60 protein-coding genes (1 of these 60 running past the window's edge) are annotated in these 57,671 nt (G+C 40.7%); 22 read left to right on the top strand and 38 right to left on the bottom strand.

Going from position 1 to position 57,671, the window contains the following annotated elements; genetic code table 11:
* The 5 genes from uvrB to R2B77_RS14210 form a co-directional block, all read right to left on the bottom strand.
* Positions 1-1,150: the 5' portion of an excinuclease ABC subunit UvrB gene (gene uvrB, locus R2B77_RS14230; protein WP_203248693.1), read on the bottom strand. 833 nt of this gene lie to the left of the window's left edge; the window shows 1,150 of its 1,983 coding nt (coding positions 1-1,150); the start codon lies at positions 1,148-1,150; its stop codon lies off the left edge, out of view.
* A 140-nt stretch (positions 1,151-1,290) separates the two neighbouring features.
* On the bottom strand, positions 1,291-1,527 hold the full coding sequence (locus tag R2B77_RS14225; protein ID WP_203248692.1) for an IDEAL domain-containing protein: 237 nt from the start codon (positions 1,525-1,527) through the stop codon (positions 1,291-1,293).
* 711 nt (positions 1,528-2,238) lie between these two features.
* Entirely contained in the window at positions 2,239-2,421 is a 183-nt protein-coding gene (locus R2B77_RS14220) for a hypothetical protein (RefSeq protein ID WP_203248691.1), read from the bottom strand.
* Positions 2,418-3,629, bottom strand: coding sequence for an ABC transporter permease (locus tag R2B77_RS14215; protein WP_203248690.1), 1,212 nt, complete (start codon positions 3,627-3,629; stop codon positions 2,418-2,420). The genes R2B77_RS14220 and R2B77_RS14215 overlap by 4 nt, the downstream gene beginning before the upstream one ends.
* Entirely contained in the window at positions 3,622-4,371 is a 750-nt protein-coding gene (locus R2B77_RS14210; RefSeq protein ID WP_322555735.1) for an ABC transporter ATP-binding protein, read from the bottom strand. Before R2B77_RS14210 ends, R2B77_RS14215 begins: the two co-directional genes overlap by 8 nt.
* Before the next feature lie 130 nt (positions 4,372-4,501).
* On the opposite strand from R2B77_RS14210, the gene R2B77_RS14205 reads away from it, so the two are divergent.
* The 5 genes from R2B77_RS14205 to R2B77_RS14185 all read left to right on the top strand — a co-directional run bounded on the left by R2B77_RS14205 (position 4,502) and on the right by R2B77_RS14185 (position 7,712).
* Positions 4,502-4,927 carry an HIT family protein gene (locus tag R2B77_RS14205; protein WP_203248688.1) on the top strand — a complete coding sequence of 142 codons (426 nt, stop codon included), beginning with the start codon at positions 4,502-4,504 and terminating at the stop codon, positions 4,925-4,927.
* A 112-nt stretch (positions 4,928-5,039) separates the two neighbouring features.
* Entirely contained in the window at positions 5,040-5,588 is a 549-nt protein-coding gene (locus tag R2B77_RS14200; RefSeq protein WP_203248687.1) for a tryptophan transporter, read from the top strand.
* Between the two features lie 710 nt (positions 5,589-6,298).
* Complete coding sequence (locus R2B77_RS14195) at positions 6,299-6,661, top strand: YtxH domain-containing protein (protein WP_203248686.1); 363 nt, start codon at positions 6,299-6,301, stop codon at positions 6,659-6,661.
* Between the two features lie 238 nt (positions 6,662-6,899).
* Positions 6,900-7,466: an HTH-type transcriptional regulator Hpr gene (locus tag R2B77_RS14190; protein ID WP_203248725.1), complete on the top strand. Its 567-nt coding sequence runs from the start codon at positions 6,900-6,902 to the stop codon at positions 7,464-7,466.
* 54 nt (positions 7,467-7,520) lie between these two features.
* Complete coding sequence (locus R2B77_RS14185; protein WP_404830757.1) at positions 7,521-7,712, top strand: hypothetical protein; 192 nt, start codon at positions 7,521-7,523, stop codon at positions 7,710-7,712.
* Positions 7,713-7,788: 76 nt separating this feature from the next.
* Here the strand turns inward: R2B77_RS14185 and R2B77_RS14180 are convergent, their stop codons facing one another.
* Positions 7,789-7,881, bottom strand: coding sequence for a YjcZ family sporulation protein (locus R2B77_RS14180; RefSeq protein WP_192598653.1), 93 nt, complete (start codon positions 7,879-7,881; stop codon positions 7,789-7,791).
* 145 nt (positions 7,882-8,026) lie between these two features.
* Here R2B77_RS14180 and R2B77_RS14175 point away from each other — a divergent pair, with 145 nt between their 5' ends.
* Positions 8,027-8,899 carry a peptidylprolyl isomerase gene (locus R2B77_RS14175; RefSeq protein ID WP_203248684.1) on the top strand — a complete coding sequence of 291 codons (873 nt, stop codon included), beginning with the start codon at positions 8,027-8,029 and terminating at the stop codon, positions 8,897-8,899.
* A 54-nt stretch (positions 8,900-8,953) separates the two neighbouring features.
* On the opposite strand, the gene yhaM is transcribed toward R2B77_RS14175, so the two are convergent.
* From yhaM to R2B77_RS14150, 5 genes are read right to left on the bottom strand one after another with little or no spacing between them, the layout of a single operon-like run.
* Positions 8,954-9,892 carry a 3'-5' exoribonuclease YhaM gene (gene yhaM / locus R2B77_RS14170; RefSeq protein WP_203248683.1) on the bottom strand — a complete coding sequence of 313 codons (939 nt, stop codon included), beginning with the start codon at positions 9,890-9,892 and terminating at the stop codon, positions 8,954-8,956.
* Complete coding sequence (locus R2B77_RS14165) at positions 9,889-12,789, bottom strand: ATP-binding protein (protein WP_203248682.1); 2,901 nt, start codon at positions 12,787-12,789, stop codon at positions 9,889-9,891. Before R2B77_RS14165 ends, yhaM begins: the two co-directional genes overlap by 4 nt.
* A gap of 9 nt (positions 12,790-12,798) precedes the next feature.
* Positions 12,799-13,410, bottom strand: a complete 612-nt coding sequence (locus R2B77_RS14160) for a hypothetical protein (RefSeq protein ID WP_322555733.1) — start codon at positions 13,408-13,410, stop codon at positions 12,799-12,801.
* Between the two features lie 50 nt (positions 13,411-13,460).
* Complete coding sequence (locus tag R2B77_RS14155; RefSeq protein ID WP_203248680.1) at positions 13,461-14,726, bottom strand: ABC transporter permease; 1,266 nt, start codon at positions 14,724-14,726, stop codon at positions 13,461-13,463.
* Positions 14,719-15,618: an ABC transporter ATP-binding protein gene (locus R2B77_RS14150; protein ID WP_203248679.1), complete on the bottom strand. Its 900-nt coding sequence runs from the start codon at positions 15,616-15,618 to the stop codon at positions 14,719-14,721. The genes R2B77_RS14155 and R2B77_RS14150 overlap by 8 nt, the downstream gene beginning before the upstream one ends.
* 155 nt (positions 15,619-15,773) lie before the next feature.
* Here R2B77_RS14150 and R2B77_RS14145 point away from each other — a divergent pair, with 155 nt between their 5' ends.
* The 3 genes from R2B77_RS14145 to mgsA all read left to right on the top strand — a co-directional run bounded on the left by R2B77_RS14145 (position 15,774) and on the right by mgsA (position 16,918).
* Positions 15,774-15,959: a YhzD family protein gene (locus R2B77_RS14145; RefSeq protein ID WP_203248678.1), complete on the top strand. Its 186-nt coding sequence runs from the start codon at positions 15,774-15,776 to the stop codon at positions 15,957-15,959.
* A 71-nt stretch (positions 15,960-16,030) separates the two neighbouring features.
* On the top strand, positions 16,031-16,456 hold the full coding sequence (locus R2B77_RS14140; protein ID WP_212391798.1) for a VOC family protein: 426 nt from the start codon (positions 16,031-16,033) through the stop codon (positions 16,454-16,456).
* Positions 16,457-16,513: 57 nt separating this feature from the next.
* Positions 16,514-16,918, top strand: coding sequence for a methylglyoxal synthase (gene mgsA, locus R2B77_RS14135; protein ID WP_203248677.1), 405 nt, complete (start codon positions 16,514-16,516; stop codon positions 16,916-16,918).
* A 125-nt stretch (positions 16,919-17,043) separates the two neighbouring features.
* Here mgsA and R2B77_RS14130 read toward each other — a convergent pair whose 3' ends face one another.
* From R2B77_RS14130 to R2B77_RS14110, 5 genes are all read right to left on the bottom strand, one after another.
* A complete protein-coding gene (locus R2B77_RS14130; protein ID WP_203248676.1) occupies positions 17,044-17,823 on the bottom strand; it encodes an enoyl-CoA hydratase in 780 nt (259 codons plus the stop codon).
* 83 nt (positions 17,824-17,906) lie between these two features.
* Positions 17,907-19,415: a coproporphyrinogen III oxidase gene (locus tag R2B77_RS14125; protein ID WP_203248675.1), complete on the bottom strand. Its 1,509-nt coding sequence runs from the start codon at positions 19,413-19,415 to the stop codon at positions 17,907-17,909.
* 111 nt (positions 19,416-19,526) lie between these two features.
* Positions 19,527-19,874, bottom strand: coding sequence for a YlbF family regulator (locus R2B77_RS14120; RefSeq protein WP_203248674.1), 348 nt, complete (start codon positions 19,872-19,874; stop codon positions 19,527-19,529).
* A 12-nt stretch (positions 19,875-19,886) separates the two neighbouring features.
* Complete coding sequence (locus R2B77_RS14115) at positions 19,887-21,008, bottom strand: DUF445 domain-containing protein (RefSeq protein ID WP_450097609.1); 1,122 nt, start codon at positions 21,006-21,008, stop codon at positions 19,887-19,889.
* A 132-nt stretch (positions 21,009-21,140) separates the two neighbouring features.
* The gene (locus R2B77_RS14110; protein WP_203248672.1) at positions 21,141-21,533 is read right to left on the bottom strand and encodes a ferritin-like domain-containing protein; all 393 of its coding nucleotides are present in this window, start codon (positions 21,531-21,533) and stop codon (positions 21,141-21,143) included.
* A 72-nt stretch (positions 21,534-21,605) separates the two neighbouring features.
* On the opposite strand from R2B77_RS14110, the gene R2B77_RS14105 reads away from it, so the two are divergent.
* Together R2B77_RS14105 and R2B77_RS14100 are read left to right on the top strand one after the other, a co-directional pair.
* Entirely contained in the window at positions 21,606-21,809 is a 204-nt protein-coding gene (locus R2B77_RS14105) for a YheE family protein (RefSeq protein ID WP_203248671.1), read from the top strand.
* A gap of 189 nt (positions 21,810-21,998) precedes the next feature.
* Positions 21,999-22,151 (top strand): hypothetical protein, encoded by a 153-nt coding sequence (locus R2B77_RS14100; protein WP_203248670.1) that lies wholly within the window; start codon positions 21,999-22,001, stop codon positions 22,149-22,151.
* A 37-nt stretch (positions 22,152-22,188) separates the two neighbouring features.
* Here the strand turns inward: R2B77_RS14100 and R2B77_RS14095 are convergent, their stop codons facing one another.
* From R2B77_RS14095 to R2B77_RS14085, 3 genes are all read right to left on the bottom strand, one after another.
* Positions 22,189-23,448 carry an MFS transporter gene (locus R2B77_RS14095; RefSeq protein ID WP_203248669.1) on the bottom strand — a complete coding sequence of 420 codons (1,260 nt, stop codon included), beginning with the start codon at positions 23,446-23,448 and terminating at the stop codon, positions 22,189-22,191.
* Between the two features lie 338 nt (positions 23,449-23,786).
* Entirely contained in the window at positions 23,787-25,544 is a 1,758-nt protein-coding gene (locus R2B77_RS14090) for an ABC transporter ATP-binding protein (RefSeq protein ID WP_203248668.1), read from the bottom strand.
* A 1-nt stretch (position 25,545) separates the two neighbouring features.
* Positions 25,546-27,285, bottom strand: a complete 1,740-nt coding sequence (locus R2B77_RS14085; protein WP_203248667.1) for an ABC transporter ATP-binding protein — start codon at positions 27,283-27,285, stop codon at positions 25,546-25,548.
* Positions 27,286-27,892: 607 nt separating this feature from the next.
* On the opposite strand from R2B77_RS14085, the gene R2B77_RS14080 reads away from it, so the two are divergent.
* Together R2B77_RS14080 and rsgA are read left to right on the top strand one after the other, a co-directional pair.
* Positions 27,893-29,233, top strand: a complete 1,341-nt coding sequence (locus R2B77_RS14080) for a hemolysin family protein (RefSeq protein WP_203248666.1) — start codon at positions 27,893-27,895, stop codon at positions 29,231-29,233.
* 745 nt (positions 29,234-29,978) lie between these two features.
* Positions 29,979-31,058: a ribosome small subunit-dependent GTPase A gene (gene rsgA / locus R2B77_RS14075; RefSeq protein ID WP_404830758.1), complete on the top strand. Its 1,080-nt coding sequence runs from the start codon at positions 29,979-29,981 to the stop codon at positions 31,056-31,058.
* A gap of 146 nt (positions 31,059-31,204) precedes the next feature.
* Here the strand turns inward: rsgA and R2B77_RS14070 are convergent, their stop codons facing one another.
* Positions 31,205-32,749, bottom strand: a complete 1,545-nt coding sequence (locus R2B77_RS14070; protein ID WP_203248664.1) for a GNAT family N-acetyltransferase — start codon at positions 32,747-32,749, stop codon at positions 31,205-31,207.
* A 218-nt stretch (positions 32,750-32,967) separates the two neighbouring features.
* Between R2B77_RS14070 and R2B77_RS14065 the strand changes: the two genes are divergently transcribed.
* Genes R2B77_RS14065 through R2B77_RS14055 form a run of 3 tightly spaced genes read left to right on the top strand, consistent with a single transcriptional unit; the run spans position 32,968 to position 34,730 of the window.
* Positions 32,968-33,393 carry a disulfide oxidoreductase gene (locus tag R2B77_RS14065; RefSeq protein ID WP_203248663.1) on the top strand — a complete coding sequence of 142 codons (426 nt, stop codon included), beginning with the start codon at positions 32,968-32,970 and terminating at the stop codon, positions 33,391-33,393.
* A gap of 1 nt (position 33,394) precedes the next feature.
* Positions 33,395-33,856: a thioredoxin family protein gene (locus R2B77_RS14060; protein WP_203248662.1), complete on the top strand. Its 462-nt coding sequence runs from the start codon at positions 33,395-33,397 to the stop codon at positions 33,854-33,856.
* Between the two features lie 28 nt (positions 33,857-33,884).
* Positions 33,885-34,730, top strand: a complete 846-nt coding sequence (locus tag R2B77_RS14055) for an RluA family pseudouridine synthase (protein WP_203248661.1) — start codon at positions 33,885-33,887, stop codon at positions 34,728-34,730.
* Between the two features lie 268 nt (positions 34,731-34,998).
* Here the strand turns inward: R2B77_RS14055 and R2B77_RS14050 are convergent, their stop codons facing one another.
* Complete coding sequence (locus R2B77_RS14050) at positions 34,999-35,934, bottom strand: methyl-accepting chemotaxis protein (RefSeq protein ID WP_203248660.1); 936 nt, start codon at positions 35,932-35,934, stop codon at positions 34,999-35,001.
* Between the two features lie 299 nt (positions 35,935-36,233).
* Between R2B77_RS14050 and R2B77_RS14045 the strand changes: the two genes are divergently transcribed.
* Entirely contained in the window at positions 36,234-37,535 is a 1,302-nt protein-coding gene (locus R2B77_RS14045) for an NCS2 family permease (RefSeq protein ID WP_203248659.1), read from the top strand.
* 244 nt (positions 37,536-37,779) lie between these two features.
* Complete coding sequence (locus R2B77_RS14040; protein ID WP_322555731.1) at positions 37,780-37,902, top strand: hypothetical protein; 123 nt, start codon at positions 37,780-37,782, stop codon at positions 37,900-37,902.
* 45 nt (positions 37,903-37,947) lie between these two features.
* Here R2B77_RS14040 and trmL read toward each other — a convergent pair whose 3' ends face one another.
* Both trmL and queG read right to left on the bottom strand, forming a co-directional pair.
* Positions 37,948-38,421 (bottom strand): tRNA (uridine(34)/cytosine(34)/5-carboxymethylaminomethyluridine(34)-2'-O)-methyltransferase TrmL, encoded by a 474-nt coding sequence (gene trmL / locus R2B77_RS14035; RefSeq protein ID WP_203248658.1) that lies wholly within the window; start codon positions 38,419-38,421, stop codon positions 37,948-37,950.
* Between the two features lie 14 nt (positions 38,422-38,435).
* On the bottom strand, positions 38,436-39,575 hold the full coding sequence (queG, locus tag R2B77_RS14030) for a tRNA epoxyqueuosine(34) reductase QueG (RefSeq protein ID WP_203248657.1): 1,140 nt from the start codon (positions 39,573-39,575) through the stop codon (positions 38,436-38,438).
* 66 nt (positions 39,576-39,641) lie between these two features.
* On the opposite strand from queG, the gene R2B77_RS14025 reads away from it, so the two are divergent.
* Entirely contained in the window at positions 39,642-40,334 is a 693-nt protein-coding gene (locus R2B77_RS14025; protein WP_203248656.1) for a B3/B4 domain-containing protein, read from the top strand.
* A 29-nt stretch (positions 40,335-40,363) separates the two neighbouring features.
* The gene (locus R2B77_RS14020; protein WP_203248655.1) at positions 40,364-40,879 is read left to right on the top strand and encodes a hypothetical protein; all 516 of its coding nucleotides are present in this window, start codon (positions 40,364-40,366) and stop codon (positions 40,877-40,879) included.
* Between the two features lie 214 nt (positions 40,880-41,093).
* On the opposite strand, the gene R2B77_RS14015 is transcribed toward R2B77_RS14020, so the two are convergent.
* The 15 genes from R2B77_RS14015 to R2B77_RS13945 form a co-directional block, all read right to left on the bottom strand.
* A complete protein-coding gene (locus tag R2B77_RS14015) occupies positions 41,094-41,996 on the bottom strand; it encodes a hypothetical protein (protein WP_203248654.1) in 903 nt (300 codons plus the stop codon).
* The gene (locus R2B77_RS14010) at positions 41,950-42,495 is read right to left on the bottom strand and encodes an RNA polymerase sigma factor (protein WP_203248653.1); all 546 of its coding nucleotides are present in this window, start codon (positions 42,493-42,495) and stop codon (positions 41,950-41,952) included. The genes R2B77_RS14015 and R2B77_RS14010 overlap by 47 nt, the downstream gene beginning before the upstream one ends.
* 345 nt (positions 42,496-42,840) lie before the next feature.
* Positions 42,841-43,998, bottom strand: a complete 1,158-nt coding sequence (gene tnpB, locus R2B77_RS14005; RefSeq protein WP_322555730.1) for an IS200/IS605 family element RNA-guided endonuclease TnpB — start codon at positions 43,996-43,998, stop codon at positions 42,841-42,843.
* 477 nt (positions 43,999-44,475) lie between these two features.
* Complete coding sequence (locus tag R2B77_RS14000; protein WP_203248651.1) at positions 44,476-44,886, bottom strand: hypothetical protein; 411 nt, start codon at positions 44,884-44,886, stop codon at positions 44,476-44,478.
* Entirely contained in the window at positions 44,855-46,240 is a 1,386-nt protein-coding gene (locus tag R2B77_RS13995) for a sensor histidine kinase (RefSeq protein WP_203248650.1), read from the bottom strand. Before R2B77_RS13995 ends, R2B77_RS14000 begins: the two co-directional genes overlap by 32 nt.
* Entirely contained in the window at positions 46,237-46,908 is a 672-nt protein-coding gene (locus R2B77_RS13990) for a response regulator transcription factor (RefSeq protein ID WP_203248649.1), read from the bottom strand. The genes R2B77_RS13995 and R2B77_RS13990 overlap by 4 nt, the downstream gene beginning before the upstream one ends.
* A gap of 53 nt (positions 46,909-46,961) precedes the next feature.
* Positions 46,962-47,633 carry an ABC transporter ATP-binding protein gene (locus R2B77_RS13985; protein ID WP_203248648.1) on the bottom strand — a complete coding sequence of 224 codons (672 nt, stop codon included), beginning with the start codon at positions 47,631-47,633 and terminating at the stop codon, positions 46,962-46,964.
* Positions 47,633-48,760, bottom strand: a complete 1,128-nt coding sequence (locus R2B77_RS13980) for an ABC transporter permease (RefSeq protein WP_203248647.1) — start codon at positions 48,758-48,760, stop codon at positions 47,633-47,635. Before R2B77_RS13980 ends, R2B77_RS13985 begins: the two co-directional genes overlap by 1 nt.
* A 780-nt stretch (positions 48,761-49,540) precedes the next feature.
* Positions 49,541-49,678, bottom strand: a complete 138-nt coding sequence (locus R2B77_RS13975) for a hypothetical protein (protein WP_203248646.1) — start codon at positions 49,676-49,678, stop codon at positions 49,541-49,543.
* Positions 49,675-49,872: a hypothetical protein gene (locus R2B77_RS13970; RefSeq protein WP_203248645.1), complete on the bottom strand. Its 198-nt coding sequence runs from the start codon at positions 49,870-49,872 to the stop codon at positions 49,675-49,677. The genes R2B77_RS13975 and R2B77_RS13970 overlap by 4 nt, the downstream gene beginning before the upstream one ends.
* A gap of 514 nt (positions 49,873-50,386) precedes the next feature.
* Entirely contained in the window at positions 50,387-51,541 is a 1,155-nt protein-coding gene (locus R2B77_RS13965; RefSeq protein WP_203248644.1) for a Ger(x)C family spore germination protein, read from the bottom strand.
* Complete coding sequence (locus R2B77_RS13960) at positions 51,538-53,019, bottom strand: spore germination protein (RefSeq protein WP_203248643.1); 1,482 nt, start codon at positions 53,017-53,019, stop codon at positions 51,538-51,540. Before R2B77_RS13960 ends, R2B77_RS13965 begins: the two co-directional genes overlap by 4 nt.
* Entirely contained in the window at positions 53,006-54,118 is a 1,113-nt protein-coding gene (locus R2B77_RS13955; RefSeq protein WP_203248642.1) for a GerAB/ArcD/ProY family transporter, read from the bottom strand. The genes R2B77_RS13960 and R2B77_RS13955 overlap by 14 nt, the downstream gene beginning before the upstream one ends.
* Positions 54,119-54,728: 610 nt before the next feature.
* Complete coding sequence (locus tag R2B77_RS13950) at positions 54,729-55,133, bottom strand: hypothetical protein (RefSeq protein WP_322555729.1); 405 nt, start codon at positions 55,131-55,133, stop codon at positions 54,729-54,731.
* Positions 55,134-55,489: 356 nt separating this feature from the next.
* The gene (locus R2B77_RS13945) at positions 55,490-55,948 is read right to left on the bottom strand and encodes an SRPBCC family protein (RefSeq protein WP_203248640.1); all 459 of its coding nucleotides are present in this window, start codon (positions 55,946-55,948) and stop codon (positions 55,490-55,492) included.
* A 305-nt stretch (positions 55,949-56,253) separates the two neighbouring features.
* On the opposite strand from R2B77_RS13945, the gene R2B77_RS13940 reads away from it, so the two are divergent.
* On the top strand, positions 56,254-56,712 hold the full coding sequence (locus R2B77_RS13940) for a transposase family protein (RefSeq protein WP_203248639.1): 459 nt from the start codon (positions 56,254-56,256) through the stop codon (positions 56,710-56,712).
* Complete coding sequence (locus R2B77_RS13935) at positions 56,609-57,256, top strand: transposase (RefSeq protein WP_203248638.1); 648 nt, start codon at positions 56,609-56,611, stop codon at positions 57,254-57,256. The genes R2B77_RS13940 and R2B77_RS13935 overlap by 104 nt, the downstream gene beginning before the upstream one ends.
* Positions 57,257-57,671: the final 415 nt, after the last annotated feature.

The raw sequence follows: 57,671 nt of genomic DNA, 5'->3' as shown, positions 1-57,671 counted from the left end.
CCTCAAATTCAGTAAATGTTAGCGGCCGATTATCAAGCGCTGATGGCAAACGAAAACCGTGTTCAACTAGTACATTTTTTCGTGCTTGGTCACCATTAAACATACCCCTAATTTGCGGTAACGACACATGACTTTCATCGACCACGATTAGAAAATCATCTGGGAAATAGTCCAGTAGCGTATATGGAGTAGCACCCGCTGGACGTAGGGTTAAATGACGTGAGTAGTTTTCAATACCCGAACAAAAGCCCATCTCCCGCATCATTTCAAGGTCGTAGCGCGTTCGCTGCTCAAGACGCTGCGCCTCTAGGAGCTTGTCCTGTCCACGTAATTCCTTTAAACGCTCTTCCAGTTCGGCTTCAATATTGTCGATTGCTTGAACCATTTTTTCTTCACGAGTGACGAAGTGGGATGCTGGAAAAATTGCGATATGATCACGTTCACCAAGAATTTCTCCTGTTAGTGCATCCACTTCACGAATTCGATCGATTTCATCACCGAAAAATTCAATACGCATACAATGCTCATCACGGGATGCCGGGAAAATCTCTACAACATCGCCCCTGACACGGAATGTCCCGCGTGTGAAACTAACGTCATTTCGCTCATATTGGACATCTACAAACTTACGTAGCAATTCGTTGCGCCCGATTTCCATCCCTGTGCGCAGTGAAACAACGAGCTCGCGGTATTCCTCAGGCGATCCTAGACCGTAAATACAGGACACGGATGCAACGATTAAAACATCATTGCGCTCGAATAGCGCAGATGTCGCAGAGTGCCGAAGCTTGTCGATTTCATCATTGATACTCGCATCCTTCTCGATAAATGTGTCCGTGTGCGGAACGTACGCTTCCGGCTGGTAGTAATCGTAATAACTTACAAAGTACTCAACCGCATTGTCCGGAAAAAACTCTTTGAATTCACTATATAATTGACCTGCTAACGTTTTGTTATGGGCGATGACGAGGGTTGGTTTATTGATTTCCTTCACGACATTCGATACCGTGAATGTTTTCCCTGTCCCAGTCGCACCGAGTAGTGTCTGGTGCTTTTCGCCTTTGTCAAGTCCTTCTAACAATTTGGCAATTGCATAAGGCTGATCGCCTTGGGGTGTATAAGGGGCTTGCAAGTTAAATTTCCGTACCATAGTGGTCGTGCCCTCCCTATGAAGAATTACTTTTACTTTAGCACAATCTTTCATTTTATACGAATAAAAACGAACGTACGTTTTTTGTCAAAATAAAAAAAACGCCGCATATGTACATCCATGCGACGTTTTTTATTTTTTTAGTTAGCTTCTTCTAATTTTTTAAGGCTTTCTGTGTACTTAAGAAATGCCTGTTCGTCACGACAGTCAAGCGAAAGATCAATTAGTCCCATGAGTCGCTCCATTGTTTGTTGTCGGTGAATATGGTTTAGGAATAGGTCCATGTAAATGTCATTCAACAGTTTTTCCGCCTGGAGTGAAGAACTATTTTTCCCAACGGCTTTCAAAAACTCAGCATATGAATAATTATTTTCCATCTCGCTCACCCCGATGCCTTTTATTTATTATATCTACTTTTCGGGGTAAGTTGCAAGGTTTTTGGGAATATTCTATTTTATTTTTTATCAACATAGGATTGCCACCCTTTTCACTAGATCATTTCTGGTTTGCTTTCGGCAAAATAATTAAGACATAATAACCGAGTAGTAGACATCTTGTTATGAATAGTTACCCGTTGCAAACCTTCAACATTCAAGTGAAAAATACAGTTGCTTGGAAAGAAAAGAATAGACGCTTCTCTATAGAGGTTGTAAGTGCCCGAAGATGCAATTTCGGGCACTTTGGCACGTTGTACAAGGTGATTCTTTCTTACTTTTAGCAAGCTCTATAAGAAAGTGACACTTCCTAAAATAATAATGGAAAAGTCCATTGTAAAAGCTTCGGCAGCCAAAATTGCATCTTTGGCTGCCCTCTCTAGTTAAGAAGCTCTCAATTCCCTCATCCCCAAAAGCATTAGCACTTCGTGTACAAGTGTTTTTAGTGAGCGACGGATGAACGACTACCATACGATTACCGGAAGAATGTATAGGGATGCGGCTTCGCGGCTTCGCCGCATCCCTATACATAAAAACAGTACGGTTATTGTACAGAAGTCGTTCAATCTAAAGCGAACCGAAAGCAACTATACATGGAGCACCTAGTATTTGATTAAGACTTTTCAGGTTACCTTTAGTTAATCAACATGCAAACTACAGCTGACTTACAATAATTTCTTTCACTTCTTTAAATAATACTTCCGGTAGCCTTTCAATATAGGTGGCGTTTCTTACCTTCAGGTCGAGTGATTTTACCTGTTGGCAAAGAATTGAACCTTGTGTTGTATCAACGCGAAAGAAGCCGTCCCAATATGTCATCGGAACGGCTTCTTTCAATCAAATTCTTTCTTTTCTCCAGTCAAACGAATCGTAGCTTCTGAAATAATGACAATGACTGCCCCGATTAACAGCGGTGTCGTAGTGATTCCATAAAGGAACAATGCGGTAACTGTAACGGCAATTGCTTGAATCCATTGTACCGAGCGGACGAGCCGCTTAATCGCTGCGGGACGTGTGTCTTCCTGCTCAGGAAACAGCATATCCATGCGGAATTCATCTCCCGCGCGCAACGCATGGATCAACTGCACCGCCGATGCAAATGCCAGCGCTCCGGAAAAAACGAAAATAACAATCGGAAACGGGATGAATAATGCACCTAGCGCAGACAAAGCGGTTAGCCTTACCCATAACCAGAAAATATCATCTGTCCGGATAAATGTGCGTCTGACAAGATAAGCCTGCGGCACAGTTTGTCCGAATTTCGGCTTGTCGAATAACAGTCCAATCCAGCCTCTTCGACTGACAGAGCCTTTTAAATGAGGAACATCAGTGAAATAGTTCGCAAAACGGTAAAATCGCATCATCCGATTCTGCTCTAGTTCGATAAAGTGATCATATGGGAACGGCTTTTCCTTGCGCCGCTTCGTCCACTGCACACTATACACTCCCATTAACACACTAACGACTAACAGGAGAAGGTAATTTTCAACTAGACCATTTAACAGAAATAACCCTACCAATACAAACCGAATAAGCCGGTCCAACCAAATTCGTCTACCTTCAAAGCTATGCCTAAAATTATATTCTGACACAACAAACAGCCATTTGACGAGAACCATCATTATCGCGATGCCTATATATACTGTTTTATCTCCCGTCCCCGTGGCAGACAATAACGGCAATGCGACAATATACAGGATGAACGGTAAAGGCAGCTGTGAAAAAAACGTCCATCGTAATGCTTGCTTCACATACATCTCAAGCTTATTTTCAAGTGGTAAAAAATAAACAGTATCTGCTGGCTTCAACAGCGTCACGGTCGGGGAAAAAACGAGTGCTAGTCCAAGTACAATAGCCGTCAACAATGCCGCTGGAAAATCTGCTGGCACTTCCTTCAACCATTCACTGTAAGCATAGCCTCCTGCTCCAATTGTAAAAACGAATACAATGGCCAAATGACCTGTAAACACATATTTCATATATTTTTGGAGCTCGGTTATATAATGGACGAACCGCGCCCCCCATATTTCACGTAAATTATTCATTGTCGGCTTCCTCTGTCATCGCGATATACAGATCATCCAGTGATGCACCCGGACGTCCGAATGCTTTTCGCAAATCATCCATCGTCCCTTCTGCTCGCACCCGTCCGTCGTGCAATAAAATGATTCTATCGCAATACTTTTCTGCCGTTGATAAAACATGCGTCGACATGAGGACTGAGGCTCCACTATCCTTGCGCTCCGTCATCTGTTCAATCTGTTCAAGCAGTGATTTAATACCGATGGGGTCCAAACCTATGAATGGCTCATCGATAATGTATAACGAAGGGTTGACGAGAAACGCACACATAATCATTACTTTTTGTCGCATCCCTTTTGAAAAATGCGCTGGGAACCAGTTCAAGCGTTTCTCCATCCTAAATTCATGCAATAAGATTTCTGAACGTGCCTCAAATACTTCTTTGTCCAACCCATATGCCATCGCTGTTAACTCAAGGTGTTCGCGCAGCGTTAACTCTTCATAAAGGATTGGCGTTTCAGGAATATAAGTGAACGCCTTGCGATAGGTTTCAGGGTCCTCACTGAACGTCACCCCATTGACACGGATTTCGCCACTATGCGGATTCATCAGCCCAATAATATGTTTAATGGTCGTACTTTTACCAGCCCCATTTAGGCCGATTAAACCAACAAGCTCACCATTTCCAATGTTAAATGATAAATCATGCAGGACAGGTTTACGTGTATAGCCGCCAGTTACATCTTTCATCTCTAAAATTGTCATGTCCATCCCCCATTCATCTTGCTCTAGTTTAACAAAAAACTGTATAAAATGCTTTGTCGCTCATTCATCATTTACGGATTCAAGATCATATTATGCTACACTTGTCCCATTGATGAAAGGAAGTGCCAAAATGACTGCATGTATTTTTTGTAAAATTATCGAAGGAACGATTCCGAGCATGAAAGTATATGAGGACGACCATGTTTATGCCTTCATGGATATTATGCCTGCCTCAAAAGGACATGTCCTCCTTATTCCGAAAACACATTGTGAAAACATCTACGATATGACGGAACAGCAAGCATCACAATTATTTGCGGTTGCACCCAATATTGCCAATGCTATTCAAGCCGAATTCAACCCTAAAGGTATGAACCTACTACAAAACAACGGAGCTTTTGCAGGACAAGCTGTATTCCACTTTCATCTGCATTTCATCCCTCGTTACGATGAAGCAGATGGCTTCCAATTGGATGTTAAAACAAATGACGCAGCCTATACTGCCGAACAAATCACTGAATTCGCTGCAGGTATTCGAGGTAAACTAACTATCTAGGCTTGCTTATTTTCTAAAAAAGGTGTAAGATTCATATAAGTTTTTTCGCTGCCGATCACGAGGATACGTCAGGAGAAACTAACAAACTAGTTGAGTTGAGGAGAGATGAGAAATGAATACGAAGAATCTTGTATTAATGGCATTATTGGTCGCGGTAGGTGCTGCATTGTATTTAATCATTCCAGGATATGGTGAAGGAATGAAGCCTGATTTCATGCTAACGATGATGTTTATCGGTATATTACTTTTCCCACAAACAAAGAATGTATTTTTACTAGCTGTCACAACAGGCGTAATATCCGGGCTATTCTCTAGTTTCCCTGGTGGTTTCGTCCCTAATATCGTTGACAAATTTATCACTGCATTTGTGATTTATGCCCTTGTTATTACATTTAAAAAGTTCACTGGTAATATAATAGCTACAACAATCATGACTGGTATAGGAACTATTCTTTCAGGTAGCATTTTCTTATCCGTTGCACTTTTCATTCTCGGTGTAACAATTCCAGGACTTGCATCTCCAATGGTAGCTTTTACAACATTATTCGTAGCTGTTGTCCTTCCTGCCATCGCTATGAACTGTATCGCATTTTTCATCATCTATCCGATTGTCAAAGGCTTGATGAAGCGAACTTCATTCAAAACAGTATTATCTAATTAATAACCATCCAAGCTTTCCGTCATCATGCGGAAAGCTTTTTTTATTTATTTGCATTTCTACTGGACCATTTCCGGTTCGCTTTCGGCTAACTATTCACGATATAATAACCAAGGAGGAATTAATGTGTCTGGAAATGACTTCGTCATTTCCAGACACATTAATTTCGGTCATCTTGTTGTGAATAGTTGCCTATCGCGTACCTACAACGTTCAAGTGATAAATGCAATTGTTTGGAAAGAAAAGAATAGATGACTTTCTATAAAGGGAGTAAGTTCCCGAAGATACAATTTCGGGAACTTTTGCACTTTGTACAAAGTATTCCTTCCCAAATTCAAAAAAGAAAACTCCATAGTAAAAGCCTTAGCCGCCAAAATTGTATCTTTGGCGGCTTTTACCCAGGTAGAAAGGCTTCTGTTCCCTCGTCCCAAAAAGCATTAACACTTCGTTTATCTTCGCTTTTGGTGAGAGACGGATGAACGACCAACATACAATTACCCGAAGAAATGTATAGGGATACGGCGCAGTCGCATCCCTATATATAAAAACAGCTCGGTAATTGTATAGAAGTCGTTCAATCTAAAGCGAACCAAAAGCGACTATACATAAAGTGCCCTGTGTTTGATTAAGTTATTGATTGCCCAGTTGATGCTTCCATGCTTTAATAATAATATGAGACAAATACTATTCACCATGAAAGGAGTGCCTGCACAATGAAAGCATCTACATTTTTCCTTGGACTCGTAGCTGGCTCTGTTGCAGCTGCAGTAACCGTATTATATTCAGCTCCCCAATCGGGAAACGAGCTTCGAAAAACTGTTAAAAATGCAACGACTGACATGAAAAGTAAATTCCAAGACGTCAAAGGCTGTGTCGACGATTTGAAGGATTCCATCTCCCACTTAACACAGGAAGCAAAAGAAGCCATTCCTGCTGCGATTGACGGTATTAAAGGCTCTGTTGAACAATGGCAGCAAGCAACTGAACCGAACAAGGAACGGATGGAAAAAGAAATTGCCGCCATTCAAAAAGCACTTGAAGAACTTGAACAATCACTTGCAGCACAACAAAAATGATTCAACCGGTTGTCCAAATTTACTTGGATAACCTTTTTTTATTACTAAAGTGCCGTGAAATTCGCCGGAGGTTTTGTCTGCATTCAACCGGAATTCGAGCATCGATTGAATGCAGATAAAAGTTTTTTTGCAATTCTTACTTTTCTCTTCTTTGCTTTCCTGCTATAATAAAAGAAATGAAACTAACTAGAAAGAAGGTGACTCTGTGCCAGAACAAAAGTTTTCCCAAAAGGACGCAATGATTTTCAGTCAGCGCGTTGCACAAATGTCAAAAGCACTTTGGAAAGCAGTCGAAAAGGATTGGCAAAATTGGATCAAACCTTATGATTTGAATATTAATGAGCATCATATTTTATGGATTTCCTACCATCTTCAGGCTGCTACTATTTCTGATATTGCTAAATTTGGTGTCATGCATGTTTCCACTGCATTTAACTTCTCCAAAAAACTCGAACAACGCGGATACTTAGTGTTCTTTAAAAAAGAAGAAGATCGACGTAATACATATGTTTCCGTTACAGCAGAAGGAGAAAAACTACTTCTTGAAATGAATGATAATTATTTTAACTCTGAACGGGATATTTTAGAAGGTTCACTTCCTATTAAGGAGCTTTACGGCAAATTCCCTGAGTTTCTTGAAGTGAAATCCGTAATCCGCAATATTTACGGGGAAGATTTTATGGAGATTTTTGAACAAGGTTTTAAGAACCTTGAAAACTCATTTGATAGCCATCAAAAAGCGTCATCACTAGATCAACAGGGAGAAAGTAACCCATCACTCCCTACTCCTTCCGATGAAAAATAATTTCTTTTCATACTGTCTTCTGCTATGATTACTTTGTTAAGCTGAAGGGGAGGAATGGACTTGATCCTTGTAATTACAATTCTGTTCTCATTATTTTACTTGTTCCAAATCAATAAGATGACATATGCGCTATGTGAATCCCGGGAAATCCCCGAAGAGAAACAGCCGAAAATCTATAAAACGGTAAACATTCTTGTCACCATTTTAATTTTATCTTTCTATGTCGAAATCCTATTGAATGTCTAACACGAACGCATAAAGAAAAGTCCATTCCCTTTTTTTAGAGGGTAATGGACTTTTTACATTGTTTAGGCCTCTTGGTTTAATACAGGAAGGCTGCACCGACAATGATTAGTAAGATGAACAACACAACAATCAACGCGAAGCCCGAAGAACCTTGGTTATATCCGCTCATTGGAGCACCCCCTCTCTCTCTCTGTATCCTATGCATTGCTTTTGTGCTGTTATAGGCAAATTCTCCGGGGGAACCTTTTTGTTTTCGAGGCGTTTTTATGATATAGTATCTACTGTTGCACATAAAAGTTAGGGGAGAATTCAAAATGAAAAAAACTGTATTAGCACTTACAATGGCCGCATCTGTTCTTGCACTTTCAGCTTGTAGCGATAAAAATACCGCTGATGAAGCAGTCATTACTTCAAAAATTGGTGATATTACAAAAAACGAATTTTATGAAGAAATGAAAATAGCAGGTGGTGAACAGATCCTTCTACAAATGACTGTTGAAAAAGTGCTTAACGATAAGTATAAAGTTTCTGATCAAGACGTTGAGGATAAGTTTAAAGAAATCGAAGAGCAATACGGAGAGGGTCTTGATACGGTCCTTGCTCAACAAGGTCTAACAAAGGAAACTCTCAAAAAACAGCTTCGCTTTGAATTGTTAAATAACGAAGCAGTTACTGAAGATATCGAAGTATCTGCTGAAGAAATTGCACAGCGTGGAAAAGAGCTCAACACTGAATTGCATGTAAGACATATTTTAGTTGAGGATGAAGAAACAGCGCTGGAAGTAATTAAAAAGCTTGAGGGCGGAGCAGCATTCGCTGATCTAGCAAAAGAATTCTCGACAGACCCAGGTTCAAAAGATAATGGTGGCGAATATGAGTGGTTCGGTTTCGGGAAAATGGTTCCAGAATTTTGGAGCGCTGCTTATAATTTAGAACCAAGCCAAATTAGTGAGCCTGTACAATCATCACATGGCTTCCACATCATCGAAACACTTGGCAAGCGCGATCTTGAAGGTGATAAAGCGACAAAAGTAGACGAAGACAAAGTTCGTAAAGAACTAGCTCTAGAAAAAGCAGACCAAAACGCGGCCTTCGAAAAAGTTGCAAAACTGATTAAAGAAGCCGATATCAAAATAAAAGATGCAGATTTAAAGGCTACTTTGGACATGTTCAAGGATAAAGAATAATATTTTCCATGCTATAGAAAAGGGCTATCCGTCATTCGGGTAGCCCTTTTCTTGTTATTCAAAAGACGGTTTGAAGAACGAGCGATTATCGAGTGGGAAAATTCGCTCTGTGAATTCACCCGGAGCCGTTTTTCCGAGTGCACGATCTAACATATTCATCTTCGCATCGATATTGTCAATGTAGTGAAGGATTTCTGCCTCTTTCAGCATCGGTCGTTTCGGGCTTCCCCATTCTTCCTTGCCGTGGTGAGACAATACCATATGTTGCAGCAACATCACTTCTTCACCTGCAATTTCAAGTTCGTCTGCAGCTTTCGATATTTCATTCACCATAATTGTAATATGACCGAGCAGATTCCCCTCAATCGTATATTGCGTGGCAATCGGCCCAGACAGCTCGATGACTTTCCCCACGTCATGCAAAATAATACCCGCATAGAGTAAATCCTTATTGAGAGATGGGTACAAATCTGCCAGTGCTTTACCTAGTTTAAGCATCGATACAACATGATCGATAAGACCAGACACATAATCATGATGATTTTTTGTCGCTGCTGGATAAGTCATGAAAGCCGCCTGATGTTTCTTCAATAAATGACGGGTAATTCGTTGAATATGCGGATTTTGCATTTCAAAGAAATACTGCATTAACTCCTCATACAGTACTTCCTTACTTTTAGCTGAAGAAGGAACGAGGTCAGCTATTGATATGCCCTCATCCTCTTTAACTGGTCGGATGCTTTTAATGCGCAATTGATTTTTACCACGGTATTCATGTAATTCGCCGCCTACTTTGACAATCGTCGCGGCTGCATACGTCTTTGCCAGCTCGTCCGTTGTATCCCAGAGCTTCGCTTCAATATCACTGCTTTTATCCTGCAAAATCAGTGTCATGAAGGGGCTACCTTGCGTCGTAACTCCTTTTGTAGACTGCTTGATGAGCAGATAGATATCTAGCGGTTCACCTACTTTATAATCTGTCAGCTTTTTCATAAACTATTTACCCCCTGTTCGCTTCCGATAGCAGAAACGTTTACTATTGTTGCATCCTGCCAGCGTTCCGTCATTTCTTTATGGCAGGTGAAATAAATGAACTGGTGTTGCTCCTGTAACTGATTGAGTAATTCAATCATACGCGAAAGTCGCTGTCCGTCAAAGTGGACGAATGGATCATCCATAATGATTGGAAACGGTGCGGTCTTCAAAATAGAAGCAGCCAATGCCAAGCGAAGTGCAATATAGGCTTGTTCTTTGGTCGCCTGACTTAACTCTACAATCGGATAACGCATTCCATCGACAGCCACTGCCTCGAAATAGCCAGCCCCCGTCACAATTAGCGATTCATATCGCCCACCTGTTAACTCACAAAATAATCTTTCTGCAACGGTAAGCACCTCTGGCAGCTTCTTCTCCTTCAATTCCACCATCGTCCGCCTAATGGCTTCAGCAATTGCTTTGCGCTCTGACCATCGTTTCGCAAGCTCGGCAAGTTCGGCTTTTTTCATTTCAAATAGTTGGAGTTTACGTCCATAAGTTTCATCCGTCAATAAATGATTCGTTTTATGAACGAGGCTTGCTTGCTCATTGATGAGTTCCTTGAGCTGTTCGTCGACTACAGACTGGGCACTGTTGTTGTCAGCCAACTGCACCGCTACCTCTTCTTCAGTCACTCCATCATGCGATTCTATCGTCCCATGCACGGCCAATTGTAGCTGTATATCATTTAACTGCTCCGTCAACTTTCCAACTTCCTGGACGATCTGATCTGCTGCATAAAACGCTTCTACCGTTTCCACACCAGCTTCAGCAAGCAATTGCTGTATTCGGTCTTGTAGCCTGTCAGCGAGTTCAGCTACCTCTCTCATCACTTCTTTCTTATGCTCGGTGCTCACTTGCCATGATTTAAAGCTTTCGGTTTGATCCTTTAACTGCATAAATTCTCTTCTAAGCATCTCATATAATGCTGCTTGTGGCACGCTTTTTTGCAGTACTTTTTCAACTTCCTGTATGCGAATGTCAATATTGTTTTGCGCTATTTTTTGTCGATTGTCAATTTCTTCGATATCCTTCGTTACTTCTTGTATTTGGCGAATGAAGCGTAGTAATTCTGGAATAATTTTAGGTGATGGCAAACGATCAAAACCATAATCTTGTAAAATCTGCAATAGCTGGCCTTCCAATTGCCTTCTATCGTCATGACCAATATCGAGCTCCTGCACAAAGACCTGATGCTTGCGTTCAAGATCTGCAAAAGTTTGCTGTAGCCCTTCTTTATCCCGCTGAGCACCCGCAATATGTTCTATCAGCTGCTCCATTTGCTGTTCTCGCCCTTCATACAAGGCGATAAAACGTTCCATCTCCTGCATTTTCACCGCATCGCCAGCTTGTGAGCCTTGGCGCCTCCACAAAAATGCACCAATAATCCCACAAACAGCCCCCAGTATGATAATGAGCCATTCTTTTTGAATAAAACCAACGAGAATACATGCAATAGCTAACACGATTAGCAAGGCAGGTAGTACAGCCACATTGTTAACCCGTTGCCGGCCACCAATCGCCACATAAGCTTTCGCCTCTGCGAGCTGCTGACGAATTGTTGGCCATCGCTGAGCAAGTTCCAGTTCTTCCTGCGAAGCCATCGTTTGTTGGATGTCTCGGAGTTTTGCTTCAATCGCTAATAAGTCATTTTCCAGTTGTGCAAGCTGACGCTCTGAGTAGTCGATTTGCTGTTCACTTGCTGTGAGACCTGCTAAGAGGTGATGGATCTCTTCTTCCTGCTGCAAGGAGACATTCGCTTGTAGCAGACGTTGCTCCGCCTGTTCCCCTTGGACACCTAAACGCCCCATCAAACGGATTTTCACATCTGTTAAATGCTTTAATTCATCTTCAGCAGACGCCGTTGCCATACACCAACCATGCCACTCCGCCTCTTTTGCCAATAAAACCTCACTATCTTCCAATCGATTAGCCGCCAGCTGCTCCGGCATTGTTGCGGTTAATTGTGCCAGTTCATCAGTCAATCTCCGCTTTGTTGCATCCGCTTCCGTCCATTTATCGACCAACGCCTCGTAGCGTCGGATACCGTCTATTGGAAAAGCAGCTACATGTAGTTGTGCTAGCTTTGCTTCAAGGGCCATTTTCTTCTGATGTAAAGGGAGAAGCTGCCTTGTTATAGCTAGCTTGTCTGCTTGCTTGTGAAATATTTCACGTCGGGCGTATAAATCCGTCAGCTGCTTGTCGATTTCTTGCAATCGTTGAATAGCCGGTGCATACTCCGCCACTTTCCCTTGCGCATCCTTTAACTCGATTTCTAGCTCACGAAGTTCCATCATTTTTACATTCATCTCTGGAATTTTCCCAGACTTTTTAAACAACTCGCCCATCTCTTTATCCATTCTTTTTTCAAGCTGCAACAAGGAATCCACACCCGTCGTCCCCGACGCAAGAAGTGTTCGGCTCAGCTCTTCCTCATCCATCTTGTCGAAGCCTTGCAGCTGCAACAAGGAAAATGAAAAGATTGATTCAAAAGATATCCGATCATAATGCCGTAGTAAGCTACGGAGTTCTTGCTCACCACCCATTGTCCCATCTTCAAAGTGAACGGTGACATCACCGGCTGATTTCCCTCGGACACGTTCTACGATGCATTTGCCATATCGTTCGTCTACAAGATGGACTTGTCCTCCATATTTGCCTCCCGATTTAGGCTCATAGCGCAGCAAGGCACTATTTTTTTGCGGAAAGCCAAAAAGGATATGTAAGATGAATTGCTGAATTGTTGTTTTTCCGGCTTCATTCTCTCCATATAACACCGTCATACCAGCGCCAAAATCCACTGTGGCATTGTCATGTTTACCAAATCCGTAAATGATTAGCTTGTCAATCTTCATTTCATCACCTCATTCCATTTCCGCTACTATTAATGCCCGCGCCGCTGCTTTAACCTCTTCGATATCATCTGTCTGTAAAATATCTAAATACTTCACGCCCTGCGTATGCTGGTATAGCTCCTTCAAAACGTCCTTCCAGTCGTCTGCCTGCCATCCGTCAATCCTACCGATAACCGATTGACCAAGCGTACCTAGTGCTGTTATGGGAGTGGCTGACTGGGCAAATGATAGCTTCTGCACCCAGACAAACGGCTCGCCGTTTCCTATCGCATCGCGTAATACCTCGAGCCACTCTTGCTCTGTCGATTGCCGAAATAACTCCGCAGTCCCACTGTCTATATCAAGCATCACCAGCTCCACGATGGCTGCTCCGTACTGTGATGCGAAGGACTCCAGTACTTCTCGACATGCCACTAACCATTCATTGGCATGACTGATTCCTTTACAGGATACTTCCAGACGTTCAAAAACAATGGAAGACGCGGGGATGAAATGAAGAGCCGCACTCACTTTCGATAACGTTACTTCATAGAATCCTTTCACGCCACGCTCATTGCGATGCCGCCCTTGTAAATTTCCCGGGTACACAAATTTGCTTGCAAACTGTGACCTTTGGCGCATAAAAAAAGAACTCTGAGAATACAAATTCAGAGTCCTAATTTTCATACTGATTATTCTTTCCCTAACTGAATTGCCTTTTTAATATCCTTCAACGATTTTGATGGGCCATACATGAGAACGCCACCGCGGTAGACACGTGCGCCAAACCAGCCGAGGATGAAAATTGTGACGAGCAGCAGCGCGATCGATAACACTGGCTCCCACACAGGTAAATCCAACATGCCGACACGTAAGAACATGACGAGTGGTGCAAAGAACGGGAAGAAGGAAGCATATTTGATATACGCCATTTCTGGATTACCAAGGCCCGTTGCTGCAATCATAAATGCCGCTACAATTAACAATGTCATCGGCATAATCATTTGTTGCACATCTTCTGTTCGGCTAACGAGCGAGCCTAGCAAAGCTGCAAGCGTCGCGTACAGGAAATAGCCTAACAGGAAGAAGACAATAGCATAAATGATTGTTCCAACATTCATATTGGAAAAGCCAAACACTGAAAAGAAACCATCTGCCATGTTAGCCGCTGACGTTTTCAGCGCGATAAAACCGGCGAGACCGAATAATACCATTTGCAATAAACCAAGCGAGCCAATTCCTAGCACTTTAGCAAACATATGCTTCGCGGGAGACACACTGGAAATTAGAATTTCCATAACACGCGATGATTTTTCTGTTGCTACTTCTGTTGCAATCATGCTTGCATACATGATAACCGCAAAGTAAATGAGGAACATGAGCACATAGACAAGACCCCGTGCCTGACTTAACTCCTCTTCCGTTTTCGCCGATGGAGATACGGAATGTTCTTCAAATTGAATCGGCGCAAACAGCGTCTGCACCTGTTCACCCGACAACGATAATTCCTCCGCTTTCATTTCCGTTTGAATCGATTGAAGCGCATCTTGTAGCATCATCGGTAGCGAGAATTCCATCGAACTCATAGAGGTATAGTTCGCTTGAATCGTATTTGCTTCATCCAATTTCAAGGTCAAAAAGGAATCGATTTCTCCTTCCTTCACTTGATCGGTCAGCTCCTGCTCTGATTCACTAGCTTTTTCTACTATCATATCCGAGCCACTTGCCTCAAACTGTGCAGTTAAACGATCTACTAAAATACCACTTTCATCTATCACTTGTAGCACTTGAGCCGACTCACTATCGCCACCTGTAACACTTTTCACACCATCAATAATTTTCCCCATATTGGCAAACAGGAAAACTGCGGCTAGCATAATCGCAGTTGTAATGATGAATGATTTCGTTTTCGCTTTTGTTACGAAGGCTTGTTTAAAAATAATCATAAATTCACGCATGTTGTTTCCCCACCTTTTCGATGAAAATATCTTGCAGCGAAGGCTCTTCAATTTCAAAGTGACGGATTGGACCTGTTTGTAAAGCCGCTGTTAATAGTTTGCTAGCGATTTCCTCTGCTTCTACTTGGTAAATCGCGCCTTCTACTGTTTTGGTGACAGACGTAACACCCGAAATGGATGCAAGTAGCGACAAATCGTTATCTGAATGAATACGGACATTATGCTTACTAAATGACCGTTTAACATCCCGCAGTGAGCCACTGACAATCTGTTTTCCCTTATCGATAATACTTAACTGCTCACATAATTCTTCCACGTGATCCATGCGATGACTCGAAAAGACAATTGTCGCACCTTCATTGCGGAAATCTAAAATGGCTGCTTTCAACATTTCAACATTCACCGGGTCAAGACCGGAAAACGGTTCGTCGAGAATAAGCAATTGCGGCTTATGTAGAAGCGATGCAATGACTTGGATTTTTTGCTGATTCCCCTTCGATAGCTCTTCGATTTTTTTAGTCGCATAATGCGGAACTTCAAAACGTTCAAGCCAGTTGTGGAGCTCTCTTTTCGCATCTCCTTTGCTCATACCTCGTAGCTGTGCGAGGAAAATAAGCTGATCCTCAACTTTCATTTTTGGATAAAGCCCACGTTCTTCAGGTAAATAACCGATTTGAGGACTCGTTGCATATGAAATCGGTTTTCCATTCCATGTAATCCGCCCCTCATTGGCATTCAAAAGCCCAAGAATCATGCGGAACGTCGTCGTCTTGCCCGCTCCATTGGCGCCAAGAAACCCATACATCGTGCCATCCCCAACCGACAGAGATAAATCATTAACGGCAGTAAAATCACCGAAGCGCTTCGTGACATTTTCAAGTAGTAAAGTCATTTTTGTAACTCCCTTCGTTTTTCAACCTTATACATATACGTATCTAGTAACCTAAAGTTTCAGGATTTCTAATTTTTGCTACTAACGATTTGTTTTTAGAATCTTTCGTAGTATTGTAGTATAATGAATGAAATTGAATGGAAAGGGTGAATGTTGTGAGAACTTATAAACTAACTGCATACGAGCCTACGGGGAAATTGATTACAGAAGAAACGTTCACTGCTGAAACAGACGACGCAGCAAAAATACAAGGCCAGGCATTGCTTGAAGAAAAAGATCTTGTTGAAAAAACACATCGCCTTGCATCTCCAGCTGGGAAATTATTATTGTTTCATTCTTAAAAAAGTGCAGCTAAGCAAAACACATCAGCTTAGCTGCGTTTTCATTTAGATAATGAGGGGGGGGGAAATAGATGGCACAGGGACTGGTTCATCATATTGAACTGTACGTTTCCGATTTAAAAAAGACGATTGACTTTTGGGGTTGGTTACTAGAGGAATTAGGCTATAGTCCGTTTCAGGAATGGGAAAACGGGCGAAGTTGGCAGTTAGGCGAAACATATCTTGTTTTTGTACAGGCAGAGGAAAGGTTTTTGGATGTGCCCTATCATAGATGCCGAGTTGGCCTTAATCATTTGGCATTTCACGCTAGCTCGCGCCAACAGGTTGATGAGCTAACAGACGAATTACAAAGTAAGGGAATCCGCATCCTTTACACCGATAAGCATCCATTTGCCGGTGGACCTGAACATTATGCCGTTTATTTTGAAGATCCCGATAGAATGAAGGTTGAATTGGTGGCACCTAAATTAATTCATACACAGACCCTAAAATTGTGATAATCTATAGAGGAATTAGATTATTTCTTACCAGTAGAGTAAAGAGGGGTGTTCTAAATGAAAATCGCATTAATTGCTCACGATGAAAAGAAAAATGAGATGGTCAACTTCACAATTGCCTATGAGCATATCTTTTCACAATATACGTTATATGCAACGGGGACGACTGGAAAAAGAATTATGGAAGAAACAAAGCTTACCGTTAACCGACTCATGTCAGGACCTTTAGGCGGCGACCAACAAATCGGCGCGATGTTGGCGACTGGCGAGTTAGACCTCATTCTCTTTTTCCGTGATCCATTGACGGCACAGCCACATGAACCTGACGTCAGTGCACTACTGAGGCTCTGTGATGTCTATGGCATCCCACTTGCCACGAATATCGCAACAGCTGAGCTGTTAATACGCTCTGTCGAAAATGGGGATTTTGCTTGGCGAGAAACAGTCGATAAATATAAATAAAAAAGCGATACATCTACTCAACGGCTAGCCGAGTAGGTGTATCGTTTTTCAATTTAACTAATCCATATCAACAAGCATTGGTTCAAACTACTTGCCCACAATCAGGTTGGCATCCGCTACTTTTTTTATTTCCCCGTAAATACTGGCTTTCGCTTCTCCACGAACGCCTGGATCCCTTCCATATGGTCAGCTGTTTTACGCATCGCCACTTGTGCTTCGCTTTCCATTTTCAAGACATTTTCAAGTTCAGCTATGTTCTGCGTGTGCAAAATATGCTTTGACGCAATCATCGAAGCAATAGGTGAAGCAAGCAGTTTTTGCGCATATGCTTCGCCATATTCAGCAGCCTTCCCTTCCGCCACCACTTCGTCAATCAGACCTTTAGACAAGGCTTCGGAACCATTCATCACCTTGCCAGACCATATTAAATTTTTCGCTTGCGGTACACCGACCCGTTCCTTCAAGAAGAAGTGACCCGCTCCATCTGGTACGAGACCGATGCCGATAAAGTTCATTGCAAGCTTACTATTTTCCTCCGCGATAACTATATCGCAGCCAAGAACAACACTAAACCCTAGTCCGGCTGCCGCCCCATGGACGACCGCCATTGTTATTTGTGGCAATGTGTACAATGCTTTCGCAAGACGTGACACATCAACCATGACCTTTCCTATATCCATTGGGCTGTCTGGATCTAGCATAGCTTTAATATCGCCACCTGCGGAAAATGCACGTCCAGCCCCTTGAATGATTAACACTTGTACCGTTGTATCACTCTTCAATTCTTCAAAAACGTCTGCCAGTTCTTTCATCATGACATCATCCATCGCGTTCATCGATGTCGGCCTGTTCAATGTGAGACGCGCAAGACGTCCCTCTTTTTTCAATTCAACAGTTGTATACATAAAAAAGACACCCCTTTATATAGAGTAAAATCAAATGAATCACCATTCATTATTCTATATTCGGTGCCTTTTCCATAAACCCTTTATTTACTCACCGTCTCCGGGAAAATTGTATTCAAATGCTCTAGCTTCTTGTCAATGGCATCCTCAAACGTCAAAATATAAGCTGCCGGATCTTTCGGATTATAAAACTGCGTAATCTTGCCTGTCGTCGGATCAATGAATTTGCTTGATGCTCCGCAACCAACGCCAATAATTGTCTGCACTTCTTCCATAATGACGATGTTGTAGATACTTTCTTCTTCTGGTTTTGCATAGCCGACGTTTTCCAAATTGCCCAAAATATTTTTCTGGCGATACAAATAGTACGGCTCATAGCCATTTTCTGCATTCCACTGTTCGCCAAGCTTCATCATTTGTTCAACTGTCTGACGATCCGCCACTTTGTACTTGTCCTTATTGCGTGTCATTTCCGAAGCTCGCTTGAATGACAATGTATGAACCGTCAGTGATTCCGGCTGCATCTTTGCCGTTTCTTCAAGTGAATGCTTAAATTCTTCGATTCCTTCATTCGGCAAACCAATGATGAGATCCATATTAATATTTTTCATGCCCATGTTTCGCGACAACCAAAACTTATCAACTGTCTCTTGAACCGAATGATGACGCCCAATCGCTTTCAAAGTTTCATCCGTATACGATTGCGGATTGACGCTAATGCGATCAATGCCCCATTTCTTCAATACCTCAATCTTGGCTGGTGTGATTGTATCAGGTCGCCCTGCTTCCACCGTCACTTCGCGGACATTCTCCATATTAGGAAACGAGGCATACATCGTTTCATACAAGGCATCCATCTCTTCTGCTTCGATTGAAGTGGGTGTACCGCCACCGAAATAGATTGTCGTAATCGCCATATTACGCTCTGTTAACCATTTCCCCATCTCGCGAATCTCTTCATGTAATCCATCAAGGAACGATTCTACTCGGCCATTTTTCCGATGAATCGCATAGGCAGGAAACGTACAATAAGCACACTTCGTTGGGCAAAATGGAATACCGATGTATATACTTACTTCATTTTTCAAGTCATATAAATCAGGTACTGAACGAAGCTGTACATCCGCAATTTTGGCAAGGAGCTCACTTTTCTCACTTGAAATACGATGACGATCCATTAGTAGTTGCTGTGCCTGTTCCGTGCTATTCCCTTGCTGACGATATTTATGGTAGAGCTTCATCGGGCGAATTCCCGTTAAAATGCCCCATGATTGCTGCATACCTGTCGCCTGTTCAAGCGCTTCAAGCAAAATATGTGAGTAGACGCGTTTTAACTGACGCGTTTGAATTTTTGCGTCATCCTTCTCTTCTAGCTCTGTAAATGTAGCGGTATATTCTTGATCATTCCAAGTAAGAAATGCTTGCCCGTTCAGCATATTATCCGCATTTTTTTCAAGTGAAAACGTCACACTGATGGCCTGTTCTTCGTCTTCATCTATAATCTTTGACTGCTCGAAAAATAGATTAGCCAGATGAGTGAACATCCGAATCCAATCCTGCTCGAAAGGTTGTTTAATAACGATTTTCTGCATGTATATGTACCAACTTTCTATTTATCCATCTCATATTGGTTTATCCCATAACGTCAATTGTAACAAATTTTCATCTTGTAGGAAGAAGAAAAAACCGGCATTAGCCGGTTTTTAGATAGATTCATATAGTTGCTGTACCGGTTTCATCAGGACTCGGTTCACTTCTTCAATCAAACCACTTAGCTTCATTTCGGCTTCGAGCATCGTCATGATTTTAGGATTTTGCTGTGCCAGCTGCGCAGTCTTCTGTGCATATTCAAGCTCTTCCTCAGCAATTTCCTCACCCTGCATTTGTTTTTCTTGAAGGGTCATCTGAATTTTACGGAAACTTTTGAATAACGCAAGTGCTTCTTCATCCGCTTTCACTTCACCTACGGCTTGTTCTACCTCTGCAAATTCCGCTGTTTTGCGGAATGTTGCTTCCAACTTGTTCAAATCATCATACATATTCACTGTCATTTACAATTCCCCCTACGATAAATTTGTTGCAAAGACGATTAGGCCTTGAACGATTCCGATGACCCCACCGAGTAGTGCCCCAAGAACGGTGATCATTTTAAATTCACGCTTGGAAATGCCTAGCATCAGATCCTCTAGCACTGCAACAGGAAACGTATCGACTTGCTCTCTTACCATATCATCTAATTTCAATTTTCCAAGTGATTTTTCCAATTGTACTTCTGCTTGATTAAAAGCAAAATCAATGAGCTTTGGCGTAATATTAACCGCCGTCCATTCCGCCCCATTTGGCCAGTAATGTCGAATCGACTTATTCAGACGTGCTTCCAACGCAAGTTCATTTTTTGCGTACGTTGAAATTGATCCGAATAATCCATCCCAGTCGAAGCCAGCCAACAATTCCTCAACGGGGCGCTGCTGTAATTTTTCCCACTCATTATAAATAATTGTATTCACTAAAGCTGTTGTACCAGGAGCAGTCACAAACTTGATCGCTTCTTTTTGCACTTTTCCAACGAGCGACTCCGATTCACCAAAAAACATATTGACCATACTGCCCAGCGTTCCTTTAGAGGCAAGAAAATCATCGATGAGATTCCGGAACATCGCTTTTCCTTCATCAGATGCGAAGTATTGCTCTGACCTACTTAAAATGTACGTTGTCACAGTTGGAATACGCTCTCCTGCTTCCACCCGCCACTTTTCCGGTAGCACCTCTTCTACCGTTCCGGTCGTCAGCCTTCTACGCACGGCGTTAAGCTGGGCATCGAGCACCTCCAACACTTGCTGTTCTGCTTTTTCTGCAACTTGTGTCGCACCCGCAGTCGCCAGCCAATCATTCAAGGTTTTATTAGAATGAAGGACATGCTCTTCCAGTTTTTGTTGAATAAAGCTCTCTGCCTTTTTTTCCATATCAGGTGTTAATAATTTTTTACGAAAGGTATCCGGTGTCAATAAATAATTCGTAACCGTCTTCCCAAGCTGCCTTGCCAATTCATCTCGCCGTTTTGGAATCAACCCCGGCGTGAACGGCAGTCGCCATTTCCCGATATATTTTGCTTCATGTGGCCTAAATAGCATTTTGATTGCCAGATGATTCGTGAATCCTCCAATTAACGCGCCTATAACGGTCATAAATAACAATGTCCATAAAAAGTCCAATCGCTTCACCTTTTCCCGTTTCTTTACGTCCCAATTATAGCAGAACGAGACCAAACGGAAAAATGCAAAGGCTTGTCATCCATTACACCCCGTCATTATCTTGAATCAAGATAATGCGCTATACATCGTCGACATGCGAATCGCATGCTCCATTTCGTCATGCATGGCGATGAATAATGGATTATAAGCCTGTTGAAAAGGAATCGTTAGAAGCATTTCTTTATACGTCTCAACCGCCTCCAACTCATCCACCAACGCCCTTTGCACACATTCTTTCAAGTTATAACAAGGCAATGGCTTCTTGGGATTTGGAACAAATGACCCCGTCATCATATAATAGAGCTGTTGAAACATTTCATAATGGCTTTTTTCATCTTCATACATATGACGGAGAAAATCTTGCCAGAGCGGATCATTTGTCAGACTGTACATTGATTTATAAAAATAATAATCTTTGTACTCATCTTCAATGGCCTGCTTTAATTTATTTACAAACAAGTCAGCACCCTTTCGCTTCTCTTTACTCTGATTTTATGCGATTGGGTAGCATCTTATGAAAGGAGTATGACTATGCTACAACATTTCAGTTACAAGCCCATGTATGACAATACGAAATTGCCCGGTTGGACTTTTGCGTTTTTCTTTCGTAATACGAGATATACGGGCGATTATATGCCAGAGGGAGAAATTCGTTGGAACGGAGAGACGCCGCCTGAAGAAGAGAACGTAAAAAAGATGATTCATGAACTAATGACTTTCCATGTTTACGACTGATTTATTATCAATTACGCCTCGGCGTAATTGCGCCCAGATTTTGAATTGAGCTTGCTCAATTAACTCCCTTCAATATCTGTGGCATCCGCCGGAGGCTTCAACCTCATTCAGCAGGGGCTTGAACCCCTGCTGAATGAGGTTGAGATTTTTCGGGAATACTAGCCTCATAACAAATAAGGAGGCGTAATGATGACGAAAGAAAAATCACCTGAAGAGCTGCGGAAGGAAAAAGAGCAGTTGCAGGTACAAAATCAGAAAACCGAAAATATCTTTGAGGATAAAAGCCGAGTGCCTAACGAGCAAAATGCATGGAAGGAAACGCAGCCTAGGTATGGCGAATAACAAAATGCCCTGCATATAATTATGCAGGGTAGTTTTATTACTCTTCTGCTAACTTCCTCTTACCAAAAATAAAGAAATAATACGTGGATGACACAATGTAAAGACCTGCTGTAATCGTAAAGGCATAGGCATAACCCCAATAGAAACCATTTGCAATAACAAGCCCCGCCGCCACCGGCCCCATGGTAGCCCAGCCAATATTGAACACCATCTGGTTCACCGAGTTGGCAAGTCCCTTGTATTTATCTGCGACAATTTCCATCGCAATTGCACTTTGAATTGGATTTCCTGCATTCATGAGCGCTTGGCGCATTAGGAAACCAAGTGAAGCCAACATTAACGAGGTCGTATAAGCCGTCAAGATAAGAAACGGAATCGACAGCATTTGAAAAATAATAAGAGCCTTTACTTTGCCAACTTTCTTTACAAGCAACGGTCCAATAAGCATGGCCACCGCCGTCATCGCAGATCCAAGCGATAAAACGAGCCCAATATAAGCATTCGACGCATCAAAACGATTAGAGAAATATAAATTCAAATAAGGAACAACTAACCCAGATCCAATACCTATCAGCAAGCTCGCAAACGAGAAATGGAAGATTAGAATAATATTGCGCTTAAAGCTACTATCCACACGCTCCACTTTCTCTACCTCATCATGTTTCACTTGCACAGGCTCCGGCGGCTTATTTCGTAGTTTGAATAACGGTAGTAAACCAACCGTAAAAATAACAGCTCCTACAAGGAGCGCCCAACGAATCGCCGATGCTGCATCCATTCCGGCAACAACCTCTAGAACATCCGCAATCACGCCACCAAATAGACTACCAATCACGTTTGCCACAGTCATCAAAGCAAAATGGATGCTAAACATATGCACGCGCTCAGCTGGCGTCGAGTTCTCCGCCAAAAACGGCACACCCGACACTTGTACAAATGCCATGAACAAACCTGTCAAAAATGCCGCATAAATAATCGGTGTTTCCGCGACCGTCACACTGCGGTAAAACAACGTCATCGCCCCAAACAACGCACCGGCAACAATCATCCATTTACGACCAAACTTATCACTCAGAAATCCCGCTGGAACAAGCATAATCGCCGACGCCAACGCCGTCATCGAAATGACTTTGCCATTAACAGTTTCCGGCATCCCCAGCTCTTTTATGTAAAGATTGTACATCACCATAAAAACACCCATCCCAATTTGAATGAGCACATTTGCCAGCATAAACAGCCTAACATTTTTATTAAATGAAGTAATCTTCCTCTTCCAATCTACCAACCATTTCCCCATGGCACTCCAACTCTCTAATCAATTACGCCTTGGCGTAATTGTGTCCAAATTTTGAATTGCGCTTGCGCACTTAGCTCCCTTCAAAATTTGTGACATTCGCCGGAGGCTTAACTTGAAGCAGCAGGAACTTCTTCTGCTGCTTCAAGTTATTACTTCGTAACTCTAAATATACGTGTTTCAGAATAGTTTCGCAATGAGTTCCTTCATATCCTCTTGCCAATGATTGGATATTGGCACTTGAATGCTAGATATTAGCGATTCAAAGCCGTTTATTGGCGCAAATCAATGACTTATTGGCGAAACAGGACTTTTGGATTCAAAAAAAAGAGGGAACCCCCTCAACCAATTTTCGATTGAGAGGAAGTTCCCGCCTGCAATTTATACATTTGTGCGTACTGTCCACCAAGCACAAGTAACTCATCATGCGAGCCACTTTCCACAATCTCCCCGCGGTCCAATACTAAAATCCGATCCGCATTTTTAATCGTCGATAGTCTATGAGCAATGATGAATGTCGTACGCCCTTTTTTCAGCACATCCATCGCGTGCTGAATAATTTCTTCTGTCTCTGTGTCAATGTTAGACGTCGCTTCGTCCAAAATCAAAATCGCTGGGTCAAATGCCAATGCTCGTGCGAATGAAATCAGCTGTCGTTGCCCAGATGACAACGTACTCCCCTTTTCGACAACCGGCTCGTCAATGCCACCTGGCAAATGTTTCAATACACGTTCTCCACCAACCGCATCAAGCGATTGCTGCACTTTTTCACGTGTAATACGTGCATCCCCTAAGCTCACATTCGACTCGACCGTACCGCTAAACAAATACGGATCTTGCAAAACAATCCCCATATGATCACGAACCGTCTGGCGAGACATACCACCAATGTTCATGCCATCAATCGTAATCGTCCCTTTCGATGCATCATAGAAACGGAATAGTAGATTCATAATCGAACTTTTCCCTGATCCCGTATGACCGACGAGCGCGACGGTTTCCCCTTGTTTTGCTTCGAAAGACAGATCCTTCAGTACATACTCTTCTTCCTTATAAGCAAACCACACATTTTCAAAACGGACATTTCCACGGTAGCGAGCGATTTTATCATCGCTTACCGGCTCCCCTTCACGGTCCAACAACTTGAAAACACGCTCCGCTGCTACAAGTGAATGCTCGAGTCGTGCAAACTGATTGACAATCCCGGTTACAGGATTAAATAACCGTGTAATATAATCGACAAATGCATAGAGCATCCCGACTGAAATAGCACTTTCAATCTCTAATGATGCACCACCGAAATACCAGATGAAGAATACGAACGCCAACGATCTGATAATATCGACCAGATTATGTGACGTCGCCGCCTCCACTTTCAACAGCTTATTTTGATGACGATAATGCTCATCGTTCAACTCACGGAATTCCTCTTCCATCTGCTTTTCACGACGAAACGCCTGAATAATCGTCATGCCATTAATCGATTCATTAATCATCGCGTTCATATCACTGACTTTACCACGGATGATATGATTGACCTTCGATGCGAATTTCCTGTACATCTTCATCCAAATATATAAAATCGGCAAGACGAACAGCGTAATCGCACCCATTTTAGGGTCTAAAAAAAACATGGCAATAAAGATTCCCGTAATATACATCCCGCTAATGGCAAACTGTGAAACGACTGTTACATACAAATTTCGAATCGCTTCTGTATCATTGGTAATTCTCGCCACAACTTTCCCTGCTGGCAAATTATCAAAATAACGAATCGGCAATGTTTGGATATGTTCATACAAATCATTACGCATCTTCTGGATAATACGATTCGCAGCGTTTTGTAGCAATAAATATTGGAAATACCTGAAAATCGCGGTGACAACCGCAAGCCCGAAGAAGACAGCAAGTAGCTTGGCAATCGGTTCAAAATCGATGCCACCATCTACAGCACCCGCAATATGGTCGTCAATAATTTTCTTGGCAATCATTGGACCCATCAGATCCGCACCTACTGCAATCGCAAGAAAAATCAAACCCGTAATCAATAATTTTTTATAATCAAGCGCATAGTGAACTAAACGTTTACCAGTACTCATATTATTCAACCTCCCCAATCTGCTGGCGGTCGAATTGCTCTTTGTACCAGCCGTTCATTCCTAGCAGTTCTTCATGTGTTCCTTCTTCAATCACACGGCCATCATCCAGCACAATAATCCAGTTAGCGTGTTGAATTGCTGACAGTCGATGTGTCGTAATAATTGTCGTTTTACCGGAACGTTCCGCTTGGATGTTTTCAATAATTTTTGCTTCCGTTTTGGCATCGACAGCAGATAGTGAATCATCCAAAATAAGAATTTCCGGATTTTTCACGAGTGCACGTGCAATCGAGATCCGTTGCTTCTGTCCACCAGACAAGGCAACCCCTTTTTCACCAACGAGCGTATTCAATCCGTCCGGTAGCATTTCAAGATCTTTCTCGAAATAAGACAGACGAATCGTTTCAGCAATATCTGCTTCCGATGCATCGGGTCTACCGAACAAAATATTTTCTCTCACTGATCGCGAGAACAGCACGTGATCTTGCGGGACGTACCCTATCCAATCTCTTACCTGAGCTTTTGTCATCGACTGAAGTGGTACACCCGAGAAAACAATTTCTCCTTCGCCAACCGGGTATTCACGCAATAGCTGTTTCACAAATGTTGTTTTCCCACTGCCCGTCTTGCCGACAATTCCAAGTGTATCGCCACGATTTAAATGGAGTTTAATTGCATCTAAGTTGACCGAATGCGACATCGGATACGTAAAATTCACATCGCGGAAGCCAACATTTTCTGGTTGCTTCACAGTAACGGGCTGTTCAGGATCTTTGACATCCTCCTCATACTCTAGCGTCTCCGTTACACGATCGAGTGAGGCATTACCACGCTGCATGACGTTGATTAATTCTCCAATCGCAAACATTGGCCAAACAATCATGCCCAGATAAACATTAAACGTTACAAGATTCCCCAGTGTCATATCCCCTATAGAAACAAGATACGCCCCATAACCGAGTCCAATCATATACGTTAATCCTGTTAACACCTTTGAAATAGGCATGAACAAAGCATCAATTTTTTCGACATGCATATTTTTTTGAAAAACATCTTCTGTCATTTTCGCGAATACATTTTCAGTTGCGCGCTCTTGCACATATGCACGAACAACACGTACACCAGCAACAGCCTCCAGAACATTATCGTTCAAATCACCAAACACTTGCTGTGCTGTCATATATCTTTCGTGAATCTTCTTTCCTAGCACTTGCATAATGTACGCCAATATCGGTAGCGGTAAAATCGCCACCAGCGTCAATTTCCACGACACTAGAAAACCCATTGTCAAAACAAGCGTCATCAAGTACAACGTCGAGTCGACGAGCGTCATAATACCAAAACCAGCTGTTTCCGAAATAGCGCGCAAATCATTTGTGGAACGTGCCATCAAATCGCCCGTCTTATTTTTCTCATAAAACGTCGGCGTCATCTTCAAAAAATGGCGCATTAGCCTTCCCCGAAGCTGCCTTTCAATGACATAAGCACCACCAAATAGCTGGTATTGCCAAACGAAATTAAATGCATAGCCAACAACCATAATGAGCAACATGGCGCCAATAAATGCAGCTAATAACTTCGTCGTCAACGTCTGCATGTAAATGGAGTCAATTGCTTCACCAATGAGCCAAGGTGGAACTACAACCAATACATTCGTGATCATCAATAAGATCAGTGCAACTGTATACCTCTTACGATTTTCTTTAAAAAACCACTTTAATTTGAATAAAACCGAAAACATAACCCCATCTACCTTCTTCCCTTTTCTCTACCAACTATCCACTTTCAAGAGATTCCTTTTTCAATAATTTTCTTTGCTGCTTCATGATCAACATAGCCAGCACTCCTTTTCCTTATTATTTATGCAACACGCAATGCGTGAAAACACCAAAATTTGGTATGCTATAAAAGCAAAAAAGCACACGCCTTTTAACATAAGCGTGTGCTTAACAAAAGGGAACGGGTATCCGTTCCATTCCATAAATATTCAAATTCAAAATTGAATAGAAGTTGGTTGGGACGGATGGATCATGAAGTTTTTTTGTGCGATGTATAGCTTTTTCATGTTCCGTACCTCCCTTTCTATTTCGAGTATCTAACTATTACAGGTTACCATTTCCAATTTCCAGCTGTCAACAGTTTTCAGAAATTATATTTCATTCGCAATCCACTGATATAAGTAACTGCTTGTAGGACCGCAATATAAAATCGATTTGACAAGTAGCCAAGCAAAACTATTTGTTTTTTTCTTGTAAATAAATTATCATTGTCTTAACTAACTATTTTACCACTACAGGAGGTGTACACTTTGTTCAACCCCTCATTCGGGTGCGGGACAAAGTAATTATTTGGAAATCCCCATACGATTGGCAGCATTTGCTGTCTTGATCGCCCTCACCGCATTTTTTGTTGCGAGTGAATTTGCAATTGTGAAAGTAAGGACATCACGAATTGATCAGCTTGTCGCGGAAGGAAACCGCAAAGCTGTCAATGCTAGAAAAGTAATCGGTAATTTGGATGAATACTTATCTGCTTGTCAATTAGGGATTACGATTACTGCTCTTGGACTTGGGATGCTCGGTGAACCTACCGTCAATCTCATGTTAGCTCCCATCTGGGAAAGTTTAGGTCTATCCACTAGTACAACAAGTATCGTATCATACATTATCGCCTTTTCGATCGTCACATTTCTACATGTTGTCGTTGGTGAGCTAGCTCCTAAAACGATTGCGATACAAAAAGCAGAAGCCATTACATTGGCCTTTTCAACACCGCTAATTATCTTTTATCGCATGGCATATCCTATTATTAGAGGTATGAATGGAACTGCGCAATTCTTGATTAGACTTTTAGGATTTAAATCCATGTCAGAATCCGAAGTTGCTCATACTGAAGAGGAGCTTCGATTGATTTTAGCGGATAGTTTGAAGAGCGGTGAAATCAACCAATCTGAATATAAATATGTCAATAAAATTTTTGAGTTCGATGACCGAATTGCCAAAGAAATCATGGCACCTCGGACAGAAATGATGTCCATCGAAAAAGATATGACATTGCGTGAAGTGTTCGAAGTGATTGGTGTTGAGCAATATACGCGTTATCCAGTAACAGATGGTGACAAAGACCATATTATCGGTCTCGTCAACATGAAAAATCTTTTAACGGCGTTCATTAAAAACCCAGAAACCGAGCATCAATCAGTCATTCAATATATGCAACCTATTATCCATGTGATTGAAACAATACCGATTGGCGACCTTCTCCTTAAAATTCAGCGAGAACGGATCCATATGGCCATCCTAATGGATGAATATGGCGGGACTTCGGGTCTTGTGACGATTGAAGATATTCTTGAAGAAATCGTCGGTGATATTCGTGACGAGTTCGATACAGATGAAGTACCTGAACTTCAAAAGCTAGGCGAGGATCATTATATCTTAGATGCCAAAATGCTTATCGAAAATGTCAATGACATTCTCGGAATCGACATTGACGAAGATGATATTGATACGATTGGCGGCTGGTTTATGACCCAACGCTTCGATGCCATCCAAGGTGAAAAAATTATCGAGCAGGGCTATGAATTCATCGTAAAAGATGTCGATGGACACCATATTCTCTACTTGGAAGTATTCAAATACGAGCAGGAACATATCAATGATACATCCGAATTGTCATTAGAATCTTAATGAAGAGCGGCTCTCACTATGAGAGTCGTTTTTTTGTTATGCTGCGAGGATAGAGTTGGTTGCATGCTTTGCACGGTTGGTTGGACATTTCACAGGTTTCGTTGCACACTTTGCTAACTTGGTTGCACAATTCACGGGTTTCGTTGTACACTTACAACTTGGTTGCACAGTTCACAGGTTTCGTTGCACACTTTGCTAACTTGGTTGCACAATTCACAGGATTCGTTGCACACTTACAACTTGGTTGCACAATTCACGGGATTCCTTAAGCTTGTTGTCAAAAAATCTATATTGACACATAACTTTTATTTTGTTATTGTTAATCCATCTTACAGAAAGCAGGTGAAGTTTTATGGCTATTATCATTGTACCTATTGCAAATTCGGTCGGACCCATACTTTCACCTGCCATACTTTAATCAATTACGGCTCGGCGTAATTGCGTCCAGATTTTGAATCGAGCTTGCTCGATTAACTCCTTTCAAAATCTGTGACATCTGCCGGAGGCATTATCTTTGTTCAGCAGGCATTCGAACATCCGTTGAACAGGAAGCAAAATCAAAGTCATCTTATCTACCTTTGGAGATGGCAGCCTTCTGCTGAATAAAGATAAAAGTATGCTTATTCTGTTATGCGCGTGAAAGCCGTGGTGTCCGATCTGGACTCACGGTTTTTTTTATTGTCTAGCTTCAAGCGCTTTGCGCTTTTCTAGTCTAAAACGCACATAACAGGAGGAAAATGAATTGATTAATTTACAAGATTACGGCTGGAATACATCCCACGAAGCACGATGGGAAGAAATGAACGATAACGAGAAAATGAAGAAGTGCACGCCTGGGCGTGTCACACTTGAGCATAAACATATGTATCGGGTAGTCACCGCTGATGGAGAATGGCTCTCTGTCTGTTCGGGTACCATGCAGCATGACGCTGTGGAACGACGTGACTTCCCGGCAGTCGGAGATTGGGTTGCGGTTGAAAAGATGCCAGGAGAAGAACGTGGTATCATTCATGCGATTTTGCCAAGAACCTCTCTCTTTTCCAGGAAAGCAGCAGGTACAACAATCGTCGAACAGATTATCGCAGTAAATGTCGATATTGTCTTTCTCGTCATGTCGATGAATAAAGATTTTAACGCGAGGCGACTTGAGCGCTACCTAGTCGCCGCCTATGACTCCGGTGCGAATCCGGTTGTCGTCTTGACGAAAAAAGACGTTTGCGAAGATCCTTCATTTTATATAGAGGAAGCTCGCAATATCGCATTAGGTGCAGATGTCTTCGCTGTTAGTAATGTGACGGGTGAAGGCGTTGATGAACTAGTTGCGTTGTTAGCAGATGGAAAAACAGCAGCATTATTAGGCTCGTCAGGTGTTGGTAAATCATCTCTGACAAATGCCATTTGTGGAAATGAAATGATGGCGGTACAAGAGATTCGTGAGGATGATGCAAAAGGCCGTCATACGACGACTCACCGAGAGCTTATCAAAATTCCAGGTGGAGGTGTCCTTATTGATACACCAGGGATGCGGGAATTCCAGCTTTGGGATAATAGTGAAAGCCTAGACTCTGGCTTTAAGGATATTGAAGCGTTTGCAGAAGCCTGCAAATTCAATGATTGCCAACATAACAACGAACCTGGATGTGCCATACAGGAAGCACTTTCCACAGGTGCATTACCCGAGGACCGCTATGCGAGCTATTTGAAACTCCAAAAGGAATTAGCTTTCTTGGAGCGTAAAACGGATCGTGCGGCGCAATCCGCGGAGCGTAACAAGTGGAAAAGTATAACAAAAAGTATGCGTAAGCATCCTTCGAAAAAGAAGTAAGACAGTTTGAACTTATAATATAGAGGGGACAGTTCTTTTAACCAGAACTGTCCCCTTTTGTTATTATTACCGCCATGGACTTTTTCCCTTCCTCGAACTGGATAAACTAGCAGAAGAGCAACCACTTTCATGGCTGCTCTTCCTCATCAATCCTTCTTATACTCAATATGATACACATCATGCCTTCGGTCCTTCAGCTGCTTAACCGTTCCATCCTGACGCTGACGACGCAAAATTTCAAGGTCGACATCACCAATCAGCACCATTTCCAAGTTGGCATTCGTCTCGCCTACAATCCCATCGCGAGCAAATTCAAAATCGGACGGGGCAAATATGGCAGATTGCGCATATTGGATATCCATATTTTCCGTCTGTGGCAAGTTGCCGACTGTCCCCGAAATAACGGTGTAAATTTGATTTTCAATGGCGCGTGCCTGTGCACAATAACGAACACGTAAATAGCCTTGGCGATCCTCTGTACAAAATGGCGTGAAAATAATATTAGCACCCATATCCGTCGCAATACGTGCAAGCTCTGGAAACTCAATATCATAGCAAATTTGAATGGCGATTTTCCCACAGTCTGTATCGAATACACGAACAGCATCTCCTGCACTAATCCCCCACCATTTTCGCTCATTTGGCGTAATGTGAATCTTATACTGCTTTTCAATCGAACCATCACGACGGAACAAGTAAGAGATATTATAAATTTCTTCATCCTCTTCCTCTACAAAATGAGAGCCACCGATAATATTGATGTTGTACCGTACCGCCAAGTTTGTAAACATTTCAATATATTGCGGTGTATACTCCGTCATCCTGCGCACTGCTTGACTTGGTGATCGTTCATCCAAAAAGGACATTAGCTGTGTTGTAAATATTTCTGGAAACACGACAAAGTCGGAATTAGCATCTGCTGCAACATCAACGAAGTATTCGCATTGGTGGGCCATTTCTTCAAATGACGAAATTTTTCGCATTAAATATTGTACGACACAAATGCGCACCGGATAGCTCGTCTTAAAATGCCGCTTCGTGAGTGGCTTATAATCAACATTATTCCATTCCATCAAAGTTGCATATTTCTTCGAAGCTTTATCATCTGGCAAATAGTTTGGATTGACACGCATTAACGTAAAGTCATTCATCAGCTGAAAAGTGAGCACAGGATCATAAATTTTATGGCGTGATACGGAATCTACATACTCACGCGGCGACATCTCCGCAGCATGCTTATGGTAATTCGGAATCCGGCCACCCAGGATGATAGACTTCAAATTCAATTCCCTAGCCAGCTCCTTGCGCGCCTCATAAAGGCGTTGCCCCACCTTCATACGTCTATAGCCCGGGTGTACCATCACCTCGATGCCGTACATATTGTAACCATCCGGATTGTGGTTGGTTATATAGCCTTCGTCTGTGACATCATCCCATGTATGACGATCATCGTACTCATCAAAGTTTATAATAAGACTTGAACAGGAACCGATAATTTCACCATCTAGTTCTGCAATGAGCTGCCCCTCTGGAAAAATGGCCAAATGGCTCTTTAACTGCCCTTCTTCCCACGGTTCCATTCCCGGAAAACAAAGCTCCTGCATCGCCAGCAACCGCTTAATATCCGCAGATTCCATCTGACGGATGACCATACTTACTTCAAACGACGACAAATCGAATTCTTCACTCACCCGAAACACCCCTTTCTCTTTATTATATCGCACAACCCTTGTGAATCAATTACACCGAGCTGAAATTACGCCCGCAGAATGCCTCCCTAATTCCATTCAAACTTCACAACCTTCTCCTAGACTAACTAGCGTCGACAGAAGCAAGTCAATACTATTTACTTGCTTCTGTCGACCCTCTATAATCAAATAAGTAGTAAACGATCTAGGAGCTGGTCATGTTGAATAAACGGATAGAAAACGGACTCATCTTAATATGTACCGTATCGCTTGTTGCGACACTGGGTTCGTTATACTTTTCACAAGTACGCGGATACGAGCCTTGCACACTTTGTTGGTACCAACGTATTTTGATGTATCCACTTGTCCTCATTTCAGGTATTGCCTTGTTTCAGAAAAATGCACAAATCGCTTTAACGACTGCTATTTTTGCGACGATTGGTGGAAGCATTTCCCTCTATCATTATGGCATCCAAAAGCTAAGCTTCTTAGGCGAAAGTGCACCTTCTTGTGGGGCTGTATCTTGTACAGGACAGTACATTAACTATCTTGGGTTCATCACTATTCCCTTTTTAGCACTAATCGCGTTTACAATCATCTTAATCACAAGCCTTTTCATCGTGAAATGGCAGAAGGAGTCGAAGTAATTTGAAAAAACTACTCATCATTGGCGGTGCGATTGTCGCCGTTTTCATACTCATCGTTGTTTTATCAAATCAATCAGATAAGGCAAAACTAAAGGATAATCCGTATGACACAGACAAGTTATCTAAATCTACAATTGCTTTAATCGGCAATGAGCATTACGACAATATAGTTCTACCAGAAGTACTTAACGAAAAAATCACTTCTGGCGAATCCGTTACAGCATACTATTTCCACCCAGAATGTCAGTATTGTATGGCGATGACACCTGTCATGATGCCGATTGCTAAAGAGATGGGGGTTGACGTATTGCAATATAATATGTTGGAATACCCTCATCCTGCTGATATTCAAACATGGCCTATGCTTGTCCAGTACAAGGATGGAAAAGAAGTTGTAAGAATGGGCGGTGAACGCCCGGCGGAAGAGATACGGGCATTCTTCACTGAATTCGCAGGTAAATAATGAAAGATAGCTGGAAGGAATGATCTAAATGGCTTTATTTCATTATAAAACCCAACAGCCGGATATAACGGTCGAACAACTACTAAAAGAACAATGGCAGGGCGGCAAAAAAACAGTTCACCTTATGCGAATGGCAAAAAGCGTACTCGATTCAGCCAGTAATCCAATAGATGACTGGCGTGCTCCCCTGCCTGAAGGGACGGAATTAGTATTCACATTCCCGGATACCGCCTCCACATATGTAGCAGATGACAAAGGTGAATTGACTATTCTTTTCGAAGATGAACATATTCTTGCCGCAGTAAAACCAGCAGGCATAGCGACTCATCCTGATGGACCAACGGAGACAGGTACGCTGATGAATCTTGTCATGGCACATATTCGGAACAATGGCGGTGATTACGCTGAGCATATCCATCGTTTAGATAAAGGCACTTCCGGGCTTGTGCTTATCGCCAAGCACCCCATTGCCAAATCACTATTCGATCGAATGATTGAACAGAACAATCTCACACGCCAATATGTTGCAGAGGTAGATGGCTACCTGAAAAGGCCAAGGGGTACGATTAAATTGCCAATTGGTCGAGATCGCCATCACCCTGCTAAACGACTTGTTTCCATGTCTGGACAAGCTGCTGTCACTCACTTCAAGGTCATTGAACGCAAGGAAAACACGACCCTTGTTGAGGCACAGCTTGAAACAGGACGCACGCACCAAATTCGCGTTCATTTAGCTCATATTGGTAATCCCGTTACAGGAGATACACTCTATGACGGCAGCGAAACTGCGGATGGACATTACCGCCTAACGGCCACAACGCTACGCTTTATTCATCCGTTTACTGAACAGCAAACTACAATTGAAATAAAATAAAAAATCCATGGAGGAAATTTCTCCATGGATTTTATTTTTAAATCAATTGCGCCTCGGCGTAATTGCGTTAGGATTTTGAATTGTGCACAGCACAATTAACTCCCCTCAAAATCCTTAACATCCGCCGGAGGCTTAACTTGAATCAGCAGGGAGTTTGAACCCCCTTTGACCGAAATGCTTTTCCGGCATTCATCCCACCACTTATAGAAGTGGCGGACTTCTGTAGCTGACGCTTCGCTTTCAGTACAAACACATTTGCTGAATCAAGTTAAAATGCTAATTGACGAATTCCATTCTCAAGTCGCTCGTCTACTTCTTTAGCATCCTCGATATGCTCAACAATCAAATCATGTGCTTGTGCAAAAAGCTCTTTCGCACCAAGTAACTCGCTTTTTACCTCTTCAGACAATCTCTTCTGTTCTTCAATCATCTCTTGAATTGCACCGATATCTCCTTGGCTATGCTCGATTGTCCCAAGAATATTTTCGATTTTCGCAGCTGTTTCAAAACTAACGGCTACACCTTTTTCAACAAGCTCGGCACTTTTCCGTGTTGCGGCAAGTGCTTGTTCGATTTCATCACGCAATGAGGACGTTAATGTTTGGATATTAGCCGTACTATCAGATGTACTTTCTGCAAGCTTCCGTACTTCTTGTGCAACAACCGCAAATCCTTTACCAGATTCTCCTGCGCGTGCCGCTTCAATAGATGCATTTAATGCTAGCAAGTTGGTCTGTGCCGCAATTCCTTCAATAACACCAACAATTGACTGAATTTCAACAGACCGAGCACTCAAATTAGTCATGTTTTTTTCTGACGCTTGAATTTGTACCCCTAAATCCCTAATAACTTCAGCAGTTGCATTGACTTCCTTCGTACCCTCTGTTGCTTCTTCAACCATACTATGTGATCTTGTCTCAAGTGAAAGTCCTTTTTCAAACAATTCATGTGATTTCTCAGACGTTTTCTCACTCAAATCTCCGACTCTATCAAATCTTACTTCAATCTGGCTAACTGCTTCGCCCATTATATTATGCTGTGCATTAACCTTCTCGTGGTGGTGAACAGCAGCATTAAGTTCACTTTTCAAATCAGTTAAGCGACTTTTATCTTGCGCCTCTTTATCTGAATATACCGTTTTTAGACGTTCAATTTCTAATTGTAAATCTGTATCCTGAACATTCTTTTTTTTACTAGAGAACACATCTATTCCTCCTAGACTCTTTTCTTAATTATATCATACTAATTCCCTAATCAAAGAATCTAATTACCTCAAAAGGAATAAATTTCTGGCAATGCGTTGGATATGTTCACTCATTACGTTTGAATGTATTCTCTGATTTATGTTGACCCTTTAGGAGAGATCACTTATTTTGAAAGAAGTTCTAAAGGACGACCTCGGTTTGCTAATATGTGATGAAATTGACAGTTGAAATCTAAACGAAAAACGAATATTATTGTACATGTGCTTCATTTTGTTCGTATTTTGAAAGGAGATTTACAATGTTTCATTTAAAAGAGCTGAATACAACCGTAAAAACTGAATTATTAGCTGGCGTGACTACTTTTTTAACAATGGCCTATATCGTCATTGTCAATCCGATTATTCTTGCCGATGCCGGCGTACCATTCGAGCAAGTTTTCCTCGCGACAATTGTTGCAGCGGTAATTGGTACACTTTGGATGGCATTATTTGCGAATTACCCAATCGCCATCGCACCGGGTATGGGGTTAAATGCTTATTTCACATCCATCGTCATTGCATCCGATGGTCAACTGGACTACATGACTGCCTTTTCGGCGGTATTCGTTGCAGGACTATTATTTGTCTTATTATCCCTAACATCCTTCCGCGAAAAATTAATCCAATCCATTCCTGAGAGCTTAAAATTAGGAATTACGGCTGGGATAGGGTTGTTCATTGCTTTTATCGGCTTGCGTCTTTCAGGCCTTGTTGCTCCGCATCCAGGTAATCTTGTACAGTTAGGTGATCTCACCTCCCCACCTGTTCTATTGGCATTATTCGGCCTACTCGTCACAATCATTCTGATGACTTTGAATGTCTATGGTTCGATTTTCATCGGCATGATTCTGACAGGTATTGTAGCACTTGTTACAAAACAGCTAAAATTTGAAGGTAGCCTGTGGCAAATACCACATTTACCCGAGGGAATTCTTGTTTGGAATCCCGTTCATGCAGTCGGCGATGTCATTTCACATGGTCTATATGGCGTTGTCTTTGCGTTCTTAATTGTAACCTTATTCGATACAACTGGCACGATGATTGGTGTTGCCAAGCAAGCTGGCTTAATGAAAGGCAATACTTTGCCACGTGCACGCCATGCTTTGCTTGCTGACTCAGTCGCGACTGCAACAGGTGCCATGTTCGGAACAAGTCCTACCTCTGCCTACATCGAGTCATCCTCTGGTGTTGCAGTTGGTGGACGTACTGGTTTAACAACACTAACCGTAGCTATCTTGTTCATCATTGCTGCATTCTTCGGACCATTTGTCAGTGCGCTTTCGGGTGTATCAGCGATAACCGCTCCTGCTTTGATTATCGTTGGTAGCTTAATGATTGGTGCGGTTAAACATATCGACTGGGATTCATTCGATGAAGCATTTCCAGCATTTCTCGTTATTCTAACAATGCCGCTCACTTCAAGCATTGCAACAGGAATTGCACTTGGCTTTATCACCTACCCACTGTTAAAAGTCGTGAAAGGCAAAGGGAAACAAGTTCCCGTTCTCTTATATATTTTCGCTGTATTGTTCGCTTATCAGCTACTCTTTTTGCCGCATTAAAATCAATCGCGCCTCGGCGTGATTGCGTCCGGATTTTGAATTGAGCGTGCTCAATTGACTCCCTTCAACATCTGTGACATCCGCCGGAGGCTTTCACTTAATTCAGCAGGGTTTGAAACCCCAGCTGAATTAAGTGAAAGGTGTTACTGTCTTTGTCACAATTTTTTCTTACCGTTATTTCAATTTGATTGCCAATAAGGTATACTGTACTAAGAACTACTGATTTTACGGGAGGTATCATCTAATGAATTTGATTCTTATCATGGGTGTTAGCGTAGCATTCCTTTCTGCAATCCTTACAGGTGGCTACGAAGACAAAGGCAATAGCCATAAAAGCAAGAAGAGCCGTGGTCATCAGCCAACCTAATACAATGTAAAAACGGGACTAGCCTTTTATGGCTGTCCCGTTTTTTTAGGCTAATCCTGGGTAATGTTGCTGTCTGAGTGCTTCATAAATAAGTATCGCTGCTGTATTCGATAGATTCAACGAGCGAATATGGTCATTCATCGGAATTCGCAAGCAGCGCTCTTTGTTCTCTTCGATAATGTCATCTGGCAACCCGCTCGTTTCCTTGCCAAACACAAAGAATATGTCCTGTGCCGTATCCGAGTAATCGAATGCGGTATGGGGCTTGTCCCCATGCTTCGTCAAAAAGTAAAATACTGCCGCCGGATATGCTGCAAACATTTCCCGAATGCCTTCGTGATACGTAATATCAACATGCTCCCAATAATCAAGGCCTGCCCGCTTCAACATTTTATCGTCTGTCGAAAATCCAAGTGGTTTAATTAGATGGAGCTTCGTTTTAGTTCCTGCACAAGTCCGTGCAATATTTCCCGTATTCGCCGGAATAAGCGGTTCAAACAATGCAACATGTATTGCCATTTCAACACTTCCCCTTACAATTGATATGTCCAATTATCTACTGCTTTTTTTAATTCCACAAGTACTTCCTCATCTTGCTCTTTCGTTAACGCCTCTTGGATAGCTTGATAGCCTTCGTCTGTACCAATTCGACTAAGTGCCCATACAATCGTTCCTCGAATAACCGGACGCGGATCTTGCCCTAGCATCACAATCAGCTCTGGTACCGCCGATTCCTCTTTAAAATGAGCAAGTGCTAGTATCGCATTGCGTTGAATCGGATTTTTACCACGCCATGAGCCCGCCACATGGCCAAATTTCTCTTTAAACTCTCTGTTCGATAGCCTAAGCATCGGTTGGAGTAGGGGTTTAGCAAGCTCAGGCTCTGCCTGAAATACAGCCTGATGTAAATTGTATTTCCCTTTATTTTTTGGACATACAGTCTGACATGTATCACAGCCATATACCCGATTTCCAAACTCCGAACGAAACTCCTCTGGGATTGGTTTTTTCGACTGCGTCAAAAATGCAATACAACGTTGCGCATTCAATTGCCCACCTTGAATTAATGCCCCGGTTGGACAAACATCTAGGCAAAGCGTACAATCCCCACACTCATCCTCCATTGGCACATCAGGTGCAAATGGAATATTCGTAATCATTTCACCTAAATAGACGTATGAACCGAATTCAGGCGTAATAATGGCACAGTTTTTTGCCGACCACCCAATGCCTGCACGCTCGGCAACTGCACGATCAGAAAGCTCCCCCGTATCGACCATCGAACGAAGCTTAGCACTAGGCACATTTATTAAGATGAATTCTTCTAGAAGCCTCAGCTTCTCCCGTAAAACGGTATGGTAGTCCATCCCCCATGAAGCGCGGCTGAACACGCCGCGTCGCTCCCCCTTCTTCCCCTTGGGCGTGTTCACCATCTTGGATGGATAGGCAATCGCAATCGCAATAATACTTTCTGCTTGATCAAGAAGCAGCGCTGGCTCTGTTCGCTTATCAAGGTCCTTCTCTTCAAACCCTGACTGATAGCCCAATTCTTGCTGACGCTTCAAACGGTTTTTCAGCTCTCTGAACGGAGCAGCTGTTGTAAAACCAATCTTATCTATGCCAATTGAAGCTGCATAGTCTCTCACTGCCTGTTGCAGTTGAACAGCATTCACACCTTAACGCCTCCTTTATGCTAGTATTGAATTAAACTAAATCAAATTATATAAAGGGTGATGTCATTGTATATCGAAATGGCCGAAAAAATTTTACAAGCCGTGCCCGGATTAAAATTGGGCATTAATCATTATACCAAAATTACCGTATCAGAATCGCCTCAAATGCTAAAAGGTCGACTACAACTATTCCAAGAGCAGCTTTTCTTTGAACTGGAAGACAAATCTGTCACTGACTTTCCAGGTATTCAAGAATGGAGAACTGTATGGAAAACGCTTGGCGCAGATCCTAATCGCTATCGTCACTCCGCGGAAGCACTTATGCGGCGTGTGAAAAAACAAAACTATATTACTCCATTTCACTCAGCAGTCGATTTAAACAACTTTTTCTCCTTGCAGCAGGAAATCCCAGCTGGTATTTATGACTTCAACAAAATTGTCGGCAATGTACGAATTTCTGTTGGTTCAGAAGAAACTGGCTATGACGGATTGAATGGTCGTTTCAATTCTTTACACAATATTTTACTCTTAAAAGATGATTATAGCCCGTTCGGTAGCCCATTTGTCGATTCTGTACGAACAGCTGTCACAACAGAAACAACCGAAGCGCTTCACGTCTTCTTTATTCGCCCATCGATGGACGCAGCAGAGGCACTTGAACTAACAACGGCATGTGGCAATATGTTTACCAGTATTAGCGGCGGCGACGTCCACTCGTATGTTTTGCATGAGGGACAAACTTCCATTATAGTTGAATAATTGGATTAAAGAATCGAGGGAATGATGAGATGGCTAACATTACACTTGCTGAAGCAGTAAAATTAAAAAGTATTTTAACGAAGCGTATTCATGACCTGGAAGATGAAATGAGACGTGCTGCCTTTACAACTGTAGAAAAGGGCAATGAACCTGTACAAAGCCCACGCTCCCTTCAAGTAGTCGAAGCAGAACTAGATACAGTGCGTACTGATAGTCGCGTACTTGACCGTCTGATGTATCGGGCCAATATCGACCACAGTATCGACTTCCAAGGGCAACCACTAGCCATTGTAGAAGCAATTGAACTTGCGACTCAATTACGTGCTAAAGCTCGCTTTTACAAGGAACTTTCCATGTCGCAAAAAGAAGAAATCCAATTCGGCTACTCCGAAGGTACAATTGTCTATCGTGTCGCCTTATTTGATCCAGAAGACTATCGAGTGAAATCATTGCAAGCTGAAAAGGATGCGCATAAGTTATCCAATGCGATTAATGCTAAAAACTATTCTATCACGCTCGATTTTGATGATAGTAAATATTTCTAATCCCTTGGCAAGGTGAGACTCCTTTCCAAGGCATAGAGCGGGGACACAATTTAAATTGCTGGCAAACCAATAACCAGTCCCCATTTACTTTGTGACCCATCCCCAATGACCAACTAAGGCAATTGCATGAACAACCAAAACTGAGTATCACCAGGTCTCCCTCTATGAAAATCGCTCCTTCCGCTTAGACGGCAAGGAGCGATTTTGTTTATGGTCAATTTTTAAATGGCTTTGTTTTCTCACCTTCAATCAGCAACGTCCAGGTACCATTTTCCGGGAAAATCATATTTCCACTATAGTGATATATATATCCTCCTGAGCCATCGATAAATGAACCATCCTGATTAAAAATATGTTCAGACACAATATTCCCTTGCTCATTTAATAATTTTACTTCTATCCCCTTCTCGCTCTCCACTGAGCTTTCGATAGTAATTTCTGTCTCCTCGCCTACCGCAAGCTCCATTGGATGGCTAATCAAGGAGTAATCTTCCGTTTTTGGAAACGAGGGTAGAACATCAACCGTAAATTCTTCAAATAATTGATCCTCGACAAATATAGATAACTGCCATTTACCGTCTGCTGGGAATGGCAAAAAACTTGCTAACGAATGCGCATCTTCGTTAATCAGTGAGGTAGATAGAACGCCTTCAGATAAGACAAGATTTTCATTATAGCTATTCCTAGCTTCAACCCGATAATTTTTATCAATAAGTTGTAATGGATCACCCCAGAAATAAAGCATCAATTTACTACCTCTCCTAACATCTTCGGCTACAAATTGTTCATTGAAAACTAATATCCCGAATTTCCCTTCGACCCCAATTACGTCATAATGATTTTTAAAAACAGTTGCTTTCGGTGCAGTTAATTCTATCTGAGGCTGAAATGATTGCCGCAGCTCATTAAACCACTGATCACTATCACTCGACAGAACAAGGGTAAATACTATCGCACATATTGAAGCAAATGCAACGAAAGGCTCAACAAATTTTATTCTCTTTTTAGGCTTCATTTCCTTTTGCAAAGCCATGCTGACTCTTTGTTTCTGTTCTTCGCTCAACGTATATTTAGGAAGGCTTCTTAGATTTTCTTGTAAAGTCTTCATGCCCTTCATAATCCAGTCCCTCCTCTACAAGTATCTCCTTCAGTCTTTTTAATGCTCGGTGGAACATGACATTTACACGGTTCACATTACTTTTCAATACTTCGCTAGCTTCTTTTGATGTTAACTCCAAAATTCCCCTTAAGATAACTACTTCTTTATAGCGAGGAGAAAGCTGATGAATCGCTTTGTATAAATGAAGGATTTCTTGATTCATAATCGTTTTCTCTTCCAATTCATTCGACAGCTGCTGTTCTCGAAAAACGGAGTGCTTGATCTTTTCCCACACTTTCTTTCTACGATAATCGTCGATAATCTTATTTCTTGCAATAGAAACCAACCATGTCTTCGGATGTGACTGATCTTTAAAACCGGGTATCTTTTTTATAGCAATCATAAATGTTTCTTGCACAAGATCCTCAACATCCATCGAGCCTGTATAGTAAATTAGAAAACTAGTAATATCTCTCTCATACAATTGAAACCATTCCTCGATTCTATGATCCGTCACTCATTCTCCCCTCCTTTACTCATTAGACGATTTACTACGTAAAATATTACAGCACCAAAATCAAGAAAAAACGTTCCCTTCGTATCACAAAAGGAGCGTTTCAGTTTAATTTACATACGTTCCGCAATCTCTTTCAAAGCAATTGCCCGGTTAACAATAAACCTTTTCATATAATTTTCTAAAAACAACCTGTCTGCAAGAACCCCCAACAGCCCTAAAGGGGATTGATATTGAAAACGATCAATCATCAGTGTCCCATTATCCTGCTCTTTGAATTACTCCCACTTTCACTTCGTTTAGAAGTGGGAGATTCCTAAGATCACCAGCGTATCCGCCAGTTATTGATTAGGCTAGCCCCGTAATCCCTACGGTTAAAAGCCTTTCGGCTTCATTTTTAAGATTTATACTCGCGTTAATGTCCCTATCGTGATGACTTCCGCATTCTGGGCAGTCCCATTCACGCAAGGCAAGATTCTTAACGTCTTTGTTTCTATAGCCACAAGATGAGCAGAGTTGGCTTGAAGAAAATGTTTTGCCCACGGCAACAACCTGTTTACCGTACCATTTCGCTTTATATTCAAGCATTGTTCTGAATTGCGACCAACTTACTTCGCTAATCGCCTTGGCCAACTTGTGATTTTTAAGCATGTTAGACACCTGCAAATCTTCAATTCCGATGACATCGTGGTGTTTGATGATCTCAGTTGAGATTTTGTGCAAGTAATCCTTTCTTTTATTTACAATTTTCTCCTGAATACGTGCAACTACTACACGTTGTTTCTGATAGTTTTTAGCCTCACTTAGTTTACATTTTCTTTTGATTGCTAGTTCTTTTCGTCTTGAAAGGACACGTTGCTCTCTAGCTAACCTCTTCTCCAATGAGCGAAAGAATTTAGGGTTTCGATATACCGTTTCGTCAGATAGAATTGCAAAATCCTTCAAGCCGACATCAATACCTACCGATGAATTCATTTTAGGTAGCTCCAAAACTTCTGTTTCAACAAGAATAGAGACAAAGTATTTACCTGAAGGGTTACGTCTAATCGTTGCATTGATAATCCGACCATCTACTTCACGACTTTTAGAAAGTTTCACAAGTCCAAGTTTAGGCAATTTAATCATGGCGCCAACTATCGCTATATTTCCATTGGTGTGTTTTGTCGTGTAGGATTGAATGTTATTGCTTTTCGACTTAAAACATGGGGCTTTGTTTTGCTTCTTGAAAAACCTTGCGTATGAGTCTGCCAAGTTTCTCAAAGATGACTGAAGCGAAATGCTATCGACTTCTTTTAGCCAAATCGTGTCTTCCTTCTTCTTTAATTGAGTTAACTCGGCAGAGCAGGTATTATACGATAACCCTTCGCCCGTCTCTTTGTAAGTATTATTCCACTTGGCTAGAAAGTAATTAAAGACAAAGCGGCTACACCCAATTGTTTTAGCAATGAGCGTTTGTTGCTCCGCGTCTGGGTAGATGCGAAACTTATAGGCCTTATTGATTAGCATTACATTCACCCCTATCATACAGAATGTATATTCCTATTTTAACGGATTGATATGCTTTTTGGCTATCACCAACCGACATTTATCTCCCACTTATCGCCGGGCTTGTCCCTACACCCGATTGGAGTTGAAGTCTTCTGTCGGAAAACGATAAATTCATGATGTTCAATTAATGGCATGACAATCCTCCACCTACAGTGATTACATTTACTGTAGCATAATCGCAACTTGGTTTATATATAACATAAAAAAGACATAACCGAAGTTATGTCTTTTTTATTGAATACCCGAGGCCGGTTTCTATTATGGCCTATGGATGCTGTTAAATCAGTACTTCCGACAATCCTTGTGTAAAATTTGTGTGAAATTGTTTAAGTTTATAATTTTGTCCGCTTACTCTTTCGGTAGAGTAAGCATTTTTTATACAACGACTTCCCCGATATTTCTATTTTCTCAATTTACTCATTTTCCTTAATCCATTCATTCAGCCACTCGATCTCCTACAGGGACAAGTTTTGTTCTTTTTCTGTTTCTCTTTCTATTACATGGTGCCAATTCGCTTCTTCCCATTCTAAATGGGTTTAAATTATACATCCGCATACCAAACGTTTGGACAAATGCACCAATCATTGCTGTAATAGCGTGTATAGACACATTTTTTTTATATTTTACAGTATAAACTTTATAAAATATTCCCCATGCAAATACGGATAACCATCCAACTAATAATATATGTGCATGTATCGGACGCAATGAACATTCCATATTTCTACTCATTTTCGAGCCTAAAAACGTACCGATTATTCCAAAAATAGCTGCAAAACGAATTAATTGGATTGACCATTTCTTTTCCCTAATTTTAGGTCCTTCTAATTGGTAATTTAATTTCAAATGTACTTCCTTTTCCGATTTTACTTGTTACTTTTACTTGCCCACCATGTAACTCCACAACTTTCTTGACAATTGATAGTCCTAGCCCCGTTCCGTCTTTCTTTCTTGCTGTATCTACTCGATAAAAGCGGACAAATATTTGCGTTAGTTGTTCATTATTAATCCCTATTCCTGAATCCTTGAAAATAATTTGAATTTCGTCATGTACTTGTCGACAAGTAATCGAAATAATACTTCCAAATTCAGAATACTTAATGGCATTACTTAATAAATTATCCCACACACTCATGAGTAATTCTGCATCGCCTCGAATAGATACAGGTTCTAATTTATAGGATAGTTCTAATTCGCGTTCATTGATCCGCCATTGTGACTTCCTAATAATCTCTTTTAACTGTTCATCTAATCGGACACTATTCCTCTGAAAGGAATAAGAAGCCTGATCTAATGAGGTTAAGATGAGTAATTGTTTTGTTAAGTTCGATAATCTCTTAGATTCTCGCTGAATAATCGCTGCATACTGTAATCTTTCTTCTTTCCTTAGTTCATCATTTTGCAGTAGATCAGAGTAACCTTGAATATTCATTAATGGCGACTGAAAATCATGAGAAACATCATTGATAAATGCCTTACGTAATTCATCATTATGAGCAAGCTGTAGCTGCATCAAATTAAAATTTTCCGCCAATTGACCTATCTCATCATTTCGAGAAATATTTAATCGGTAATTAAAATTTTCATTTTTTACTGCCTTTGTTGCTTCTGTTAATGATGAAATGGGACGAATTAATTTTCGTGTCATTACAACCACACCCAGTAAGCTAATTACAGCGATTGCAACTACAAAGCTCATTAAAACAACATGTATATCCGAGAAAATTGACTTGTTATCGGGTCTTAAAAATAATGCATATTGGTCTTGCATTGTAATAACAGGTACCCCAACTGAATTTTCCAAGCTATTGGAAAAATGTCCGATCATAAATAACGAACTCGGCGCGTATTTCATCCCATGGTATATTTCACCATCAATAATCGTTTGAACTGTTTCATGAGGTATCTTTAAGTTTTGAAATTCTTCACCAAAAGGGTATTTTTCTCCGGAACTAGAAATTAAATATAGTTGATAGCCTGAATTACCGATTAATGATAAATATGCATGCATCGAATCCTTTGAATCATGCATATTTTCAATCCCATTGGCAACCTCTTGAGCAAACTTTACATTTTGTGAGTTAATATTGTCCTTTGAAATTGAAAAGTAAATAATATTTGCGAGGGCATATCCGACGATGATACTGCAAAACAAAATTAATAACGTGGCGCTAATAAATTGTCGATAAAGTGTTTTCATTTCAACATCTCTAATTTATAACCAATTCCACGAACCGTTAGAATTCCAACGTCCGCCTCATAACGTATTAATCGCTCCCTCAATCGATTAATATGTGTATTCAACGTAGCGTCATTGCCCTCAATATCAATTCCCCATGTATGCTCAATCAGAAAAATTCGTTGTACGATTTTTCCACTTCGTGATGCTAGTAAAGTGAGGAGCTCAAATTCCTTCAAAGGCAACAAAACGGTTTCATTTCTAATAATTACTTCGTAGTTTTTTCGATCAATTTTCATATTTCCGATTTCTATGAAATTTTCTAATGATCGTTCATAACGTCGTAAAACAACTGCAACCCTAAATAATAATTCGCTAGGCTCAAATGGCTTTACTATGTAATCTTCCGATCCAGCAATAAATCCTTTTTCTTTATCGACTAATTGGCCTTTAGCGGTCAATAATATGACAGGAATCTCATAATCTTCCGTCAGAATTTCTGTTAATTCAAAACCATTCATTCCTGGCATCATAACGTCTACAATCGCCAAATCCACTTTGTAAGTTTCTAATAACGTTAGCGCTGCTTCCGCATCGTCAGCAATATGCACTTTATACCCTGCACGTTCCAAATGTATAGATACTAGTTGTAAGGTATCTAAATCATCATCTACTAATAAAATCTGCATCGTAACGCCTCCACTTTCTAGTGAATTTAGCTTCATGTAATCTATTAATCATTTTATTGTAACGTTAATTTACCATCTTCCATGCGGTAAACACGGTCGCAATTTGCTAGCATTCGTTCATCATGTGTTACCATAACAGCCGCTTTACCACGTGCTTTAACTTCTTTTGAAATAAGGGAAACGACCTCATTTGCACGGTTTGTATCCAATGATGCAGTAGGTTCATCGGCTAAAATAAGCGATGAATCATTCATAAATGAACGTGCGATTGCTACACGTTGACGTTCTCCTCCAGAAAGCTCGTTTGGAAATTTCCCGAACTTACTTGTCAAACCAAGCCCTGTTAATAATTCTTTTGCAAAGGCTTCATCTTGTTTTGTTACTTTACCCGACATCTTTTTTATAACAAGCAAATTGTCTAATATGTTTAAATATGGCATTAGGTTAGACGTTTGTAAAATAAATCCTATTTCATGTAATCGCAAATCGGAAAGCTCTTTGTCTTTTAGTGTTGCGATATTCTTATTATTAATTTCCACTTCACCTTGCGAGGGTTTTAATAACGCACCAGCAATCGATAGAAACGTCGATTTTCCGGAACCTGATGGACCTATAATTGCTACAAATTCTCCAGACGCAACCTCCATTGAGACTTGATCTAAAGCAATTATTTGAGTTTCGCCTTCTTTATATACTTTTGAGACATTTTTCATGCTTAAAGTCATTACTCAACCCTCCCTAACGCTGTTAATGGATCTATTTTTGAAATTCGACGAATTGAAAACAATGAACTACCAACAGAAATCACTAATAGTACGATTCCATATATAATAACTAATCCAGTATCTAAATTAAATGGCATTTCTTTTGGGAATACCATAGCAGTTAAATATGTGAGACCAATTCCTACTAAAATACTAAAAAATGACAACACAAATACTTGGGACACGATTGTTTTAGCTATAAATCCATTTGAAGCACCAATTGCTTTCATCACACCAAATTGCTGTGTTTTTTGGATGGTTAGAACATAGAAAAACACTGCAATGACGAATGCAGAAATGACAATCAAGAACACAAGCATCATCATTATTGTACCATTTTCCGCAGTATAACCTGGCATGCCATTAATAGCTGAGGATTTTGTTACTACTTCAATGCCATCTACTTCTTTTTCCATTTGAATGGCCTCCACATCTTTACCTAATATGGCGAATGCATTGATAGCATCTTCCACTCCATTATTTGATCCGGGTGCGGAATATTTATACTCCCGTACAAAATCCATGTTTGCAAATAGTGAAGGCAAGTGATTGAATGTCTCGTTTTTCACAAAACCAATAATTTCTGCATTTAGTTCAGAACCATCAATTGCTATCTCATCCCCAATTTCATAGCCATTTTGATTTTTTATTGTGACATTCGCAACAACGCCATTTTTAACATTCGGATCAAGTGCTTTACCCTCTATTACTTCAGGTTGTAAAAATGAGCCTGCTTCAATACCTAATAGAGCTGCATCTACTTTCTCCTCCCCTTCAGCAACCCCACCAATTGGCAAGATTGCAATGACTGCTTGAGAAAATGGTGCAACTTCTTCTACTCCCTGCTGAGCTTCAATTTCACTTTGCATCGATTGAGATAATAATGATTTTGAAAATCTCGCACCAGCCCCATCTTCATAAACCACATGCTCTGCTTCCCAGTTTTTAATCGTCGCGGCACTTAGTGTAGATAATCCATTTCCTAAACCTGAAAGGATAAATACAAGCCATGCGATTAATACAATGATAAGCCCTATCATTGTAAAACGTAACTTACCATGTTTTAATTCTTTTAATGCTAAAAACATACAATAAACCTCCTTCTTTTCATTTACATTCCTCATCATAAACAAGTTATATAAACTCTATATAAACTTTCTGTACTTGAGCTAAAGTAGAGGTATTAATACATCCAAGTTAAGACCTTATTTTAGAAAAATTAATAAAAGTTGTTACGAAACAATGGCATGCATCTACAAAAGAAGTAGAAAAAACATATGGACATATGACAAAAGGAATAGAAAAAGAAGCCTCTCAAAATTCAGCGAATTTATGAAAGGCTTCAATATTTAGTATGATTTTGTGGCGCTTATGACCAATAAAATGACCACGGTTTGATGAAAGTTGCTCTAACCCTTTGTATATCAGGGGTTTAGAGTTCTTCTTACATCATGCCGCCCATAGAGTCCGGGCTATTAAAGTTATATACTTACTAGTACAAACTGCTCTACATCAACGTTCTGGAGTGATTCATTCAATTTAATTATATCAACTTATACTGGTTTTTATAAGTTTCGGCATCAATCAGGGCATCAAATATGAGCATCTGGCATCAGAAACAGATAGCTAAAAACTTTCATATTCCGCTGTCTGTTTTCTTGATTCCAAAGATTGCAGTAAACCCAACTTTCCCAATCCAGTCTTCGTCACTTCCGTTTGTAATTTACGATACTCCCACCATTCTTACGAACCTCATTATAATACTTCTCCATATATTTACCGACCTCTTTTTTATGAAACAGCCACTTGCTCCCTAGACGTATCTTCGGAAATTCTTCATCATATAAAAGATGGGTTACAATCGTATTCTACGACATATTTAAATATTTCGCTAGTTGCTTTGAATTCATGAAAAATACTTCCGATTCAAGTTCTTGTAAATGCTCATCTATTTTCTGAAGATAAAGCTCTTTTAGCTTTTCTTGATCAACTTCTATGGTAATCAATTTTCTTCACCCACCCACTCATTCAACCACTCAATTTCTTCCTGTGATAAACTTTCTTCTTTTACTTCCCTATCTACTATCTTCTGCCAATTCGCTTCTTCCCATTCTATATGCGCTTCCCACTCACGCATAACCTTAACTGCCTTTCCTGTTTCTAGTTGCCGCTTAGTTTTGAATGGTATTATTTTCGCCATTTTTGCCACCTCTTCCGACTAGTTCTGTTCCTTCTATAATAACGGCTTCAATTGAAAGAATCAAAAAAGACCAAACTATTTTAGTCTGGACAATCTTGATTATTGTTATATGCCCTTGTGCTTACAAGGGTTAGTTCATTTCTTGTGTAAAATTTGTGTATAATTATTTCATTGTGTAAATTTCCATCATGACTTTCGTTTATAAGATACGATTCTTCCACCATTTTTACGAACCTCATTATAATACTTCTCCATATATTTACCAACCTTTTTTATGAAACAGCCACCTGCTTCCTAAACGTATTTTCGGAAACTCTTCTTCATATGAAAGCTCGGTTTCAATCGAATTCCAAGACATGTTCAAATAAACCGAGAGCTGCTTTGAATTCATAAAAAACATTCCTGATTCAACTTCTAAATACTCATCTTTTCCCTGAAGATACAAGTCCTTCAGATTTTAATTATTATTCAAATAAAATCAGGAGAAATTGATATAGGTCCACCCCTCCCTTTTCTACTTTAGTGTTTCCTTAAAAGATTTCCTTCCTGATTTAATCTCTTTAATTTTAATATCCAGCTTACCAATTGAGTTATCTGATAATTCCACCTTTCCATCCTGCTCGGCTCTTTTCCAAGCCTTTACATTTTTACGATATAAATATTCTGATAAACGATAAATATCGATATCTTTTTTTAATGCTTCTTCGTATGTTTCCTTTATCTCTCGCTTAACTTCTTCTTCTAATTGCTTCCGAATTTCTTCGATAGTTACTTTCCCCTGAATTGAAGCGATTTCAGCAGTCATTTTAATATTAATATCAAATCCTACAGAATCTCCCTCTACGACTGGATCCACATGTACTTTTATTTTTTCAACTGTGACTGTTACGCGATCTTTACCCTCTCCCGTATCTAGCGATATCTCCGTCCTTTTCATCTTGTTATTCATCCAACGTAATCCACGGGCTTTGTCACCAGTTATAAACCCTTTAAAGCCATCTCTCGAGACAACTCCAACCCCTATTACTTTTGCAATATCATCTTTCCCTTCTGCCGTTTCCCAATCTTTAACAACGGATATAGCCGGTATTACGGCTTCGTGGTTCGGCTCATTTAATCCGATGATCGCCATACGCATATTAACAGGTTCAACAAATGATTCTTGCGTATATGAATTCCTTGGATCTCCAAGTCTAGATAAGGCAAGTGACGTATTAATAATCGGAACTATTAACAGTACATCTTTTACGGAATCTTCCGTACTATAAAACCAAATGCGATACCTTGTTTCTCTATACCGGCTTAACAAATCAATGACGGTATTCATTCGTCCTTTTTTCATCGCTTCTTCAGAGTATACAACAAAAGTAAGATGGCCCCAAAAAAGCTTTTGATCAAGCGAACGATACAAATTAAATACGGCTTCATCCACTGTCTTACCTGAAGCTTTCCCAACCTCAACTGGTTCGGATTCACTACCCGGTTGTTCTGATTTAGCCACGCTAGAAAAATTTATAACTTGTGCATATATCGTGTACATATTATCTTCATAATCAATTCCAATTCCATGAATATACAACATACGTTCAGGTTCATTTTGACTTGAGCACCCGGAAAGTAATGTCACAATAAAAAGTATGGCAAATAGAATATTCTGTTTTCTACTCATTTTCCATCCTCTTTTAACCTTATTTTATCTTTTGGACTTAACTCATGCGGTCTTTCCACATAATCTTTTTGCGGTAATTTTAAAAATGTTTTTTTTACCGTAGACCAACTTAGATCTGCCACTACATTTAAATAGGGAACACCAAACGTTCGCATATTCGCTAAATAAAGAACAATAAAAAATAGTGAAATAAAAAGTCCAAAGAAACCAAAAAATGCTGTTAATATGACTGAAAAGAACCTCGTTATACTCGCAGCCATAACTAACGATGAATTGACCAAGGTGTATGTCGCAATCGTTGAAACAGCTATGATGACAATCATTGCTGGACTCGTAATCCCAGCTCGAATAGTCGCATCACCGATAATTAAGCCTCCAACGACACTTATTGTGCCACCGATTGCAGAAGGAAGTCGTAAACCCGCTTCGCGAAATAATTCAAACAGGAGTAACATTAGCAACATTTCAATCACTGAAGGAAGCGGAAGCCCTATGCGTGATTGTACGACTGTAGCTAACAACAGCATAGGTAACTGATTTTGATGATAGGTCGTCAAGGCTAGCCAAATTGCGGGAAGTGATATGCCTAATAAAAGACTAGACAATCTCAATAACCGTGCGAATGAACTAAATATAGTTGGGTACTCATTATCCTCAGCTGTTTTAAGGAGCAGAAATAAAGTTACAGGCGTGATAATTCCATAGGTGACTCCATCAACTAGGATTAGAAATCTTCCTCTTGCAAGAGATTGAACAGCATAATCCGGTCTTCCTGTGTAATCATGTTTCGGGAAAGTGTTCGAACCATTTTCTATCTGCTCCATTAATAGATCACCACTAAAAATGATATCTACATTGACTTGATTCATTCTTTCTTTTATTTCATTTAGAATCGATTTGTTCGCTATATCATCAAAATAAAGTAGGGCTACAGTCGTTTTGGTTCTTTTCCCTAATTCGATTTTTTCAACGCATAATGAATCCGTTGGTAGACGTTTCCTTATTAACGCGATATTAATCGAAAGATCTTCAATAAAGTTATCCCTTGCCCCTTTCACCGGAACTTCTATATTCGATTCTTCAGGAGTACGGTTCGGAATATTTGCAATATTACTTGAATAAATAACATCATACTCTTCAAAATAAAGAAGGACTTTTCCAGAATAAACACTAGAAACTATATCGCTTTTTCCTTCTATTTTCTTTATTTCCGGAATGTGTAAGTAACCTTCCACTGCTTCCTCAAATGATATTTTCTTAAGGGCATCGAAGAATAGTTGAACCCGCTCAATTATTACATCGTTTAATAAATGTCGATCAATCATTGCATCGCACGTTATAAACATCACTTTACGCTGTTTAAACGTATACTCTTGAAACTGAACATCCGCAGATTTCTGAAATATCCGTCGTAATTCCGCTGCGTCGATTATCGTTTTCACTGGTTTGCTTGTATTGCTTTCTTCACGCTTCTTCATAATCTTTTTTCATCTCCTTTCTCGATGACTTTACCGACACAAAGGCAACGGTCGCCAAAAAAAGAGACATGATGAAAAAAATATAGAAGGTAATGGGCAAGACATATTTCCCTTTGAACTCATCGAATGCGCTATCGCTCATGGAAAATAGTGATAAACATATTATCATGAAAACAGGAGCAATAAATATCAAAATCCCCTTCCTTTTCCCATTCATATTTAACAGGTCAATCACAACGTATAAAATTAATCCAACTCTTATAAAAGTACCTGTTAGCCATTGATAAATTGATAAAAAGTCAAGATGCTCGAAAAAGCGTCCGATGGTCACAAGTCCCCATTCTTCATAAGCAGGAAAACGTTGCTTAGCCGCTTCATCAGGTCCAAACTCTGTAATTGCACCGATTAATGGACCTAGCGTTAACCCCATTAAAATTAGAGTCATCACTACAAAATTGGAAAAGCGAATTGGATTTTTTATTTTATGTTGAATGAAGATAAAGAAAATCAGTTCGACAATCCCAGAAGCAGGATATACCATCCCTTTTATTACAGGTTGGAATCCATTTTCAAAAAAAGGACGTAATAAGTTGTAATCTTTCACCTGTATATTCGTAAAAGCGGCAAAAAACCCAAAACCGACAACTCCAACTACAACAAGTATATTTACCATGACAATCGTTTGAATATCCGTTGTTGCAAGCAGTACGCAAAGAACTGTAAAAATAATTAACAAGAAAATAAAAGGTGTTTCCGGTAAAAACGTGTTCGTCACAAATTGTAATGTTTCCCTCATCGTGACTGAAGCGAGAAACAAGAGAAAAGCAATTGTTGTATATATAAAAGTGTATGAACTGACTTTACCCACTCTATCTTCCAACCAATTTCTAATTGGCTCTTGGTTCGATTTTTTATGAATGTATAACAATAGAACTCCCCACGGCAACATAACCAACGTTGCTAGTATCACAGACGCCCATCCATCTCTCCCACCTATTTGCAAAAGTGGTGGGAGTATTGTGACATGGTTTTTCAAACCAATCACGGTCATCGAAAGTAATATAACATGCAAAATGCTAATTGGGTCGGTCTTCTTCATGTAATAAAACCTCCAACATAAGCTTCTAGCATTTATCTTGCACAGAAGTAAGTAAGCTTATACCAAATGGCTACTGATTGTTTTCCGCCATGAAGTAATGTTAGTTTGGATCTATGGCAAAAGCAGAATGAGGAAACGTATCGTATGTTTGAAGAATAGGATTGCGAGGATCTAATTTCAAACTTGGTAGTTGACCTTTCAAGTTGTAATCAACGAATTCAAGACAAATTGATTGCACTTGTTGAAGAAGCCCATGATGAGTATTGCAGTCGTCTACGTGAAGGGTCAGTACAAGCATCAAGTGAAGGTTCAAGCCAGAAGCCTCTGAGAAACAGGAATGGTGATAAAGCACCAAAAAAGCTGTCAAAAAAGGGCGCCTAAAAACTTAAATTGGAAATCAGCCCCTTGATTCTGAAGTGCACCCCAAAAGTTATAGTTAAAATCCATTGGCTCCAAAATACTGTCAAGAATTTCTTGTTGCATTGCTTTATCAAGTAAAGAGTCAATATCCGTATCTCTACTTTAATTATTTTTTCAACTTATTTAAATCGACAACTAACGATTTAAATTTTTGAGTAGCCTCCATTCCAGAGTCTGTAGATGTATCCGACTACATGGAGGAAAAGATTTCTTTCACCTCTTCCTGAATCGTATCAAGTTTTCGAGTAACCACATCTTGTGCGTGGCTACGAACAATCAGAGAAACGTTTTCCTTTTGATCAACCGTTTCCCAAAGGGCATTTTCAAGGATGATAATATCATCAACTTTTACTACCTGTCTTTGGTTTATCAAAGCTTTTGCTTGAAGAATCGACAGCGACTGTTTAAACCGCCTGTCAGAAGGACGGATTCCTTCATCACGCAATTCATTACGGATTTTTGAAAGAGTTTCATATACTTCGTCAGGAATTGTAACCATGTCAGTAAAAAACTGAAGTTGAACCAACTCATCCATTGTCATGGAGGGCATAACCTGATTTTGACCGGTCCCCTTCATCATTGAAACAAAATTCATTTCATCTGCAATGTAATCTAATCCGAACCTAAGTAAAAACCTGTCGAAAAGAGCTTTAAGTCCCTCTTCCGGTATTCGTTCGAAGCTTCAACGACTGACATCAAATGAACCCTTACTGGCGTCCCTTTATTATAGAATAGCCTTTCGTTTATAAGCGTTAGCCAAGCTATTCAAGATTGCCGAGTTGGCTTTGAATATTTCTTCAAGGAAAATTACATTATCTGAAAAACTAAAGCATGTTCAACTTTAGCATCCCGTTAGCGTGAGTACATTTCCTCGCTATCCATACTAGCTCCACTCTAGTGAAGGGTTATAAAACGATTCTGAATCCAATGAGAACCTAAAATTAAGATATTTTAGTATTTCGTCGCTTCAGCAACCTTTTTTACCTTTTGGGCATGACGGGCAATAAAATGGCTCATATAATTTTCCAAAAATAATCGATTAGCTACTTTGCCTAAAATGCCAAAAGGGGATTTATATAAGAATGTATCTTTCATGATTGTTTCTGTGCCCCTTTCAATGAATTCATGTGTATGTGTAAACGAATGAAAGGCTCCATGAACCATGGCATCGGTGAATCTGTAAGGCTTCACCATTTCGATGATTTGAGACGTTAATTTTTGTTTCATCCCAAAATGGGTCGTTTCCCAAGTAACGAAATCGCCACGCTCCATCAATCCAAACGTAATTCCGCCAATGGCTATTTGTTTCGTTAGCAACGTTTTTCCTGCATGAACTTCAACAGTTCTTGCAACATCGAAACAAACTTGGATGGGAGCATGGATTGAAATTTCATGTTTGATGATTGGCATGATGTCACCCTTTTTTGGTATATAAATATTATGACAGTTCCTGTGCGCGGTGTATTTATAACAATTCAATTGGAAGCTCGCCAATGACAGCTAGTATCGGATTTCAAGTTATATTTTATGCAATTAATACGAGGTGCCAGATTCTAACACAATTTTGAATTCAATGAGAACATGGTAACCGAAATTTATTCAGGCAGTATGGTGGCTCAACACCAAAGTCTGTTCTTGACGTAAAAAAGTATGCAAAAAAACACCCGTATCCCCTATAGTTGTAAGTACCAGCAAACAACGAAAGAGGGATACAGATGCACGCTCATTTTACCAGTCTTCTTCTCAATTTAAAAGAGCTAACTATTACCAACATTGTAAATGTCCAAGATGATTTCTATATTTATGTCCAACCAACTGACTATCTGCAAGTTTATCCTCAATGCGAGGGGAAGAATGTCATCCGTAAAGGCACTGCCTATGAGCGAAAAGTCCGGCACCTTCCAGCCTTTGGCCGTTGTGTTTATCTCTTGCTTCCAGCAATCCGAATGTCGTGTAACCAATGTGGGGCTTCTTTCGTTTGGCAGTATGCGTGTGTCGCGCCTAAAAAGCGCTATACCAAACAATTTGAAGCAACCATTCCTAATCATGTCGTTGGAGCGACGGTTACACATGCCGCAAGACAGACGAAAACACCGGCAACTACGGTGGAAAGAGCTTCAACCTGTAGCCGTCGTCATGGATTTGGCAAAAGGCTACCATACCTTTATCAATGAAATCTATCCATCTGCCATTCGGATTGCCGATTGTTTCCATGTGAATCGTTATGTGACAGAAGCCTTACAGGTTGTTCGAAAGCAAGTTCAGAAAGAACTTTTGCCCCGCGCGCGTCAACAATTAAAGAGGCATTTTCGACTCCTGGGTAAACGGGCGGATCAATTAACCGACAAAGAAACCGAATTGATCAACCAATTCCTTCAATATTCGGATGTTTTACGCGCGGTCTACGAATGGAAAGAAGCATTTATTACTTGGTATGATTGCAGTTCAAATCATACCTTAGCCGTAAAAGGTTTCGTGCGGTGGATTAAGCAAGGTGAACAAATCAACAGTTCAGCTGTACAAAGCTGTCTAAAAACCATGAAAAATTGGCAGGAAGAAATCTGTAATTACCACCACTTACGTTTCACGAATGCAGCTGTAGAAGGAAGAAACAACAAAATAAAAGCGTTACAACGTCGACATTACTTTATACGAAATCCCCAGCACTACAAACAACGGATTTTACTAGAATGTAACGAGGAGCTTATCGGCTGGTAGAAGTAGTCAAGTACATGTTTTGGTGTTGAGCCAGTATGGTAACAGTAAATAAAGGCTAGTTGTATAATCAACTTAGCCACCTAAATTTAGACAAAAAAATGGCCATTATAAAATTTCGTGTATCATTGAAGTTTACAGACTAACAATGAGAGGACATTTTATAATGGCACACCCACAGAATACCTAACAAAAACGGTTGGAGGTTTGAGGTTGCTGTGACCACTGAAAAAGAACAGTTAGGTTTTTTGCTCGTTAAAGAAATATATATATCAAAAGGAAAGGTCTTTTCAGTGTAATTGTAATTAGGGTCTTAATCGTATTCCCGCTTAACCTTGTATACAGGTTGTATTACTCGTTTCATAATAAAAAGCATGTACAAGTTATATAACCTGTGGACTAACCTAAATTAATGAGA

This window comes from Sporosarcina beigongshangi (assembly GCF_033485195.1).
Classification (GTDB): domain Bacteria; phylum Bacillota; class Bacilli; order Bacillales_A; family Planococcaceae; genus Sporosarcina; species Sporosarcina beigongshangi.
Note: the sequence above shows the minus strand (reverse complement) of the source record. Positions and strands in the feature narration are given on the sequence as shown.

Bases quoted from the DNA above. Each gene is read 5' to 3' on its own strand.
- R2B77_RS14225 (WP_203248692.1), bottom strand. From the start codon at position 1,527: ATGGAAAATAATTATTCATATGCTGAGTTTTTGAAAGCCGTTGGGAAA.
- R2B77_RS14215 (WP_203248690.1), bottom strand. From the start codon at position 3,629: ATGAATAATTTACGTGAAATATGGGGGGCGCGGTTCGTCCATTATATA.
- R2B77_RS14210 (WP_322555735.1), bottom strand. From the start codon at position 4,371: ATGACAATTTTAGAGATGAAAGATGTAACTGGCGGCTATACACGTAAA.
- R2B77_RS14205 (WP_203248688.1), top strand. From the start codon at position 4,502: ATGACTGCATGTATTTTTTGTAAAATTATCGAAGGAACGATTCCGAGC.
- R2B77_RS14200 (WP_203248687.1), top strand. From the start codon at position 5,040: ATGAATACGAAGAATCTTGTATTAATGGCATTATTGGTCGCGGTAGGT.
- R2B77_RS14195 (WP_203248686.1), top strand. From the start codon at position 6,299: ATGAAAGCATCTACATTTTTCCTTGGACTCGTAGCTGGCTCTGTTGCA.
- R2B77_RS14190 (WP_203248725.1), top strand. From the start codon at position 6,900: ATGATTTTCAGTCAGCGCGTTGCACAAATGTCAAAAGCACTTTGGAAA.
- R2B77_RS14185 (WP_404830757.1), top strand. From the start codon at position 7,521: ATGGACTTGATCCTTGTAATTACAATTCTGTTCTCATTATTTTACTTG.
- R2B77_RS14180 (WP_192598653.1), bottom strand. From the start codon at position 7,881: ATGAGCGGATATAACCAAGGTTCTTCGGGCTTCGCGTTGATTGTTGTG.
- R2B77_RS14175 (WP_203248684.1), top strand. From the start codon at position 8,027: ATGAAAAAAACTGTATTAGCACTTACAATGGCCGCATCTGTTCTTGCA.
- yhaM (WP_203248683.1), bottom strand. From the start codon at position 9,892: ATGAAAAAGCTGACAGATTATAAAGTAGGTGAACCGCTAGATATCTAT.
- R2B77_RS14165 (WP_203248682.1), bottom strand. From the start codon at position 12,789: ATGAAGATTGACAAGCTAATCATTTACGGATTTGGTAAACATGACAAT.
- R2B77_RS14160 (WP_322555733.1), bottom strand. From the start codon at position 13,410: ATGCGCCAAAGGTCACAGTTTGCAAGCAAATTTGTGTACCCGGGAAAT.
- R2B77_RS14155 (WP_203248680.1), bottom strand. From the start codon at position 14,726: ATGCGTGAATTTATGATTATTTTTAAACAAGCCTTCGTAACAAAAGCG.
- R2B77_RS14150 (WP_203248679.1), bottom strand. From the start codon at position 15,618: ATGACTTTACTACTTGAAAATGTCACGAAGCGCTTCGGTGATTTTACT.
- R2B77_RS14140 (WP_212391798.1), top strand. From the start codon at position 16,031: ATGGCACAGGGACTGGTTCATCATATTGAACTGTACGTTTCCGATTTA.
- mgsA (WP_203248677.1), top strand. From the start codon at position 16,514: ATGAAAATCGCATTAATTGCTCACGATGAAAAGAAAAATGAGATGGTC.
- R2B77_RS14130 (WP_203248676.1), bottom strand. From the start codon at position 17,823: ATGTATACAACTGTTGAATTGAAAAAAGAGGGACGTCTTGCGCGTCTC.
- R2B77_RS14125 (WP_203248675.1), bottom strand. From the start codon at position 19,415: ATGCAGAAAATCGTTATTAAACAACCTTTCGAGCAGGATTGGATTCGG.
- R2B77_RS14120 (WP_203248674.1), bottom strand. From the start codon at position 19,874: ATGACAGTGAATATGTATGATGATTTGAACAAGTTGGAAGCAACATTC.
- R2B77_RS14115 (WP_450097609.1), bottom strand. From the start codon at position 21,008: ATGACCGTTATAGGCGCGTTAATTGGAGGATTCACGAATCATCTGGCA.
- R2B77_RS14105 (WP_203248671.1), top strand. From the start codon at position 21,606: ATGCTACAACATTTCAGTTACAAGCCCATGTATGACAATACGAAATTG.
- R2B77_RS14100 (WP_203248670.1), top strand. From the start codon at position 21,999: ATGACGAAAGAAAAATCACCTGAAGAGCTGCGGAAGGAAAAAGAGCAG.
- R2B77_RS14095 (WP_203248669.1), bottom strand. From the start codon at position 23,448: ATGGGGAAATGGTTGGTAGATTGGAAGAGGAAGATTACTTCATTTAAT.
- R2B77_RS14090 (WP_203248668.1), bottom strand. From the start codon at position 25,544: ATGAGTACTGGTAAACGTTTAGTTCACTATGCGCTTGATTATAAAAAA.
- R2B77_RS14085 (WP_203248667.1), bottom strand. From the start codon at position 27,285: ATGTTTTCGGTTTTATTCAAATTAAAGTGGTTTTTTAAAGAAAATCGT.
- R2B77_RS14055 (WP_203248661.1), top strand. From the start codon at position 33,885: ATGGCTTTATTTCATTATAAAACCCAACAGCCGGATATAACGGTCGAA.
- R2B77_RS14045 (WP_203248659.1), top strand. From the start codon at position 36,234: ATGTTTCATTTAAAAGAGCTGAATACAACCGTAAAAACTGAATTATTA.
- R2B77_RS14040 (WP_322555731.1), top strand. From the start codon at position 37,780: ATGAATTTGATTCTTATCATGGGTGTTAGCGTAGCATTCCTTTCTGCA.
- trmL (WP_203248658.1), bottom strand. From the start codon at position 38,421: ATGGCAATACATGTTGCATTGTTTGAACCGCTTATTCCGGCGAATACG.
- R2B77_RS14020 (WP_203248655.1), top strand. From the start codon at position 40,364: ATGGCTAACATTACACTTGCTGAAGCAGTAAAATTAAAAAGTATTTTA.
- R2B77_RS14015 (WP_203248654.1), bottom strand. From the start codon at position 41,996: ATGAAGGGCATGAAGACTTTACAAGAAAATCTAAGAAGCCTTCCTAAA.
- tnpB (WP_322555730.1), bottom strand. From the start codon at position 43,998: ATGCTAATCAATAAGGCCTATAAGTTTCGCATCTACCCAGACGCGGAG.
- R2B77_RS13995 (WP_203248650.1), bottom strand. From the start codon at position 46,240: ATGAAAACACTTTATCGACAATTTATTAGCGCCACGTTATTAATTTTG.
- R2B77_RS13990 (WP_203248649.1), bottom strand. From the start codon at position 46,908: ATGCAGATTTTATTAGTAGATGATGATTTAGATACCTTACAACTAGTA.
- R2B77_RS13985 (WP_203248648.1), bottom strand. From the start codon at position 47,633: ATGACTTTAAGCATGAAAAATGTCTCAAAAGTATATAAAGAAGGCGAA.
- R2B77_RS13980 (WP_203248647.1), bottom strand. From the start codon at position 48,760: ATGTTTTTAGCATTAAAAGAATTAAAACATGGTAAGTTACGTTTTACA.
- R2B77_RS13970 (WP_203248645.1), bottom strand. From the start codon at position 49,872: ATGGCGAAAATAATACCATTCAAAACTAAGCGGCAACTAGAAACAGGA.
- R2B77_RS13965 (WP_203248644.1), bottom strand. From the start codon at position 51,541: ATGAGTAGAAAACAGAATATTCTATTTGCCATACTTTTTATTGTGACA.
- R2B77_RS13960 (WP_203248643.1), bottom strand. From the start codon at position 53,019: ATGAAGAAGCGTGAAGAAAGCAATACAAGCAAACCAGTGAAAACGATA.
- R2B77_RS13955 (WP_203248642.1), bottom strand. From the start codon at position 54,118: ATGAAGAAGACCGACCCAATTAGCATTTTGCATGTTATATTACTTTCG.
- R2B77_RS13950 (WP_322555729.1), bottom strand. From the start codon at position 55,133: ATGAATTTTGTTTCAATGATGAAGGGGACCGGTCAAAATCAGGTTATG.
- R2B77_RS13945 (WP_203248640.1), bottom strand. From the start codon at position 55,948: ATGCCAATCATCAAACATGAAATTTCAATCCATGCTCCCATCCAAGTT.
- R2B77_RS13940 (WP_203248639.1), top strand. From the start codon at position 56,254: ATGCACGCTCATTTTACCAGTCTTCTTCTCAATTTAAAAGAGCTAACT.
- R2B77_RS13935 (WP_203248638.1), top strand. From the start codon at position 56,609: ATGCCGCAAGACAGACGAAAACACCGGCAACTACGGTGGAAAGAGCTT.